The organism is Anaerotruncus rubiinfantis (assembly GCF_900078395.1).
Lineage (GTDB): Bacteria > Bacillota > Clostridia > Oscillospirales > Ruminococcaceae > Anaerotruncus > Anaerotruncus rubiinfantis.
In genome coordinates, this window is record NZ_FKLA01000004.1 from 1 (window position 1) to 46,499 (window position 46,499).

36 protein-coding genes and 1 tRNA gene are annotated in these 46,499 nt (G+C 56.5%); 17 read left to right on the forward strand and 20 right to left on the reverse strand.

Features of this window, described 5'->3' with window-relative positions:
• The 3 genes from BN4275_RS00040 to BN4275_RS00050 all read right to left on the reverse strand — a co-directional run.
• Positions 1-880 (reverse strand): hypothetical protein (locus tag BN4275_RS00040; RefSeq protein WP_079987951.1); only part of this gene is annotated, 880 nt, incomplete at its 3' end.
• Positions 881-1,180: 300 nt separating this feature from the next.
• Positions 1,181-2,266: a hypothetical protein gene (locus BN4275_RS00045; RefSeq protein ID WP_066452439.1), complete on the reverse strand. Its 1,086-nt coding sequence runs from the start codon at positions 2,264-2,266 to the stop codon at positions 1,181-1,183.
• 201 nt (positions 2,267-2,467) lie between these two features.
• A complete protein-coding gene (locus tag BN4275_RS00050; protein ID WP_066452440.1) occupies positions 2,468-4,402 on the reverse strand; it encodes a DnaB-like helicase C-terminal domain-containing protein in 1,935 nt (644 codons plus the stop codon).
• A gap of 294 nt (positions 4,403-4,696) precedes the next feature.
• Between BN4275_RS00050 and BN4275_RS00055 the strand changes: the two genes are divergently transcribed.
• From BN4275_RS00055 to BN4275_RS00075, 5 genes are all read left to right on the forward strand, one after another.
• Positions 4,697-5,509, forward strand: a complete 813-nt coding sequence (locus BN4275_RS00055) for a ParA family protein (RefSeq protein ID WP_066452441.1) — start codon at positions 4,697-4,699, stop codon at positions 5,507-5,509.
• 84 nt (positions 5,510-5,593) lie between these two features.
• Positions 5,594-6,010: a hypothetical protein gene (locus BN4275_RS00060; protein ID WP_066452442.1), complete on the forward strand. Its 417-nt coding sequence runs from the start codon at positions 5,594-5,596 to the stop codon at positions 6,008-6,010.
• 1,248 nt (positions 6,011-7,258) lie between these two features.
• Complete coding sequence (locus tag BN4275_RS00065) at positions 7,259-8,590, forward strand: DNA recombination protein RmuC (RefSeq protein WP_066452443.1); 1,332 nt, start codon at positions 7,259-7,261, stop codon at positions 8,588-8,590.
• A 24-nt stretch (positions 8,591-8,614) separates the two neighbouring features.
• Complete coding sequence (locus BN4275_RS00070) at positions 8,615-10,555, forward strand: ABC-F family ATP-binding cassette domain-containing protein (RefSeq protein ID WP_066452444.1); 1,941 nt, start codon at positions 8,615-8,617, stop codon at positions 10,553-10,555.
• 30 nt (positions 10,556-10,585) lie between these two features.
• Positions 10,586-11,527: an AEC family transporter gene (locus BN4275_RS00075; protein WP_066452445.1), complete on the forward strand. Its 942-nt coding sequence runs from the start codon at positions 10,586-10,588 to the stop codon at positions 11,525-11,527.
• Positions 11,528-11,599: 72 nt separating this feature from the next.
• On the opposite strand, the gene BN4275_RS00080 is transcribed toward BN4275_RS00075, so the two are convergent.
• The gene (locus BN4275_RS00080) at positions 11,600-12,235 is read right to left on the reverse strand and encodes a GntR family transcriptional regulator (protein WP_066452446.1); all 636 of its coding nucleotides are present in this window, start codon (positions 12,233-12,235) and stop codon (positions 11,600-11,602) included.
• A 181-nt stretch (positions 12,236-12,416) separates the two neighbouring features.
• Here BN4275_RS00080 and BN4275_RS00085 point away from each other — a divergent pair, with 181 nt between their 5' ends.
• From BN4275_RS00085 to dctP, 4 genes are read left to right on the forward strand one after another with little or no spacing between them, the layout of a single operon-like run.
• Positions 12,417-13,559 carry a mandelate racemase/muconate lactonizing enzyme family protein gene (locus BN4275_RS00085; RefSeq protein WP_066452447.1) on the forward strand — a complete coding sequence of 381 codons (1,143 nt, stop codon included), beginning with the start codon at positions 12,417-12,419 and terminating at the stop codon, positions 13,557-13,559.
• A gap of 23 nt (positions 13,560-13,582) precedes the next feature.
• Positions 13,583-14,086: a TRAP transporter small permease gene (locus tag BN4275_RS00090; protein WP_066452448.1), complete on the forward strand. Its 504-nt coding sequence runs from the start codon at positions 13,583-13,585 to the stop codon at positions 14,084-14,086.
• Positions 14,087-15,367 carry a TRAP transporter large permease gene (locus BN4275_RS00095; RefSeq protein ID WP_066452449.1) on the forward strand — a complete coding sequence of 427 codons (1,281 nt, stop codon included), beginning with the start codon at positions 14,087-14,089 and terminating at the stop codon, positions 15,365-15,367. It begins immediately after the preceding gene.
• Positions 15,368-15,406: 39 nt separating this feature from the next.
• Positions 15,407-16,486, forward strand: coding sequence for a TRAP transporter substrate-binding protein DctP (dctP, locus tag BN4275_RS00100; RefSeq protein ID WP_066452450.1), 1,080 nt, complete (start codon positions 15,407-15,409; stop codon positions 16,484-16,486).
• 58 nt (positions 16,487-16,544) lie between these two features.
• Here dctP and BN4275_RS00105 read toward each other — a convergent pair whose 3' ends face one another.
• Positions 16,545-17,882 (reverse strand): patatin-like phospholipase family protein, encoded by a 1,338-nt coding sequence (locus BN4275_RS00105; RefSeq protein WP_066452451.1) that lies wholly within the window; start codon positions 17,880-17,882, stop codon positions 16,545-16,547.
• 265 nt (positions 17,883-18,147) lie between these two features.
• On the opposite strand from BN4275_RS00105, the gene BN4275_RS00110 reads away from it, so the two are divergent.
• Entirely contained in the window at positions 18,148-19,206 is a 1,059-nt protein-coding gene (locus tag BN4275_RS00110; RefSeq protein WP_066452452.1) for a hypothetical protein, read from the forward strand.
• A gap of 62 nt (positions 19,207-19,268) precedes the next feature.
• Here the strand turns inward: BN4275_RS00110 and BN4275_RS00115 are convergent, their stop codons facing one another.
• Positions 19,269-20,627: a hypothetical protein gene (locus BN4275_RS00115; RefSeq protein WP_066452453.1), complete on the reverse strand. Its 1,359-nt coding sequence runs from the start codon at positions 20,625-20,627 to the stop codon at positions 19,269-19,271.
• A 285-nt stretch (positions 20,628-20,912) separates the two neighbouring features.
• Here BN4275_RS00115 and BN4275_RS00120 point away from each other — a divergent pair, with 285 nt between their 5' ends.
• Positions 20,913-22,934, forward strand: a complete 2,022-nt coding sequence (locus BN4275_RS00120) for a hypothetical protein (RefSeq protein ID WP_066452454.1) — start codon at positions 20,913-20,915, stop codon at positions 22,932-22,934.
• A 191-nt stretch (positions 22,935-23,125) separates the two neighbouring features.
• Positions 23,126-23,932, forward strand: a complete 807-nt coding sequence (locus BN4275_RS00125) for a YdcF family protein (protein ID WP_066452455.1) — start codon at positions 23,126-23,128, stop codon at positions 23,930-23,932.
• Between the two features lie 46 nt (positions 23,933-23,978).
• Here the strand turns inward: BN4275_RS00125 and BN4275_RS00130 are convergent, their stop codons facing one another.
• The 4 genes from BN4275_RS00130 to BN4275_RS00145 are packed head-to-tail and all read right to left on the reverse strand — an operon-like array spanning position 23,979 to position 27,797.
• Complete coding sequence (locus BN4275_RS00130; protein WP_066452456.1) at positions 23,979-24,914, reverse strand: diacylglycerol/lipid kinase family protein; 936 nt, start codon at positions 24,912-24,914, stop codon at positions 23,979-23,981.
• Positions 24,915-24,929: 15 nt separating this feature from the next.
• On the reverse strand, positions 24,930-25,589 hold the full coding sequence (locus BN4275_RS00135; protein WP_066452457.1) for a DUF6320 domain-containing protein: 660 nt from the start codon (positions 25,587-25,589) through the stop codon (positions 24,930-24,932).
• Positions 25,590-25,602: 13 nt separating this feature from the next.
• Positions 25,603-26,871 carry a hypothetical protein gene (locus BN4275_RS00140; protein ID WP_066452458.1) on the reverse strand — a complete coding sequence of 423 codons (1,269 nt, stop codon included), beginning with the start codon at positions 26,869-26,871 and terminating at the stop codon, positions 25,603-25,605.
• Positions 26,868-27,797: an alpha/beta hydrolase gene (locus BN4275_RS00145; RefSeq protein ID WP_066452459.1), complete on the reverse strand. Its 930-nt coding sequence runs from the start codon at positions 27,795-27,797 to the stop codon at positions 26,868-26,870. The genes BN4275_RS00140 and BN4275_RS00145 overlap by 4 nt, the downstream gene beginning before the upstream one ends.
• Before the next feature lie 494 nt (positions 27,798-28,291).
• Here BN4275_RS00145 and BN4275_RS00150 point away from each other — a divergent pair, with 494 nt between their 5' ends.
• From BN4275_RS00150 to mnmL, 4 genes are all read left to right on the forward strand, one after another.
• Positions 28,292-28,822, forward strand: coding sequence for a zinc ribbon domain-containing protein (locus BN4275_RS00150; RefSeq protein ID WP_066452460.1), 531 nt, complete (start codon positions 28,292-28,294; stop codon positions 28,820-28,822).
• 136 nt (positions 28,823-28,958) lie between these two features.
• Positions 28,959-30,206, forward strand: coding sequence for a DUF1015 domain-containing protein (locus BN4275_RS00155; RefSeq protein ID WP_066452461.1), 1,248 nt, complete (start codon positions 28,959-28,961; stop codon positions 30,204-30,206).
• A gap of 28 nt (positions 30,207-30,234) precedes the next feature.
• Entirely contained in the window at positions 30,235-31,926 is a 1,692-nt protein-coding gene (ade, locus tag BN4275_RS00160; RefSeq protein ID WP_066452462.1) for an adenine deaminase, read from the forward strand.
• 19 nt (positions 31,927-31,945) lie between these two features.
• Positions 31,946-32,908 carry a tRNA modification radical SAM protein MnmL/YtqA gene (mnmL, locus tag BN4275_RS00165; RefSeq protein ID WP_066452463.1) on the forward strand — a complete coding sequence of 321 codons (963 nt, stop codon included), beginning with the start codon at positions 31,946-31,948 and terminating at the stop codon, positions 32,906-32,908.
• 64 nt (positions 32,909-32,972) lie between these two features.
• On the opposite strand, the gene BN4275_RS00170 is transcribed toward mnmL, so the two are convergent.
• From BN4275_RS00170 to BN4275_RS00190, 6 genes are all read right to left on the reverse strand, one after another.
• On the reverse strand, positions 32,973-33,422 hold the full coding sequence (locus BN4275_RS00170; RefSeq protein WP_066452464.1) for a NanQ anomerase/TabA/YiaL family protein: 450 nt from the start codon (positions 33,420-33,422) through the stop codon (positions 32,973-32,975).
• A gap of 485 nt (positions 33,423-33,907) precedes the next feature.
• Positions 33,908-34,159 carry a hypothetical protein gene (locus BN4275_RS00175; protein WP_066452465.1) on the reverse strand — a complete coding sequence of 84 codons (252 nt, stop codon included), beginning with the start codon at positions 34,157-34,159 and terminating at the stop codon, positions 33,908-33,910.
• Positions 34,159-36,447, reverse strand: a complete 2,289-nt coding sequence (locus BN4275_RS00180; RefSeq protein WP_066452466.1) for a xanthine dehydrogenase family protein molybdopterin-binding subunit — start codon at positions 36,445-36,447, stop codon at positions 34,159-34,161. Before BN4275_RS00180 ends, BN4275_RS00175 begins: the two co-directional genes overlap by 1 nt.
• Complete coding sequence (locus BN4275_RS00185; protein ID WP_066452467.1) at positions 36,444-36,899, reverse strand: (2Fe-2S)-binding protein; 456 nt, start codon at positions 36,897-36,899, stop codon at positions 36,444-36,446. The genes BN4275_RS00180 and BN4275_RS00185 overlap by 4 nt, the downstream gene beginning before the upstream one ends.
• Positions 36,896-37,006, reverse strand: coding sequence for a hypothetical protein (locus tag BN4275_RS17850; protein WP_341423359.1), 111 nt, complete (start codon positions 37,004-37,006; stop codon positions 36,896-36,898). Before BN4275_RS17850 ends, BN4275_RS00185 begins: the two co-directional genes overlap by 4 nt.
• A gap of 16 nt (positions 37,007-37,022) precedes the next feature.
• Positions 37,023-37,670: an FAD binding domain-containing protein gene (locus BN4275_RS00190; RefSeq protein ID WP_242863516.1), complete on the reverse strand. Its 648-nt coding sequence runs from the start codon at positions 37,668-37,670 to the stop codon at positions 37,023-37,025.
• 204 nt (positions 37,671-37,874) lie between these two features.
• On the opposite strand from BN4275_RS00190, the gene BN4275_RS00195 reads away from it, so the two are divergent.
• On the forward strand, positions 37,875-39,470 hold the full coding sequence (locus BN4275_RS00195) for an MBL fold metallo-hydrolase RNA specificity domain-containing protein (RefSeq protein WP_066452468.1): 1,596 nt from the start codon (positions 37,875-37,877) through the stop codon (positions 39,468-39,470).
• 292 nt (positions 39,471-39,762) lie between these two features.
• Here BN4275_RS00195 and BN4275_RS00200 read toward each other — a convergent pair whose 3' ends face one another.
• The 4 genes from BN4275_RS00200 to BN4275_RS00215 all read right to left on the reverse strand — a co-directional run bounded on the left by BN4275_RS00200 (position 39,763) and on the right by BN4275_RS00215 (position 46,464).
• Positions 39,763-40,530, reverse strand: coding sequence for a helix-turn-helix domain-containing protein (locus BN4275_RS00200; protein ID WP_066452469.1), 768 nt, complete (start codon positions 40,528-40,530; stop codon positions 39,763-39,765).
• A 144-nt stretch (positions 40,531-40,674) separates the two neighbouring features.
• Positions 40,675-45,777, reverse strand: coding sequence for an Ig-like domain-containing alpha-2-macroglobulin family protein (locus BN4275_RS00205; protein ID WP_066452470.1), 5,103 nt, complete (start codon positions 45,775-45,777; stop codon positions 40,675-40,677).
• A 258-nt stretch (positions 45,778-46,035) separates the two neighbouring features.
• Positions 46,036-46,109: transfer RNA gene (locus BN4275_RS00210), tRNA-Gly, on the reverse strand.
• Positions 46,110-46,233: 124 nt separating this feature from the next.
• On the reverse strand, positions 46,234-46,464 hold the full coding sequence (locus tag BN4275_RS00215; protein WP_066452471.1) for an LPXTG cell wall anchor domain-containing protein: 231 nt from the start codon (positions 46,462-46,464) through the stop codon (positions 46,234-46,236).
• Between the last annotated feature and the right edge of the window lie 35 nt (positions 46,465-46,499).

The window sequence follows — 46,499 nt, forward strand, 5'->3', positions numbered from 1 at the left end:
CGTCCCACGGAATGCCAAGGGTCAGGGTCGCGCGGGAGGTCGACGGGATGGTCGGGTTGGTGACGAAGTCATAGAACCACAGGTCAGCGTCAACCGGATCGCCGTACTCAGCGTACAGGGTGCGGTCAGTGCTGGTGGACAGACGGGCATAGAATTTGGAAGCATCGTCGTCAGCTTCGAACTTCAGAGCGGCACGGTCGTCGCCCCAGATCAGGGTGTTGGTGTCGTTGTCGTCAGGATCGAAGTAAACGCGGTCGCCAGCGTCCGGGTTGTCATCGTTGCTCTTCTTCTCGTTGTTGATCCAGAAGGAATACGGGATAACGATCTCGTCGCCCTTTACAAAAGCTTCATCTTTTCCACCGATCTTGTCGGTGGAATCTTTCTTCGCGGTGAAGGTGATTTCACCGTCAGTGTGGATTTCGGAAGTGGTGGTGGTGTCAGCAATTTCGATCTTGAGGCGAAGCGCACGATCGCCTCCCGGGATCTTCTTGTCGCCGTCATAAGAGATCTTTTTGATCATCTTGCCATTGGTATCTTTGTCAACATCAAATTTGAAAAGATCTTTGTCCTGGATGGATTTAATCGTTGCGCTATGGTTGTTAGCGACAGCGCCAGTTGTATCCCAGTTTACACCTGTAATATAAGCATAAACGATCGAATTCGGGGCAATGCGATCCTCGGCCAAGATAGAACCGTCAGCGCCCAATTTGACCTCAGTATCCGCATATTTCTCGTCATCATCGTCGTAGAATACAGCGGCAGAAACCTTACCGGTGACAGCCTTATCGTCTCCAGCCTCCAGTTCCTTCGCCATAGCAGCGACGGAAGCAAAGCTCATGACCATCGCAGCGGCCAGGATTCCCGAAAGAATCTTTTTCATTGGAAATTCCTCCTTAATAAGTGTAAATCAGTTTTGAAAAGCGCGTAAGGAAAGGTCCTCCAACCCTTGCCTTAACTGTTACCAGTATATCCCGCGAAACAGGAAATGTCAAGGGCTTTTTGTAACCAAATTGTAACTTTTGCAATTTATTTGTTACCGCTCTGTCACTTTTCTTACAGTTATTGGAAATTATTGTCTTTTATCGCAATTATTTATGAACAATTTGTAAACAAACACAAAAGGAACGGACGTGGAGAGCCGTCCGTTCCTTTGTATCATACAGTTATGATTGGGGGTAAATTAGAAGCCAGTGCCAGGGTTGACTTTGTCAGCGTCGACAACTTCGTCAGCCGGGACTTCAGCATCAGCGTCAGCTTCGGTAACCGGAGCTTCAGCAAAGATGTAGGTGCCCAGGGTGCGGGTCTTGAAGCGGAAAACGAACTCATCGTCGTCGTTCCACAGGAAGGTACCCTTGGAAGTGATGTCAACCAGCTCGCCGTCAGCAGTCTCTTCGTAGACAACGATCGCATCCTCGTCAACAGTCAGCTCATCGTCCTCATCGATGTAAGGAACATTCAGGTCGAGCTGCGCACGGGAGGTGGAGGAGATGCTCGGAGTGCCAACCCAGCCGCGGATGAACGCGTCCTGATCATTGAACAGTTCCGCATATTTGCTATTGTCCCATTTGGTGGACAGTTTCGGGAAGTACTTGACAACGCTGGAATCAGCGTCGAAGGTCAGGGTTGCGAGAGTTTCGTTCTCATCTTCCCACAGAACGGTGTTCTCTTCGTTCTTGACGGGTTTGAACATCTCGCCGCCGGTGCCGGCAGCACGATCGATGTCATCCTCTTCGATGGTCTTGTTGCTCATGAAGATGGTTTCGGTATCGAACTCAACTTCAAAATCATTGTCTTTGTCAAATTTATCCTTGGAGGTAAATTTGACGCTGAATTTAAGTTTGTACTCGTTGTCAGTCTGATCGTCTTTCAGCTTCGCAGCGATGACCCAAGTGCGGTCGCCATCGATCTTAACCTGATCAACTTTGAGGGAAGAGAACCATTTGCCGCCCTCTTCTTTGTCGATCTTCACTTTGAAAAGATCGGTATCAGCCAGCTGTTCAGCGGTTGCAGTTTTTGCCTCGACAGGGTTTTCTCCCTCTACTTTTGCAAAAGTGACATCCGGAATGACATAATAATAGGTCTTGTCCGGAACGGTTTCCAGAACATCTTTATCAACGTCATAGCCCGGGAATACGTCCTTGGCATCTTTAAGGTAGACATCAGAGAAGTTCTTGACATCCGGTGCGCCGCCTTCAGCAGCAAACGCGGTAACGCCCAGAGACAGAACGGTGGCCAGCGCCAGAACGAGCGCAAGTACCTTTTTCATTGGGAATTCCTCCTAGTAAATCATTTTGTGGGAAAAATCTCTCCAAATTTCTCCTGTGGTCATAATTCTATCCCAAAATCTTCATATTGTCAATGGGTTTTGTCATAGTTTTGTAACTTTTTGTTACCGTTTTGTCATTTCTTTGAAAAACCGACCGGCTTTTTCGAGCATTCTACCGATCATTCCTTGCCCCCGGCAAGATTACCGTACCGCGCCTTCGCCAAAATAGCCAAAGCGCGCGATATAAGCATACTCGATGCGCGCATATGGCACGCCGTTTCGGTTTTTGAGCAGCACCAGCTCAACCGCGCGCGGGCTGCGCGCCTTGGCGGCGTTCACGTCGAACCCCGGCTCCCCCGCCCCGGAAAGCTGCAGGCCCAGCAGCACGTCGGAGGAATATTCCACCGCGCCGCTCTCCTTAAACGCCTCCATCGAAACCGCGTTGCGGTAATTCTCCCGGTTGAAGCTCGAAATGGCGAGCACCGGCAGGTCGAAATCCCGGCTGATGCGTTTGAGCTCGACCACGCTGCGGTCGGTGTTCTGTTTGTCGGTGGCGCGCGGATCGGCGGGCTTGAGAATCTGCAGGTAGTCCACAACCACAACCGGCTTGCAGCCGCGCAGCCGGATATGTTCGCCCACCGCGGCGCGGATATCCGCCGCCGAAATATCCCCAATCCCTTCCCGCAGGAAAAGCCGGCGCGCTTCATATTTATATTGTTCGATCGAATTGCTCAGCAGAATCCCCCGTTCCGGCGTGATGTCCTGCCGCAGCCGCATCACCTGCCGGGCGGTGAAGGCGTCCGCATGCTCCGCCGCCGGGTCGTTTTGATAGGTGAGGCGGGAGATGCTCTTAGACATCAGCTCCATACGGCTCATCTCCAGCGAAAAATAGAGCACGTCGGTTCCATGCGCCGCGATATAATCCGCTATCTGCAAAACAAACGACGTCTTGCCCAGCGACGATATCGCGCCGATGATATAGAGCCCGGCATAAAGCCCGCCGTCCAGCACCCGGTCGAGCGCGTCAAAACCCGTCGGGCAGGCGTCGCGGGAGGCGCGGCGGATCGCTTCGTCAAGCAATTCCCCCACCGCCGCCGCCGCGCTCGTCTTTTCATAGGCCCGCCGGTCGGCATCCGCCGATAAGCCCAGCACTATCCGCAGCACTTCCCGGTCGCGCATCAGCAGTTCGTTAAAATCTTTTACCTGCGCGGGCAGCTGGATTTCCCCGCAGGAAAGCTCCTGCGCCCGCAGGCCTTTGGCCAGCTCCGCGTTCATCCGGCGGCCCGCCTCGTCCGCGTCGCCCGCCGCGATCAGCTTATATCGGTTTGCGGCGGCGGGATTCGCCCGGCAAAGCTCCAGGAATTTGCGCACATTCGCCGCGCCGCAGAGCGCCACCGCCTGATAGCCGCATTCCTCCGCCGACAGCGCGTCGAGGATCGATTCGGTGATGAAGAGGGCGCCCCCCTCCCCTTCCCCGTGAAAATAGCGCGCGCCGAAAATCTCCATCGGGCCGGGACTGTTTTTATACCGTGGCTGGAGGGTATCCGAAATTGCCCGCGCGCAGTAGCAGATACATTTCCCATCTTCAAACACCGGCATCCATGCGCGCCCGTCCGCCTGGAAAAGACGGTATTTTTCGCAGAGCCGCCGCGAAATGCCGCGCTTTTCAAAATATTCCCCGCCGAGCCCGTGCGTCTTGATCTTTTCTTCAATGAGCGCCGTATAATCCGCCTGCGGCACGGACTCCTGCGGCGCAGGCAAAGTGGCGGCGGGGAGCGTTTTCCGGATGGCCGCGGGCGCACGGGCGGACAGAACCGCCCTGTCGCCGCGGCCAAAATCTTCCGGGAACGGCAGGCCGAAGATATCGCAGGCCTTCTTTACCTGACGCGGAAAACTGTCGCAGTCCGGGTAATCCATTGCGATCACATCAAAGATGTCATAGCTCGCGCCGCAGGAAAAACATTTGAGCTTGTGCGCCTGCTGGTAATAGGACATGCTCGGGTGGCGGTCCTCATGCTGCGGGTTGATGCAGCGGATAAGGCGGTTTTTCCGCCCGCCGATGAGGATGCGCTTCTGCGCCATGTATTCGGGCAGCAGCCCGCGGAGCTCTTCGAGAAGCCGTTCATTTTTCTGCATGGGGAGTTCTCCTTTCGCCGCGCATATCGTCGGGAATCCATGTTATGTAATGTAGCACAATGTATTCGCGAAGGCAAGCGCTCATCTGTTAATCTTTATATTCGTTTTTCTATTAGAAATTATATTAATTAATATAATAATTTATGTAATATTCATTATAAAACATATTATAATAAAAAATATAATATAAATAATATTGTCGAATAAGATCGCAAATATATTCTTGCATATATATTCCAATCTATGTTATAATGGATTCGGTAATAGATTCGCTTATCGCACAGGAGGGACATTATGGGCAAGATCATCACCTTCGGAACCTTGAAGGGCGGCGTCGGCAAGACAATGCTCTGCTTTAATATCGGCGGGATCCTTTCGCAGCTCGGCTACCACGTACTCGTGGTCGACAGCGACCTGCAGGGAAACCTCACCAACAATATGGGCATCGACCGTACCGATCCCGATCTCTGCACCACCTACGATATCTACAACATCGAATCCGAGCAGCCCGCGCCCGGACGGCTGATCCTTAAAAGCCCAATCGACCGGCTGCCGGGGCTCGACATGATCGCCGGATCGATCTTTCTGCACAAGGCCGAGCTCAAGATTGCTTCGGTCGCCGGGCGTGAACAGATCCTTTCAAACTATCTCGCCGACAATCAGGATTTTTTCGGCCAGTACGACTACATCCTGATCGATACCAATCCCAGTATGTCAATTGTCAACCAGAACGCATTTCTCGCCTCCGACGCAATTATGCTGGTGAGCGACGTTTCGATGAACGCCATCGAAGGCGCCCAGCTTTTCATTGCGCTGTGGGAGGAGGCCCGCCGCAGGCTGCGCCGCGCGGACAATATCAAGGGGTTTATCGTCAACGATTTCGACGCGCGCAACCGGCTTTCGGCGGATTTCCTGGAATTTCTGCGCACCTCGCCCGACACCGCCGATCTGCGTGAAATCCTCTTTGAGACGATCATCCCGCGCAATGTGCGCATCACTGAAAGCGAGCTGGCCGCCGTCCCCATTTCCATTTATGACCTGCGCTCCAAAGGATGCGACGCGATTGCGTCATTAGTCGACGAAATGCTCGCAAAAAAGATCCTATAATATAGTGTGCCGGACCAGACCCTCCGCCAGGCGGGCCGGGGCCGCGCGATGAACAGAAAGATCCTTGCAGGGAGGAAGTACATCATGGCAAATAAATTTACAAAAAGCGTCCTGGAACGCCAGGCGAAAGAGTACAAAACCCACCGCGCCCAGCCGGAAACGCAGGACATCCCCGCGCCTGTGCAGCAGGCCTCTTTGGCCGGCCCGGTTGTCTCTGCGGAAGAAACCGTCCCGGCGCAGGCAGAACTTGCGGCGGCCGTCTCGGAACCCACCCCGCCCGCAAACCGCAGGCCCGCAGCTAAAAGCAGGCAGCAGCAAAGCGCAGCGCCGATTCCCGACTTGACCGCGTTCATTGTGCGCGAGGAGGGGAGAGCCGCCAAAAACAAAACCTTTTACCTTGACGCGGCTGTCATCGAAGCGATCCACCGGGCCGCGACCGCGCAAAAAGTCACCGACAGCAAGCTGGTAAACGATATCCTCAAGAAGATCCTCGGCGTTTAAATGTAAAGCTTATTGCCATTACATAAAAACACGAGATATTGGGGATACCGCTAACCGAAAGTGAGTACCAAACAAATAATATAATTCTAGTTATCGAAATTTATATCCCTTTTACACGGGTTTTCATCGATTTTCTTCTGTTTTTATTTTTCATCGAATCATCCCGGACAAACCCTATTTTACAGGATGTAATTTTGCCCCGCCGGTCAGCTAACCGAAACTGGGTACCAAACGAAATAAATTTTCTCGAATTTTAAATTTATCTTCTGATTTCTCTTATTTTTTCGTTTTTCATACATTTTTCCAAACTGTATCCATTCCCTGAAATCCTGTAAAGTAATTACCTTGCGTATTAATTTCCCGACATTCCCCGCGATGGTACCCAGATTCCCGGCAAAAGCCTGCCTGCAATTTGGTTCTTCAGAAACTGACCACCCGCTCCGCCAGCTAACCGAAACTGGGTACTCTTGCTGCGAATTTTTCAAAATTATCCGCTATTTTCTCTGTTTTTCAGAAGATTTCTTTCATTTTCTCGATTCCACCATATCGGGATACGCCCCCATCCAAAATGTCCGCAAAGTCCCTTTTTAAGCCGGATTGGAGGTCCCTCGCCGTACACCGGACAAAAATTCACTCAATTCCTTCAGACACCACTAACCAAAACTGCGTACCCAAAAAACAGTTTTCCCATTTATCCCTCCCATTCTCCAAATTTCAGGCTTTTTTGGGGAACTGCTCAAATTCTCATAGGGGCCCTGTCCGCGCGGTGAGATCCCTGTGCATTGGGACGGCATCGGCAAAGGCGCGGGTCTACCTGCCCGGAAACCCAAATGATAACTGTTCCATGGTTATTATATCAGATCCGCCTCCGGAGCGGACTCACCGCTTCTTGCCACCCCGCAAACCAAAAGTGACCACTGGACAAGCCAAAACTGCCTACCGGACAAGCCAAAACTGACCACCCGGCAAATTGACGCGTAATGCCCAAAAGGCCGCTGATTATGCTGGTAAATCAACCCATACTCCAAGGCTAAATTATGGGTGTATGTACTGTATGTAATGTAAGTACTGTAATAAAAAAGTAACGGCCTGCCTTTTCATAAGGCAGGCCGTCCTTTTTCTTTTGGCAGAATGAAAAAGGACCGATAAAAAAAGAGCGGGCGGTATTCCCTTTTTTTGATGTTTATGGTAAAATAATTCTAATTGTGTACAGAACGGGAATGATAAGCGGGGAAGAAGGGAATTTCAGTGCAGGAAATCCTGTTGTGGCTGGGGGCCGGTTTCAGCCTGTTTGCCTGCATTTTTGCAGGCGCGGCGTTTTTGACGGCACGCAGGTCCGCGCAGGAAAGCGCGGATTTCGATCCCGCGCCAATCCTTTATGAATTGGAACGCCTGCAGGAGCAGTTTCTTTCCGAAGGACGGCAGACCCGGCAGGAAACCCATCAAAACGTCGCGCGCACCGTGGGAACGCTGGGGGCGCAGCTTTCAAACGGGCAGCGGCAGCTGTCCGAACAGCTTTCCCGCCGGCAGGACTCCCTGCAAAAAACAGTCTCGGATGGGATGCGCGGGATCGACGCGCGTTTTTGTGCCTTTACGGCGCAGAATGAACAGCAGCTTTCCGGAATCCGCCAGACGGTTGAAACGCGGCTGGAAGCGATCCAGCAGGACAATGAGAAAAAGCTCGAGCAGATGCGGCAGACGGTGGATGAAAAACTGCAGCGCACCCTCGAAAACCGGCTCAATCAGAGCTTTCAGGTGGTCGGCGAACGGCTCGAACAGGTTTATAAAGGCCTGGGAGAGATGCAGAGCCTTGCCGCCGGGGTTGGAGACCTCAAAAAAGTACTTTCCAATGTCAAAACGCGCGGCATCCTCGGGGAGGTCCAGCTTGGCGCGATCCTTTCCGAGATACTCGCGCCGGAACAGTACCGCGCCAATGTCGCCACCAAACGGGACAGCCGCAATGTTGTGGAGTTCGCGGTGGTGCTGCCGGGGGATGGGGAAACGCCTGTTCTCCTGCCGATCGACGCGAAATTCCCCTCCGACGCATACCTGCGGCTGACCGAAGCGTATGAAAAGGGCGACCCGGCCGCGGTGAGCGAAGCGTCGGCAGTGCTGTCCTCACGTATCCGGCTGTTTGCAAAGGACATCCGCGACAAATATATCGATCCCCCGGGCACGACCGATTTTGCGGTCATGTTCCTGCCGTTTGAGGGGCTTTACGCCGAAGCGCTGCGCCTGGGCCTGCTGGAACCGCTCCAGCGGGACTTCAAGGTGACCATCGCCGGTCCAACCACAATGGCCGCGTTTCTGAACAGTTTGCAGATGGGTTTCCAAACGCTGGCAATTCAAAAGCGCAGCGGGGAAGTTTGGGCGGTACTGGGCGCGGTCAAGACCGAATTTGACCGGTTCGGGGAGGTGCTTGCGGCGACCCAGCAGCGGCTTGAACAGGCGAACAGCGAACTCGACAAGCTGGTCGGTGTGCGTACCCGCGCCATCCGGCGGCGGCTTGAAGCGGTGAGCGCGCTGCCGCAGCAGACCAATATGCCGCCTGTGCCCGGGGAAGACTTCGGGGAAGATTGAACGATTGGGAATGGAAGAATTCTTATGTTAGTAAGCCTTGAAAATGTAACCAAGCTGTTTGCCGACAGGATCATCTTTACAGGGGTGAACGCCACGGTTGAAGAAGGGGACCGGATCGGCCTGGTCGGCGCGAACGGCGCGGGAAAGACCACCCTTCTCAATGTCCTCAACGGGGATTATCCGCCGGACGAGGGGGACCGCGCGGTTTTAAGCGGCCTTTCGATCGGTTTTCTGCGGCAGACGAGCGGACTCGACAGTGAAAATACCATTTATGGGGAGATGCGGTCGGTCTTTGGGGAACTGCTCGACGCGCAGGCAAAGCTCAGGCGCCTGGCCGCGCGGATGGCACAGTATGCCGACCACGCGGACGCGGAATATATCGCGCTCGCGGAGGAGTATAACCGCCTGCAGGCCTGGTTTGAAACGAATGAGGGCTATCAGATCGATGTCAAAATCCGAACCGTTCTCAACGGTATGGGATTTGGGGACCGGGATGATCGCACGGTCTGCGGGACCCTTTCGGGCGGCGAAAAAACCCGGCTTGCGCTGGCCAAGCTCCTGCTCGCAAACCCAGGCCTGCTCATGCTCGACGAGCCGACCAACCATCTCGATTTCGCAACCCTGCAGTGGCTCGAAAGCTATTTACAGGAATATAAGGGCGCCATTGTTGTGGTTTCGCACGACCGGTATTTCCTCGATAAAATCTGTAACAAAATCTGGGATCTTGTGGGGCTTCGGGTCAATGCCTATAAGGGGAATTATACAAAATTTACCGCGACGCGGCAGATGATCTATGAACGCCAGCGCAAGGAATACGAGATGCAGCAGGCGCATGTGGCCAAGCTCACCGATTATATCGCGCGCAACAAGGTGCGTGCCTCGACCGCCGCGATGGCCAAGTCAAAAGAGAAGGAGCTCGCCCGGATGGAGCTTGTAAAGCTCCCGCCGCGGCCGGTCACGCCGGTGCGCATGGCGTTTCGATATGAACGCGAACCGGTCAAGGACGTGCTGCATGTCGAGGGGCTGACCCTCAGGGTGGGGGAAGGCGCGCAGGAGAAACAGCTTTGTGAAAAGATCGATTTCGACCTGATGCGCGGAGAAAAGGTTGCGCTGGTCGGCGCCAACGGCGTGGGGAAATCCACCTTTTTGAAGGTGCTTCTCGGGCTGGCCGAACCGGTGGAAGGGCGGATTCTCTGGGGCAGGAATGTGAAACGCTCCTACTTTGAACAGGAACAGACCGGGCTGAGCCCGTTTAAAACGGTGCTTTCCGAGCTTTGGGACCGGTTCCCCGCAACCTATGAGCAGGATGTGCGCAATGTACTGGGGAATTTGCAGTTCTCCGGGGAAACGATCAAAAAGGAAGTCCGGATGCTTTCAGGCGGGGAAAAGGCGCGGCTCAAGTTCGCCATTATGATGTATGAGGGCGGAAACGTCCTCGTCATGGACGAACCGACCAACCATCTTGATTTGCCCACCAAGGAAGCGCTCGACAAAGCGCTTATGGAATTTGAGGGCACTATTTTAATGGTTTCGCATGACCGTTATCTGCTTTCAAAGGTGCCGACCCGGATTGTTGAGATGTTCCCTGATGGGTTCAAAAGCTATCAGGGCGGGTATGAATCGTACCTTGCAGCGACCGAAGCGGAGAAGCCCGCGCAGGAAAAACCGGCGGAAAAACCCGCCCCCGCCAAACCGGAAAACGAATACTACCGCAGCAAGAAACAGCGCGCGCTCGAAGTGGCGCGGAAAAAACGGCTGCGGGAAGTTGAACAGGAAATCTCCGACCTGGAGCTTTCGATCGCATTGGAACAGGAGCGGCTCACCCAGCCGGAGATTTCGAGCGATTATCAGAAGGTGGCGGATCTGTGCGCGCAGCTGGAAGCCATGCGGATCCAGCTTGGAGGGCTGATGGAAGAATGGGCGGAGCTTTCCGAACAGGTGGAAGCGTCCGCCGGGAATATGTAAAATCTACGACAGAATAAGAGGTCTGCACAGATGTCAATCGGTATCATACTGGCCAAACAGGTGGCGGTGATCACGCTGCTGATGGCGGTTGGGATTTTCGCCAAAAAGCGCGGAATCCTGAATCTGGCCGCCGCAAAGAATATTTCGGATTTTGTCCTGATCGTGATCACCCCGATGCTCATGCTCCAGATTATCCTGGAGGATTTTGCGGTTGAGAAGTTCCGGGAGCTGGGGATCGGCATGGTGGTGGCGGCAATTTTCCATCTCATGGCGATCGGCGTCACAAAGCTGCTCATCCGTCCGGACCCATCCGGAATCCACAATCTCGAACGTTTTGGCGCGATCTGCTCGAACGCGGGCTTCATGGGATTGCCGCTGATGGTGGCGGTGCTCGGACCGGAGGGAAGGGTGCATTCAGCAGCCTTTCTCACCGTGATGACCGTCTACTTCTGGACCCACGGGCTCATGCTCATCAAAGGGGACAAAGGGGTCAGCGCCAAGGAGATCCTCACCGCGCCTGGAATTGTGGGGCTGGCGGCCGGGCTGGCGATCTTCTTTTTGGGTATCCGCCTGCCGGAGCCGGCAATGCACACCATCGATTACCTCGCAAGTATGAACACCCCGCTGCCCACCATCATCACCGGCGTTTTTGTCGCGGACCTCGATTTTAAAAAGGCCTTTACCAACCTGCGCGCCTATTGGGCGGTGGCGGTCCGCCTGCTGGTTCTGCCGGGCGTTTTTATTCTGCTCCTGTGGCTGCTGCGGGTTCCGTACTGGCTGCCGGGCGGCGGGACGATCGCGCTGGCGGCGGTGATTTCCTGCTGCTGCACCTGTGCGGCCAACACGGTTATGATGCCGGTTTCCTATGGCGGGGACGTACAGCATGGCGCCAGCCTGGTGGTGATGTCAATGCTCGGGTCGCTGGTGACCATTCCGCTTGTCGCTACCGTGGCCGAGATGGTTTTCCTTTGATTACATAAGGCTGGAAACCAGCTGCTTTCGAAAATAGTGAAAAAACGCCCGTGGATTCTCCACGGGCGTTTTTTAATAGATATGGGTTTCAAGATGCTTTTTGATCTTCTTTGCGTCATGCGAGCGGATGAAGGAGATGTATTCACGATGCTCGCGGCTGACTGTTTCAAGATCGAAGTGCTGGATGCCCTGATAGAGCAGGCGCGCGTGAATTTTTGCGATAATGATATTCCAAAGCGCGCAGATGGTTGCGTTGGCGGAATGTTCGACAAGATAGGTGTGCAGCGCGATGTCAAGGTCAGTCAGCTCGTCAAGGTTTTCCTTGTGGCAGGCTTCCTCCATCTGTCCGACCAGCGAATCGAGATAGGCATAGTCCTCGTCGTTCAGATCCTTGTAGGCGTTCTGGGCGACATAGGTTTCGATGATCCGCCGGATCGGAACGAAGATCTCCTCGGTCTGCTCGGGATCGATCTCCGCGACCACCGTTTCCCGGTAGGGGTGGGAGTAGATGAGCCCCTCCTGCGCCAGGCGGCTGAACGCTTCGCGCACCGGCCCGCGGCTGATCCCCATCTGCGCGGCGATATCGGCTTCCCGCAGACGGTCGCCGGGCGCGAGGTCGCCGCGGATGATCGCCTGTTTGATGGAATCGTAGGCAAAATCCTTGCGGGAAAGCTGGGGGGTTTTGGAAAATTTGAATGTATCTGGCATAGTCACAATCCTCTTTGGCCGGAGACCGGCCTCTTCTTTCTATAGTAATGATAAAGCATTCGGGATTGAAAATCAAGTAGAAATTGCATAAAGAAGATTGTTAACAATCTACAATTGACTTTTTGAAAAAATGATGTAGAATAAAGGCAGGTCGAGACCGAAAACCATTTGAGGTGATAACGTGAAAATAACAAAAGTGGAAGCCATCCCTGTCCGCCAGCCGGGCGAAATCCAGAAGATCAACGACAGCGCCCAGGACGGCGTCATCATCAAAGTCTACACCGATGAGGGCATCACCGGCTACGGCGAAGTCGATTCCGCCCCCTGGGTTGTCAAAGCCATCATCGATTCCCCGGTGTCCCACCGCATCTGCCAGGGACTGGGCCAGTCGATCATCGGCATGGACCCGTTCCAGACCGAACGGATCTGGGAGACCATGTACTTGAACAGCATGTTCTACGGCCGGCGCGGCGCGGTTGTCCATGCGATGAGCGGCATCGATATCGCGCTTTGGGACATTGTCGGCAAGGCGCTTGGAAAGCCGATTTACCAGCTGCTCGGCGGGGAGTTCCGCAGCAAGGTGCGCGCCTACGGCAGCACGCTGATGCCGTACACGCCGGAGGAATCCGCCGAAGAGGCGCTCAAGTGGAAGGAGCAGGGCTTTTCGGCGGTCAAGATGGGATGGGGCGGCTTTGAGCTTCCGTTCCGCGACAATGTAAAACTGGTTGAGGCCGCGCGCCGGGCGATCGGAGACGACATGGATCTCATGCTGGATATCGGCTTCATTCCGTCGCCCGACTGCCCCATCGATTCCGCCTCGCGGCTGCTGCTCGCCAAAGAACTGCGGCAGTACAACCCTTACTGGATCGAGGAAGCGGTTTCGCCGGACGATTACGACGGATACAAGATGCTGGCTGAATCGATTGACACCAGAATTGCCGGCGGCGAGAACGAATCCACCCGTTACGGCTTCCGGCAGCTGATCGAATACTGCAAGCTGGATATCCTGCAGCCGGACATCACCCGATGCGGCGGCCTCACCGAGGCGAAGAAGATCGCCACCATGGCGCAGGCGCACAACATCACCGTTGTGCCGCACGCCTGGAGCAGCGGCATCGTCATCGCTGCCTCGCTGCAGCTGATCGCGTCGATCCCGAACGCGAACCTGCTGGAATACTGTGTGTGGGACACCCCGATCCGCAAGGAGATGCTGGTCAGCGACTTCACCCTGAAAGACGGATACGTCAGCGTGCCGCAGGGGCCGGGGCTTGGTATCGAGCTGGACGACGCCGCGATTGAAAAATACCGCTGCGACCGGTTCTAAACAGGGGATAAGGAGGAAAAGGAATGGAATCATCCAAAAAGGGCGGAAAATGGTTCGCGGTCCTCTATAAGGCGCTCGAAGGAATTTCCGCGGTGCTGATGGGGCTTTTGGTGGTCATCGTCCTGTACAGCGTTTTCAGCCGGTACGTGCTCAATTCATCGATCGCGTGGGCGGAGGAGATGTCCCGCTTTCTGATGATCACAATGGTCTGTGTGGGCGCCGTGACCGCCTACTTCAACAACGAGCACCTCGGGTTGGACATCCTGGTCAAGTTTCTGCCGGCGCAGCTGCACCGGTACGTCGACCTGGTGCGCGACCTGCTGATCCTGTTCATCACCGGATTTATGACGACCGGCGGCTGGAGGCTGATGCTGGAATCGTTCGATTCGGTTTCCCCGGCGATGCGCATCCGTGTGGGGTATGTCTATATCATCCTGCCGGTGTTTACGGCGATGCTCTGCCTCACGACGCTCTGCCGGGTTGTGCGCGGGGTTCACGGCCTCGCGCGAAAAAAGGAGGCGGAATAAATGGTTGTCATCCTGTTTCTGGTGAGCCTGTTCGGCTTTATCCTGCTCAATGTTCCGATCGCCTTCAGCCTGCTGCTGAGCGCGGTGGTACTGATGTGCTATATGGGCGACTGGTCGTCCTATATCATCATGCAGAGTCTGGTGCGCGGGTTTGACAGCTTCAGCCTGCTTGCGATCCCGTTCTTTATCCTCGCGGGTGAAATCATGAACACCGGCGGGCTTTCCAAGCGGATTGTCGGGTTTGCCCGTTCGTTCATGGGGCACATCCGGGGCAGCCTCGGCTATGCCGCCATCCTTTCGAGTATGGTTTTCGCGGGCGTTTCCGGTTCGGCCGACGCGGACACCTCGGCGATCGGCTCGATCCTTTTGCCGATGATGGACGAGGAGGGCTACGACCGCAAGGTCTGCACCGCGCTGATCGCGACTTCCGGCTGTATCGGCCCGATCATCCCGCCGTCGATCCCGATGATCCTTTACGGCGTGACCGCGAGCGTTTCGATCAGCAAGCTTTTCCTGGGGGGCATCATTCCGGGCATCCTGGTCGGGGTGGGGCTCATGACCGTCTGGGGCTTCTATGTAAAAAAACAGCGTTATGGGGATTCCTCGGATAAATTCTCCTGGAAAACGGTCTGGTACCACACCAAACGCGCGTTTTTCGCGCTGCTGCTTCCGGTCATCATCCTGGGAGGCATCATCACCGGCGTTGTGACGCCGACCGAATCGGCGGTCATCGCGGTGGCGTATGCGTTTGTGGTATCCAAATTTGTCTACCGTGAGCTTTCTCTGCGGGAACTGCCGCGGATGCTTGCGTCGACCGCCCGCAGCACCGCGGTCATCATGATGGTCTGCGGCGCTGCGATGTCGGTCGCCTACTACATCACGCTGGCGCAGGTGCCAAAGCAGCTCTCGAATCTGCTGCTTTCGATCTCGGACAATGTGGTCGTGATCATGCTGCTGATTAACCTCTTGCTGCTGATCATCGGCTGTGTCATGGACCTCGCGCCGGCCATCTTCCTGATGACCCCGATCCTGCTGCCGATCATCCAGAGCTTTGGCCTCGACCCGATCTATTTCGGCGTGGTCATGTGCATCAATCTCTGCATCGGCCTGGTCACGCCGCCGGTCGGAACGGTTCTGTATGTCGTCTGCGGGCTCTCCAAGGTTTCAATCTTCGATCTCATCAAACCGCTGATCCCATTTATTTCGGTCATGATCGCGGTGCTGCTGCTGGTCACCTATATCCCAGGGCTCATCCTGTTTATTCCGAATATGTTTGCCTGAGCGGCTTTCAAATTCAGCGTCTGAAAAGGAGAAGGAATTATGAAGAAGAAATTACTCGCACTCATTCTCACCGCAACCCTTGCTGCCGGCATGATGACCGGATGCCTTTCGAGCAGCGCCACCCCGCCCGCGGCTTCCGCGCCGCAGGCGCAGCAGAGCGCCGCTGACCCGGCCCCGGCTGCGGATTCCGGTACGGAAAAAACGGTCATCAAGATCAGCTTTGCGGGCGGCGATGCCCATCCGATTATGAAAACCCTCGAAGAATTCAAAAAGATGTTTGAAGAACGGACCGAAGGCCGCTATGACGTGCAGCTCTACGCGAACGCGGTGCTCGGTGACGACCTCAAGGCGACCGAGCAGGTCAAGGCTGGAATGCTTGACGCGGTCGTGACCTCGCCTTCGCCGGTCGGCACCATCGTAAAAGAGGTCATGGTCTTTGACCTGCCATACCTCTTTAAAAGCGAGGAGGAGGCAGACCAGATCCTTTCCGGCCCGTTTGCGCAGTATCTCGACGACAAAATGGCCGAAAAAGGCCTTGTCAACGTCGCCTGGTACGAGGACGGGTTCCGCCATCTGACCAACTCGAAGCAGGCGGTCACCTCTCCCGCGGATGTGAAAGGCATGAAGATCCGCACGATGGAAAACCCCATCCACCTCGCCGCATGGAAGGTGCTTGGCGCGAATCCGACCCCGATGGCCTACACCGACGTGTTCACCGCGCTGCAGCAGCATGTCATCGATGGGCAGGAGAACCCGTTCCCGACCATCTATGACGGAAAATTCTACGAGGTCCAGAAGTATCTGTCCACCACCGGCCACGTCTATTCGCCGTTCATTTTCGTCTACAGCGGCCAGCTCTTTGAGAAGCTCCCGGCGGAAGATCAGGCGATCTTTAAAGAGGTGGCAAAGGCCACCGAGCCGGTCAACCGCGAAATCAACCGCGCGGACGCGCAGTCCTGCCGCGAAAAGATGGAAGCGGCGGGTATGGAGGTCACCGACCTCACAATGGAACAGAAACAGGTCTTTCAGGATCTTCTGACCCCGATCTGGGGCGATTTCACCGATGTGTTCGGCGAGGAAGCGCTCGCCAAGCTCCAGGAAGAACTGGCAAAACTCTAAAAAAGATCCCAAACGGTAAAAACCGGGAAGCGCCCCATCTGGGCGCTTCCCGGTTTTTTTACTTATACAGCAAAGGCGCTGCGTTTGTTTTTTTGGCCGTGCTGTATTCCCACAACGCCAGGTAAAGCGCCGCGGAAAATTCGTCGGTCATGACGGCGGCAACCGGCAGGAGGTTGAGCGGCCGTCTGTGCGCGATGCAGGCCCGGATGATCCGGTAGAGGTATTTCGCGCGGGCGGCGCGGCCCGCAAGTTCGAGCGCGGCGGTGACAGCGGCCTGCGCGGTGTCCGCCCAGAAATCCAGCCCTTCAAGCGCGTCCGGGATTTCGGTGGCTTCGACCGCTTCGGAAAGCCGCTGGCCAAAACGGGCAAGGGAATAAAGTGTCCCGGTCTGGAGCCCGAAAAGTTCCGCGGCCGATTCCATCCCGTCGAGCGCGAAGCCGCGCAGGGCAGGCGGCGCGATCCCGCGGCGAAAAACACGTTTCTGCACCGCCTTGTAGGCGACCGAGTCGAGAAACCGGTGGCGCACGCTGTGGAATCCCAGCAGTTCGCAGACCTCATAGAAGGCGCCGTAATACTGCCGAACCACCGTTTGCAGCGTACCTTTGACAAAAGCGAAGGCGAATCCGTCGCAGACGCCATAGGAACGCATGGTGTCGAGATAGCCAAGACGCATGTTCTGGCGCGCGGAATTCGGGTCGAAGAGCAGCACCGACCCCAGGTTCCAATAGCTGCGGATCTCGCGCACTTCGGCCTGTACGGCCGCTTTTTCCCGCCGGATTACCCCCGGCGCGTCCATGTTGACCGCGATGATCCGGCTGGCGCCGCGCGCGGCCGCCATCTGCATGGGCATATTGTCATAGTAGCCGCCGTCAATGTAATATTCCCCGTCAATCCGGTGGGGCCTGATGGCGGGGAAGAGGGCGGAGGAGGCAAGCAGATAGTCGATGAGCTTCCCTTTTGGGAGCTGGTCGGCCCAGACGGGCACCGGACGCATGGCGGGGACCTGCACGGTCATCAGCCCAAACGCGACCGGTGACCGGCGGATGGTCTCCTCATCCAGATAGCTCTCCAGGATTTCCCGCAGCGGACTGGTATCGGCGCCGCCCTGCTCGAATGCCGCTTTGCCGAACAGCTTTACCGCCTCAAGCCATTTTTTTTCACGCGGGAGCTTCTCATCGAGCGGCAGGTCAAATACCCGGGAGGTTTCAAGCTCCCGCCAGAGCTTTTCCGCCTCCTCAAAACTGCCCTGTGCGATCACCGCGCCATTGAGCGCGCCGACCGATGTGCCGGTCACGATTGAAAAGCGCTCATCCAGCTCCCCCAATGCCCGCCAGACGCCGATTTCATACGCGCCGCGGCTGCCGCCTCCGGAAAGCACCAATGCGGTCTTTTCCATTGTTCTCCCGCCCTTCCTTTTTTATAGGATTATTATATGCGATCCTGCTTTTCCGGCTGTGACAAAACTGTAAAGATCTTTGCCGGAAAATCAGTTTTTTATCCAAATGTGTTGAGTTTGTGAAAATGTACTAAAAAATTTGCAAAAAGATTATCCAATTCATCCATCCAATTATAGCAAAATTCTGGCAAACCCGTGCAGTAAAACTTGGAAGGATTTCCACTGATAAGATACAACGATCATTTTTCAGGAAAGGAAGAATCTTATGAAAAAGCTACTCGCGGCGATCCTGGCGGGTGCAATGCTGCTCAGCCTGAATATAACGGCTTTTGCAGCCACCGCCAAAACCACCACTGTCAACATTACAAACCTGACCGGCAACCCGGTTGACGAGGACGGCAACCCCATCAAATATGACGATTCGGTCGAACCGAATCAGACCATCTATTTCCTCATCCCGCCCGCTGCCGCCAAACAGCTCAACGACTCGAAGATCACCAAGGTGTCGGTGCGCAAGACCAAAAACTCCAAGCTGGTCAAGTCAGTCAAGCTCGTGGAAAAACGCCTGACCACCAACTCCAAACTCGTCGCGTCGGTCCCCACCGGTACGATCAAGGAAAACAAATGGGAGTATTCCATCCTGCCGCTCAACAAACGATACAGCTATCTCGCGGTCGAGCTCAACGACATGACCGGTTCGGATGAGTACAAGGTCCAGATGGACGTCACTTTTACCGGCAAGAGTTCCAAGGAGGCGAACTACAAGGAATTCCCGCTCATTGGCGCACCGAACGACAAGTTCAAATTTGCCAAGGGCGACAAGCTGACCCTCTCGACTTCCTTCTTTGTTGCGAACAAGACCGAGTCGGGCGACGACGCTTCGATCACCGTCGGCAAGAAGGGCTTGACCATCAAACCGGTCAAGAACGAAACCAACGAAATCAACTTTGAAAACGACAGCGACGCGCTTGCGACCCTGACCTTCAAAGCGACCAGCAACCCGGATAAATTCTATGCGAAACTCTCGACCAAATGGACCAGCGACCTGCTCGCGAAGTTCAAGAACACCGATGCGGTGATCCGTAAATTCTCCGCCGCCACCATCGATTCGACCTCCCGCGCAACCCTTGCGCTGGCGAACCCCTTCGATCCGGACGACTACGATGTGGACCGCGTCTATATCTACAGCGTCGGCGCAAACAATAAGCTGACCAATGTCACCAGCAAATTTACTTACAATGAGGACGACGACACCTTCGAGACCAAGACCCGCACCCTGGGCACCTGGATCATCTCGGACGTGAAGATCAAGACCACGAAATAAAGCACCCCAAACCATCAACCGGCCCGGAACTTGCGTTCCGGGCCGGTTTTGTCCCCGCAGGGTTATTTTTTCTTTTTGCCTTCCCAGAAGATCTTGACGCCCTTGATCATCCGGCCATCCTTTATAATTTCATATTTTGTGATATAGTGCATCGAAACGAAATGGGTGAGCACAATTTCGGTGTAATCGCGGATGCGTTTTTTGCGCTTTTTGTCCGAATCGATATCGCCGAGTTCCCGATAGACCGATTCAAACAGGATCACATCCCGGATGATTTTGTTATGTTCGTTTTTCATCGCCTCGATCCGTCCGAGCAGGTAGGTCTTGAGCGGGATGGTGGTGGCGTTGTTGTTGAGCGGAGCCTTGAGCAGATCGATGGGCACGGTGGTGATCTGATTTTTGAGCTTTGCGTAGCTATGCAGCGGCGGTGTGTCGATGATCTGATACATTTCCGACCGCTTGCCGTTGACCACGCCGGTATATTTATTGAGCGGCAGCAAATAGCCGTCAATGGTGAACGATTCCACCCCTTCCGGCCCTTCGAGCTTCTGCTTGATCATGTGGGCTTTGATCTCCTCGGTCAGGTCGATATTGATGGAAAGGCGCCGCATTGTATCGAGCTTGGCTTTGATTTCCTCCATCAGCCCGTCGTCGACGGTGGGATTTTCCTTGCCGGTCATCGCGTGGTAGAGCATCGGCACGGTAAAGGAGGAATTGCCGCTTTCCAAAATCGAAACCACGCCGTTGATGATGGATTTATCATAATTGGTGAGCTGGAAATTGCCGTCGATCTTCATATGTTCCGGCGCGGCGATGGTGACGGCGGTCTGTATGGTGGGACTGCGGCGGTGAGAGACGGTGATCTCATTAAATTCCCGCAGCTGGGCGAGTTTTGAGGTGATCGGATCGATGGGCATGACGTAATTTTTGGGGCGGACCGCCTGTATGGCGGGCGCGACCGAGGCGAGACGGGAAATTTCGTCCCCCACGTCCGGTTCGAGCGTGAGCAGATCCTCGATCTCATCCGAAGTGACATTGCCCATGAGGATCAAAAACCGGCGCATATCTTCGGGCAGGTGGGAAAGGAATTCATAGTATTCCTTTGTGGAGGAAACCACATCCTGCACGGCGGAATCCACCATGCCGCCGTCGGCGGAGGAATCGAGCATGCGGGCGTTGCATTCCTGCACGGCGGAGAGCAGCCTGCTGCATTCATTCATCTGCGCACGGACGGTATCGCGGGAGTACTTTTCCATGAGCTGGGGAAGCAGTTCGGAAAGCGCGCCGGAAAAATCCTCCGGGACGCCGGGTTTGACCGGATTGGTCGGCACAAAAATCACCTCATTTAAAAGCCGCAGCAAAAGCCCCTGCCGGCCGTTTTGATTCGCATAAAGTATATCAGAAATCCGTGTGTTTGTCATCTTTTTACCGCCTCCTATAAATAGCGATAAAAAAATGAAAAGGTTGCAATAAAATGCAACTTTAGATGCACTATATGGGTGAGCTGCTAAAATAAAGCAGCATATCCGACAGGATTTGTCCGGATTTTCGGCAACATTTCTACAAATAGGAATATTTAGTATTGACAACCAATTACAGGTTGTTATACTGGGTATAAGGGGAGGTGTTCCTTGCGCGATGGAGACCGCGGAAGAAGCACATAACCGAAAGCTGATCAAAAAAATTTTTCAAGGAGGAAAGAACTTATGAAAAAGTTATTGGCACTCGTACTTGCCATGGCTTGCGCGCTGTCGCTCGGGATTCCGACGCTGGCGAAGACAGCTGACGTGACTTGGAGCCAGGTCAACGTTGAGGATTTCGTCGATGAAAACGGAGAGCCTGTTGGAACGGATGAGGACAATATCCGCCCGGGACAGACCATCTATTGGGTCTTTGGAAGCTACAGTGATTACGATTACCTGCTCGACGACAAGATGGTGAAGATCGACGTCGACAAGGACGAAGGCTCCAAAAACATCGACGGCAAACCGAAGGTCACCAGCAAAAAGCTGAGCGATTACAAGGACGGCAGCGGCCGTTATATCGTGCTTGAAATCAAGGTCAAGGACACCTACACCGCCGACGAACTGAAAACCAAACTTGACATCTATATCACCGCGAAGAAAGACCTGTATGCGACAAACGCAGGTTCCGGAAAATTCCCGATCTATAAGGACAACGGAACAATCACCAGCGTTACTCCTGACGAACTGAACAATTTAAAACAGGCGGTAACGGATGCGAAAGCGGAACAGACGAAACGGGAAGACGAACTGAAAGAAACACAAAGCAAGATCGATGCGATTACCCCCGCAAAAACGACGTGGACGACCTGGGAAGCCAGCCGGACCATTGGCGGCGTAACCACCAGCTATAAAGAGATTGCCGCCGATCCGGACAAGTACAAGAATGCGTATAATACGGCCAATCAAAACTTGACCGATGCGCAGACTCAACTTGATACACTCAAAGGCGCTGATACCGTGGATGGATCAATTCTTTTCTATGAGAAAGCGATGACAACGGCAAATGGGGCTGCTGGCACTGCGTTGGATGGACAGAACTATGCGGCTGCCGATGGAAAAACCTACACGGTAAACCTGCCGGTCGATTTTGCGACGGCGATTACCGAGTGGAAGGTTACTGCTACTGCTGATGGAAGCGCCATCAAAGTCGGAGATGATGAGACGCTTACCACAAACGTCACGAATGCGGTTTCTGCAGCAAAGAATGACTATGACACCGCAAAAGGGAAGAAGGATACTGCGGATGAACGCCTTGCTACATTGGAAGGTACCGGCGATGACTCCATCACAGTTCTGACCAATAAGGCAGCTGCGGCAAAGGCCACTTCCGATGCGTTTGACGAGGCGATTGCCAGCGCCGAATATACCAACGCGAAGGCAGCAATTGAAGCAGCCCCTGCAAAAGACTATGCCAGCCTTTCCGCGGTCGAAGCGGCGTTGGCTCCGCTGAACACAAAGAAAGATACGCTGAATGGTACGGGCGCGGGCAGCATTGCCGAAGCAAAACAAGCTGTTGCAGATAAGGAAAAAGCTCTGAAAGCCGCTGAAGAAGGCGATAAGGTTGGAACTGGCTACCTGAAAAAGGGTGACACCATGAAGGTCCCGATGACCATCTGGATTCAGAACGAAAACCGCGTTGACGACGACGCGACCTTCGTCGCGGGCGAAAAGGGCGTTGTGATCAAGCCTGTCAAGAACGAAGAGAACACCGTCACCTGGGAGGACAATAACGACACCCTCGCCATCATGAAATTCACCGCGGACAGCGACGTTGAATACTATATGCCGCGCATGGCCACCAAGTGGAACAACGAGGACTACCTCGATTACTTTGACGATATGGACGCTTATATCCGTTCCTTCGTCGGCAATCCGAGCATCCCCTGCACCTCCCGCGCGCGCCTGTGGATCAACAACCCGTTTGTGGATGACGACGGCGAAGAAACGATTGATCCGGACGACATCTATGTCTATGAAGTTGTCGACGGCGAGCTTTACGACATCACCGACAAAGTGGAATACACCACCAACGATGATGACGATTACGCCTTCCTGATCAAGACCCGTACCCTCGGCACCTATATCTTCTCTGACGGCCCGGCCGACATTGAAGATGAGGATGACGACGATTACGATCCGGAAGCCCCGGATAAGGTCGAGGTCAACAACAACAAGAAACCTGTCCCGCCGACCGGCTTCTAAGAGGCAGTTTCCATTTCGGATTCAAAACGACATGTTTTTGCAAAGCGGGCCGTGTGCCCGCTTTGCGCTCCCCTGAAAACTTCCTGTAAAATGGAAGGTATATCCACATTTGATCCTGTGGTCAAAGGAGCGGGCGAGTCTCCAATAACGCCCGCTCCTTTTTGCGACTTCGCTGTGAAAGGATTCTGCCTGTGAAATCTGTATTTCGCGCCGCCTGTATCGGGTTTGCGGCGCTTTGCCTCTTTTTTGGCCTTTTGCCGCTGGCGGTCTATGGGATTTTCCATACCGGTGTGTTTTTCTTGCTGCTTTACGGCGGCGGGCTTCTGCTGCTTTGCCTCTGCTGGGACGTTTTTGATGGACAGGGGAAGATTCGCCGCAGCCTGCGCCCGGTATCCGACCGCCGCCGTCTGGATGCGCCGCGCTGGTGGAAACGAAGCCGCATGGCCGCCGCCGCGGGGCTTGCGGCATTTACCGTCTGGGGATGCGGCATGTCGGTTTGGATGGCTTCCTATGCTTATTTGAACCCGCCACCCGCGGATGCGGCGGTAATCGTGCTCGGATGCCAGGTTGTGGGGGATAAGCCTTCCAAAATGCTCCGGCTGCGGCTGGATGCCGCTTATGACTATCTACAGGCGCATCCGCGTGCCTTTGTGATCGGTTCGGGCGGTCTTAACGACGGCGGGACACACAGCGAAGCGGAGGTCATGCGGCTTTATCTCGCGGGGAGAGGGATCGATCCCGCCCGGGTTCTTCTTGAGGATCGATCCCGCAACACGCGGGAAAACCTGGCGTTTTCCGCCGCGCTCATCGAAGCGCACAACCTGCCGCGCGTCACGGCAATTGCCACCGACGGCTTCCACCAGCTGCGCGGCGCAATCTATGCGAAAAAAGCAGGCCTTATCCCGTATTCCCTGCCTGCTCCGACTCCCTGGGGGCTTTTCCCGGCCTATTGGGTGCGGGAGTGGTTCGGCATCGCAAAGGCGGTTATCCTGGATTGAAAAGGCCCGCGATCCCCAAATGGATCGCGGGCCTTTTGCCGTTTTATCAGACCTTGAAGCTGTAGGAGGGAAATTCCACCGGACGGGAGTCCGAATCGCTGCCGCGCAGGATACGGATGGCGCGGGGGACATTGCGGATGTGCGCCCGATGGCGCATGCCGCCGAACTCGCCGTCAAGTGTCCAGGGGACCTCTTCCTCCGAGGTGATCTCCAGTTCCGAAGTGCGGAAAGCATAGACCGATTCGGAGCTGTATTCCTGCCGGAGCACCGCGTTCAGCAGCTGCGGCGCTTCGATTGCGCTCTCCGGACGGCGGATCAGCACCACTTCCAGCAGGCCGTCATTCATTTTCACGAGCTGTTCATGGATCTTGAACCCGCCCACCGAGGTGGAGTTGGTCACCATGCCGAAGATGAAGTCGTCCTCCACCGTTTTGCCGTCGTGCCTGACGATGAGGTGGTAATCCTTGATCGACGGGAGCCGTTTGATCCCCTCAAGGATATAGGCTGCCCGGCCGAGCAGGAGCTTACTTTGCTGCGGCGTCTGATAGGATACGTCAGTAAAAGCGCCGAACGCGGCGATGTAGGTGAAATACCGGTCCTCAAAGGCGCCGATGTCGCAGTCGAACGGCTGGCCGGAAACGATCACATGCGCTGCCTGCAGGATGTTTTTGGGGATATGCAGGCTGGTGGCAAAATCGTTGACCGTACCGGCCGGGATATAGCCGAGCAGCGGCTTTTGTGGCAGCGCCATCAGGCCGGTGACCGTTTCGTTGAGGGTGCCGTCGCCGCCGCTCGTCACAATGAGGTCACAGTCCTCCCCCTGTTCTTTCAGAATCTCCGGGATTTCCATCCGCCTCTGGGTGGTGTGGACAGATATCTCGAATCCGCTGCGGACAAACAGGTCGATCACATCGAGCGCCCGGGTCTTAATTTCCGATTTTCCCGCATTCGGGTTGATGAGGAAAAGCAGCTTTTTTCCCATATGTGGGACCTCCCTTTATAAATGCAATCGCTTTTTGATTTCCAACACAAGGTTTTCTCCTTCAAAGGAGAAAAGCGCCGCCAGGGAAATGATGCTGGCGGCCACACAGATGACCGGCAGATAGAGATTGGTGACCCATCCAAATCCCAGAAAGACGAGCGGAACAAAGCCAAACAGCCCGTCTATGACCAGATAGATGAGGCAGTCCTGCGCCTGCAGTTTCATCGCCTTGGAGATGGCCGCCATCGCGGCCATGGCGAAGATGCACAGCGACGGGATCACATAGGTGGTTGACCAGGCGTGCCAGCCGGTCAGTTCATCCCAAAGTACCGCCAGCAGAGAAAGCAGGAAAACCTGCCAGCTGATATTTTTGGGCAGGTTGTGGCGGCGGATAATGGCGCTGTAAAGGCTGACCCACATACACCCCACCGCCAGCGCTACAAAGAACGCCCATGGCTTTCCGGCGGGAAACATCACATTGATGGCGCCGGATACGACCACCGCTGTGATGGATAAAAAGATCAGCATCCGCAGCACCAGATGATATTGGTGCCGTCCGGTGGGGATGACCGGGAAGGTTTCCGGTCCGCTTTCACCGGAAAGCGCGCCCTGGCAGAGCGGGCAGCGGTCACGATGGCCCGCGACCGACAAACGGCATTTATCGCAGTATAACATCGAACGCTCCTTTTTATTCATTGTCAGGCTGATTGGAGTGAATGGTGATCGAAAGCCCAAAGCCCGAGAGAATGCGGAAAAAATTTTTCTGAATATCGGTGCTCACAAACGGCGCGGTGAAACTGAGCACCATCGTATCCCCATAAGAACACATGCAGAGATTCACCCGGTTGGTGCTGGTGAAAACATCAAACAGGCGGATATATGGCCGCAGCGCCTCTGGCATCGCGATCCTGCCGATATTCGAGAGCATACCGGTGACCTCCCTCTTTTTGAAACGGTTGGCAAGCTGCATCACCACATCTTTTGCGGCAAGCGGCATAATACGGGCCAGGGCGTTGTGCTCAAGGGCGGAGAACTCATTCATTCGCTGGCGCAGCCGGTCGGCGGTCAGCTCTTCGGTAAAGCTCTGCGCGACAGCCGCCACAACATCCGGGAAGGTCCAACCCTCCGGAAAGCCGTATCCCACATTGATGGTGCCAAAAAAATTGCGGGCCGACTCGGACGGAAAGTAGTTGCGCAGGTTGACCGGCACGGTCAGCACAACCGGTTTTTTGCGGTATCGTACCGGGATTTCCTCATGGATGGCGCAGAGCAGCGCCGCCGTGAGAAACGCCGTGACCGACGCGCCGTGTTCCCGCGCGAGCGCGACAGCGGCTTTTGCGCTCAAATGTCCCTCGATCACCCTTATGCGGTGCTCGGTGAGCCGCGCGCCCCGCACACGGACGGCGGACGGCGCGTGCTCCGGCAGGCGGGGTGGGGCTTCGGAATAGTATTTGCGGAAGCTGTCGGCTTTTTTCTGGGCGAAAGAAGCGTCGTAATCCATAGGAGGCGGGCCTTCCGGAAAGTCTCCGGCATGGCGGAGGGTCAGATAATGATAGGCGAGCAGCCGCAGAAACTGTAAGGCGCCGGTGCCGTCTGAAAGCGCGTGGTAGACTTCCAGATTGATTCGGTTCTGGTAGTAGGTCACCTTAAAAAGCAGGTTCTTGCGCACCCGGTCGTAAAGCGGCGCACAGGGACGGGTGTCCTCCTCATGGATGGACGCCTCCCGTTCGCTCGCCTCCAGATAGTACCAGAAGAGTCCCTTGCGCAGCACCGACCGGTAAAGGGGGAACGCTTCCAGGGTGCGGTCGAGCGCCTGCCGCAGAGTTTCCGGTTCGACCGGCTCACAAAGCTCGCATGCAAATCGGAATACCTTTGGGTCGGCCGCGTTGCTGGTCGGGGGAAAGAGTTTGGCGGCGTTGTCCAGCCGGCTCCATTCGGCGGCTTTCCGGTTCTTCAAGGCTCGATCACCTCACTGAGAAATTCATTGATGACACCATAGGCTTCCTTCACAACCCGGAGGGTGGGCGGCAGAGTGATAAAGCCGTGCAGCGCTTCGCCGATCCGATGGATCTTCACCCGGTTGCCCTCGGCAAGCAGCTTTTTGCCATAGGCTTCCCCTTCGTCCCGCAACGGGTCATACTGCGCCGTGATGATCAGCGTATCCGGCTGGCCGCTCAGGTCTTCGGCCAGCAACGGCGCAAAATAAGGGCTTTTCCTGTCCGCTCCACAGGAAGCGTAGAGCTCCATATATTCTCCGATCCGTTTAGCGGTGAGGATGTAGCCCTCCCCATTTTCCCGCACCGACGGGAAGGGGGAACGGGCGGTGTGGTCGTTGTAGGTAGCGGGGTAGAGCAGGATCTGACGGCGGGGCAGGAACTCCCCGCGGTCACGTGCCAGCAGAGACAGAGCTGCGGCAAGATTGCCGCCGGCGCTGTCCCCGATCAGGGTGATCGATTCGGCAGGCACGCCCAGCAGCTGCGCGTCGAGGAAGATATCCCGCGCCACGGCGTAGCAGTCCTCGAGCCCGGCCGGGAACGGATGTTCCGGCGCAAGACGGTAATCCACAGAAACCACCACATGGCCGGTCAATTTTGCCATATGGGTACAGGCGCGGTCATAGGTATCGATATTGCCGGTTACCCAGCCGCCGCCGTGAAAAAAGAGCAGGATGGGATGCTCACCTTCGGTTTCCGGCGTGAAGATCCGTACCGGGACGGTGTGATCTCCGGCGATGACGACATGATCCCAGGGCCTGTAGAAAAGCTTCACATGCCGCCCGGAGGAGATTGTGCGAATCTTTCGTTCGAATTCATAGGTCTTGGTGACGTCGAGATCCGGCGATAATGCACGCAGGATTGCCCGCACCGCTTTATTAAAGGCCATTGTTTCCTCCGTTTCAGATGGGTGCTGTATAAAATAATGCGTTTTTACTGCACCCGCGCTTAATTCATGAATTTGGCAGAACACGCGCCGCCGCGGATCGTCCCGCGCATAAATTGGTATAATAGCTGCTCTGCGGCAATTATGCCACAAGCGCGAAGCGCGCGGTGGGATAATTGCGCATTGGGACGGCAGCGCCAAAGGCGCGGATCGTCCTGCGCATAAATTGGTATAATAGCTGCTCTGCGGCAATTATGCCACAAGCGCGAAGCGCGCGGTGGGATAATTGCGCATTGGGACGGCAGCGCCAAAGGCGCGGATCGTCCCGCGCATAAATTGGTATAATAGCCGCTCTGCGGCTATTATACCATATCTGCTCTCCTGCGTAAATGCGGGAAATCTCCGGCGCAGATTGTCAAAACAGAGCGCATGTGATAAAATAGGGGCAGAATATCATCCCTCTGAGGTTCGGCCTTATGGGAAAGGGGAGTGGCTCAATGATCACCTGTCCGAAGTGCGACCGCCCGGTGAGCGGCCGGGCCCGGGCCTGCGGCTACTGTGGCCAGTCGCTGGTGCAGGATTATTTTTATCGGGAGGAGACTGGTACGAATCCCGCGCGTTCGAGCGCCGGCGCAATTGCGGGCACCACGCTGGGGATCTTTGGTTGTCTTGCGCTTTTGGCCGCGCTCATATTTCATATGCTGGTGCTGTTTGGGCATGGGGATCCGGACTATCTGCCGGAGATGAACCTCGTCTGGTGGGTTCGTACCCTGCTGATGGCCGTCCTGCCGGTGGTGCTTCTGGTGCAGCTGCTGATCCTGCGCGGCGTGCGTTATTCCATGGTGCCGGACTGTGTGTGGCTGTTTTTGTCGGTTGCCGTGCTGATGGTGGTGATCCAAGCGTATCTGGATACCGGGGCGGACCGATTTTATGGCATGGCGATGATCCCATACCTTTTGGTGGTCGGCTGTGTGCTGGTGGCGTTCGGCGCGGCCGCCGGAATCCTTTCCTATCGCCCTTCGGCGTAAAAGATCTCAAAATGCAGGCGCTCCGGCTCGTTCGGAGCGCTTTTTTACTGGAAATAAAAGCCCGGATGCGGTATAATTCCTGTATACAAGCCCATCTGGGCCTTTGTGAAAGATAAGGAAGCGAGGCGGAATTCAGATGCTTAAGATTGGATTTTCCCCGGCGGATATCCTGATCCCCCAGAGTGTGACGATGGAAAACTGGAGCGTGGTCGCCTGCGATCAATACACTTCCGAACCGGAATATTGGCAGCGCGTTGCCGAACGGGTGAACGGGTGCCCGTCGGCCTATCATATGATCCTGCCGGAAGCCTGGCTGCAGGACCCGGCGGTCGAGGATCGAATTGGTCGGATCAATGGCGCGATGGAACAATATCTTGCCGAAGGGATTTTCGCGGAATATCCGGATACCTATATCTATGTTGAGCGCACTGTCGCGCCGGGTAAAATTCGCCGCGGCCTGATAGGGAAGATCGATCTGATGGAATATGATTATTCCAAAGGCTCCCAGTCGCTGGTGCGGCCGACCGAAGGCACAGTAGAGAGCCGTTTGCCGCCGCGCATCCGTGTGCGCGAAAATGCGCCGCTCGAGCTGCCGCACATCATGGTGCTGCTCGACGACAGCGCCCGCACGGTGATTGAGCCGCTTGCAGTGCGGATATCCGGAATGCAAAAACTTTACGATTTCAATCTGATGGAGCAGGGCGGCCACATCAGCGGTTATGCGGTGGACGCGCAGTCCCGCGCCGGGATCGACGCGGCGCTTGGCGCGCTGGCGGGTGCCCAGGCTGCGCAGTCGGCTTCGCCGCTTCTTTTCGCGGTGGGCGACGGGAACCATTCGCTGGCCACCGCGAAGGCCTGCTTTGAAAAGCTCCGGGCAGAGCTTCCAAAGGAACAGTGGGAAAACCATCCGGCGCGGTACGCGCTGGTCGAGCTGGTGAATGTACACGATCCGGCGATGGAGTTTGAACCCATCCACCGCATTGTTTGCGGGGTGGACCCGGACGCCCTGCTCGCGGAGATTTGCCGCTATTATAGGGTTTCGGACGCGGCGGACAGCGGACAATCGCTTACGTACGTGACAAGGGAGCGCACCGGATGCCTTTTCATCGAAAACCCGTCCTCGGCGCTCGCGGTCGGCACGCTGCAGAATTTCCTCGACGATTATCTCGCAAAGCATGGCGGCACAGTCGATTATATCCATGGGGACGACGTGCTGAAAAGCCTTGCGCAAAGTCCGGATGCCATCGGATTTTTGCTGCCGGCCATGCAGAAGTCCGAACTTTTCCCGACAGTGGTCGCGGACGGCGCGCTCCCGCGCAAGACCTTTTCAATGGGGCACGCCTATGAAAAGCGGTATTATCTGGAATGCCGCCGGATAAAATAAAGGAAACCAAAAAAAGGATGTGGGCTTGATGGCGCGTGAAAATCTGATCCGTACCGCTTTGGGCGAACGGAAGCCGGATCTGGTGCTGAAAAACGCAAAGGTTGTGGATGTGTTTTCCGGTGATATCTATCCGGCGGATGTCGCAATCGCGGACGGGCGCATTGCGGGGATCGGCAGCTACAGCGGCCCGGCCGAAACCGATCTTGCCGGGCGGTATCTTGCGCCCGGCTTCATAAACGCACACTGCCATGTGGAAAGCTCGATGGTAACCCCGCCCGCCTATTGCCAGGAAGAATTGGCCTGGGGTGTGACGACCCTCATCACCGACCCACACGAGATTGCAAACGTCGCGGGCGCCGAGGGCATCCGCTTCATGCTGGATGCTTCCGCGGCTCTGCCGGTCAACTATTATGTGCAGGTGCCGTCCTGCGTTCCGGCCACGCCGTTTGAAAATGCCGGCGCGGTGCTGGATGCAAAAGCGTTGGAGCCGTTTTTGAGAGAACCGCGCGTCCTGGGACTCGGGGAGATGATGAACTATCCCGGCGTCGCGAACTGTGACCCGGACGTGCTTGACAAGCTGAACGCCTTTTCAGGACGCGTAATCGACGGGCACGCGCCGATGATCACCGGAAAAGGCCTGCAGGCATATGCTACGGCGGGTATCCAAACCGACCATGAAAGCACTTGCTATGAGGAAGCCCGAGAAAAGCTTCACGCGGGCATGGCGGTGCTTGTGCGGGAGGGAAGCGCGGGCCGCCATGTGCGCGACATCCTTTCCGGTGTGGTCCGGGATCAACTGGACACCCGGCATATGGCCTTCTGCACCGATGACAAGCACCTGGTGGACATCCGCCGGGAGGGGGGCGTCCGCTATAATGTGAAACTGGCGGTCGAGCTGGGGATGAGCCCGGTCGACGCAATCCGGATGGCCACCATCAACGCCGCCCAAATCTACGGGCTGCGGGGGCTCGGCGCGGTTGCGCCCGGTTATCGGGCCGACTTGGTTGTGCTTGAAGATCTTCAAAATTTCGCGGTCGCCGCTGTCTACAAGGACGGAAAGGCATTTTCGCGCGGCGCTTTTGCCTTTGGACTGATTGGCGGCGGGATGGAAGCCGCGCGGCATTCGGTGAAACTCCCCACGCTGTCTGCGGCTTGCTTTGCACTGCCGCAGCGGGAGCGGCAGCCGGTTGTGAACCTGTTGCCCGGGCAGATTGCCACTGCCAAAAGTTTTGTGCCGTCCTGCGAAGTGGATGACCTTGTCGCTGCTGGCGAACTGCGCAAGATCGCTGTCATCGAGCGGCATCACGCAACCGGAAGCATTGGCGTCGGATTGCTGGCTGGTTATGGCCTTACCCATGGCGCGGTCGCCACAACAGTGGCACATGACTCCCACAACCTGATTGTCACGGGGGACAACGATGCGGATATGCTCGCCGCTGTGAAAGCGGCTGAACGGATGCAGGGCGGTTTTGTGCTCGTGCGGGACGGTCAGGTGCTCGGTGAGCTGCCGCTGCCGATTTACGGCCTGATGAGTGATCTTTCCGCCGACGAACTTATCGCGCGGCTTGACGCGCTCATCGAAACCGCGCATAAAGCCGGAATACGGGAAGGGATCGACCCGTTTATCACCCTGAGCTTTCTGGCTCTGCCGGTTATCCCTGAAATCCGGGTGACCGACTTGGGCGTTTTCGATGTGACCAGTTTTTCCTTCATCAAGTAAGTGGAAAGGGGCGGCGGTTTTGAACCCGTTTCCATTCTCAGACAGCAACAAACGCTACCACACCTATAGCTACGCCCTGCGCCGCCGGTTCGGCTCTAAAGTCTCCCGTGTAAGTCTCAATGCGGGCTTTACCTGCCCGAATCTGGATGGAACCAAGGGTACCGGCGGCTGCATCTACTGTTCATCAACCGGGAGCGGGGAGTTTGGCGGTGACCCACATGCGGATATCCGAAGCCAGTTTGCGAAGGTTGCCGAAATGATGGGGCAGAAGTGGAATACCGAAAAGCACATCGCTTATTTCCAAGCGCGCACCAATACCTACGCCCCGGTGGATACCCTCCGGCATTTTTATGAGGCGGCACTGTCCTGCCCGGGCGTGGTGGGGCTTTCGATCGCGACCCGGCCGGACTGTCTGCCGGAAGCGGTCTGTGACCTGCTCGCGGAGATTTCTGAACGCACCTATCTGACAGTGGAGCTGGGCCTGCAAACGATCCACGACACAACCGGTGAACGGATCAATCGCTGCCATACCTGGGCGGATTTCCTCACCGGTTACCAAAAGCTGCATACACGTAAAATTCATGTGGGCGTGCATATCATCGATGGTCTGCCGGGCGAAACTCATGAAATGATGCTTCAGACCGCGCGGGAACTGGCGGGACTCGACCTGCACCTTGTGAAAATCCATCTGCTGCATGTACTCAAAGGAACCCGGCTGGCACGGAGCTATCTTGCCGGGGAGTTTCCGCTGCTTTCTCTGGAGGCATATGTACAGATTGTCTGCGACCAGCTGGAACTCTTCCCGCCTGGGTTTATCCTGGGGCGGTTAACCGGCGACGGCGCGCCAAGCGCGCTCATTGGTCCGGATTGGAGCCGTAAAAAGTTCTGTGTCCTCAACGAAATCGACAAGGAACTGGTTCGGCGCGATTCCTGGCAGGGAAAGCGGTACGCCGGCCCCGCCCAAAATGAAACAGATGCTTAACAAAAGGACCGCTGCTCTTCGCAGCGGTCCTTTTGTTGCCGGCCATACGAAACCGGCAAGCGGATTATTCGACGGGGACTTTAAAGATGATCTTTTTTACCGGGGCCGGGTCGCCTTGGCTGATCAGCGGCATATGCGCGTCCCAAGGGAAAAAGACTGTGAAATAGCCGGGCCGGACATCGACAAATAAACCGCGGCCGTTGTCCCGGTAAAAGGCGATATCAGGAACGTATGCCGTTTCAATTTCCAGGTCGCGGACCGGCTGGCTGCCCATGCGGTCGGTGCCCTCCAACAAAATTTGAATATCCGTATATTTTTGGTGAGCTTCCCAGCGGCAGGCATCTCGGAGTTTGGTTTTGTCATTGACGACATCGAAATAGATGCCGTTTCCGATCTCATGGCTTCCGGGGGCGAAGGTATTTAGATCGTTGGAAGCGATGAATTGCAGAGCCTGATCCATTTCAACGCTCAGGCCAAGATAATGCCGGACATTGCAAAGTTTGTCATAAATCATTCGGAAACATCCTTTCTGTCGCTTTGTAAAATCCGCGGACACGCGTTCAACGGCTTTCTGCAACTTTATTCTAGCTGATCTTTCGGTAAAGATCAAGCGGACAAGAAGGCAGGGCTTGGATCACCTGAATTTCGCTAAACTTTGATTTCATGAAATATTTCGTCGGGGATATTTCCCGCCCGGATTCGCAAAAAAGCCGAATCGGTGCATTGCGTCGCCCGATCCGGCCCTTCCGCCAAAGATATCGCTTACGAAATTGTATTTACAGCATCACATCGCCGGAATTGGGACCCAGCGTTTACTCGGTAAAAATGTTCCCATCCGGCTCGGCGGCCAGCAGCAAAGCAGATGGCGCCACTTCTTCGGCCAGTCCGAAACGATGACCTGCGCGACTATCTCCTGTACGGGTTTTGGTTCCGATTTTCGGGTCAATTCGGGAACAAAATCACTTTCCCAAAGGACGAATCGTGATTCTATTCACGATTCTATTCGTTAATCTGTTCGCTTTCCGTTTGGGACACATCGGTGCCGCGCCACATCACCAGCATCGAAAGCACCTTACGTTCCTCGTTGCTCATATGCCGGGTCTCGACCATCGGCGCGAGCAGCTGCACCGCCTCTTCGACGTTCTCCTGGGAGAGCGGCCGGGAAAGCCAGCTGTCGTCGCCGGTCAGGCGGCAAACCACCTTCTGCGCTGAGCGCCAGTTGCGGTTGATCAAAAACTGTGCGAACCCCATCAGCATCCACCAGCTTTCATTCCCAACAGGATCTTTTCCGGGGTGAGCGGCAATTCACGCACCCGCACGCCGGTGGCGTTGGCAACCGCATCCGCAATGGCGGGCGACGGCGTGTTGATGACCACCTCGCCGATCGATTTTGCGCCAAACGGCCCGGAAGGCTCGTAGCTCGGCGCAAATTCCACCCGGATCTCCGGCAGATCGAGCCGGGACGGGATCTTATACTGCATAAAGGAATTGTTCCTCATCCGGCCACGTGAGTCATACTGGACATCCTCATAAAGCGCCATGCCGATCCCCTGCGCGATACCACCCTGCGCTTGCACCGTGGCAAGATTCGGATTGATGACTGTGCCACAGTCGACCACGCCGACATAGTCGACCACTTTGGCCTGCCCGGTCTGCAGGTCGACTTCGACCTCGGCAAAACCCGCCATCAGCGGCGGCGGCGAAACCGGGCTTGCATGTGTCTCGGTGACCTGCAGCCAACGCCCCGCGCCTACACAAAGCGCCTGTGCAAGCGTGGAAAGTAAAATCGCCTTACCCGGGTCCATGGTTGAAAGCACCCGATCTCCGTCAAAGTTCGCCTGCGTCACCGGGATACCGAGCCGCCGCGCCCCCTCCTGCCGGATAAGATCGCAGAGTTTGGTTGCGGCCTTCACGACCGCCATGCCGGTCACGTAGGTGGTGCTGGAGGCGTAGGAACCTTTGTCGAACGGGCTGTGGTCGGTGTCCACGCCGTCCACCGTGATCCGTTCGATCGGACAGTGCAGCACCTCGGCGGCCATCTGCGCAAGGATGGTATCGCAACCGGTGCCCATATCGGTCGCGCCGATCATCAGGGTGTAGAAACCATCGTCATTGAGCCGCAGTGTCGCGGAACAGGTGTCGATCCCCGCGATACCGGAACCCTGCATGGTGATCGCCATGCCCACCGCGCGCACGGTATGGTCATCCAGCTGGCGGCAGGGGTATTTTTCATCCCAGCCGATCAGCTCGCGGCCGCGGCGAATACAGTCCTCCAGACGGCTCGAAGAGAGCGGCCCATCCTTGAAGGCGGGCATCGGATCACCGACGCTGGGAATGTTGCGCAGCCGCAGCTCGGTGGGATCGATGCCCAGATGCGCGGCCAGCTCGTTGGCGGCGGACTCAATGGCAAAGCAACCCTGCGTCGCGCCGTAGCCGCGAAACGCCCCGCCCGCCATCGTGTTGGTGTAAACGTTCTGGTGGGTGAAACGATAATGATCCTTTGCATGAGAATAAAGCGCAATCGTCTTGGTGCCGGAAAGACCGATTGTCGTGCAGGCGTGTTCCGCATAGGCGCCTGCGTTCGAAAGGGTGTGCAGGCTGATCGCCTTTACAACGCCGTCCCTGGTTGCGCCGAGCCGGACATGCAGGCGCATCTGGTGACGGCTGTTCGAAGCGGAGAAGGTCTCCTGACGGGTAAAAACGATCCGCGCGGGCTTCCCGGTCCGCAGCGTCACGATGGCCGGGAACAGCTCGCTCACCATCGCCTGTTTTGCGCCAAATCCCCCGCCGATTCGGGGTTTTACCACCCGCACAGCGGTTTTGGGCAGACCCAGCGCATGCGCGATGATCCGGCGGCAGTGAAATGGGATCTGGGTCGAGGAAACCACGTTCAGCCGGCCGTTGTGGTCAAGATAGGTATAAGTGCGGAAGGTTTCCATCATCGCCTGCGCGTTCGCCTTGGTATAATAGGTTCGGTCGATAACGACATCACACCCCGCGAGCGCTGCCTCCACATCGCCCGCGCTGTCCTCCCCGCTCGCCACCAGGTTGCGGGTGGGATCGCCACCGATATCAAAATTGTAATGCAGATCGCTTTCCGGATGCACCACAACCGGGCTGTCGAGCGCCTGCTCGAAATCGAGGAGCGGCTCGCGCACCTCATATTTGACCCGAATCATCTTCATCGCCTTGTCGACCGTGCGTTCGTCCCGCCCGGCCACGATCGCGACCGGGTCGCCGACATACCGCACGACCTCCTCCAGGATGTAGCGGTCGTAAGGGCTCGGCTCCGGATAGCTCTGGCCCGCAAAGGTGTAGCGGATCTTCGGAACATCTTTATAAGTCAGGATGCATTCGATGCCGTTTACCTTCAGCGCGGTGTCGCACTTGATCGATTTGATCCGCGCATGCGCGTGCGGGCTGCGCAGCACCTTGACCACCAGGCAGTTCTGTGGGGTCAGGTCTTCGGTGTAGACACCCTTGCCAGTGGTGAGGGCGGCCGCGTCGATCTTGGGGATGCGCTGTCCTACCGTGTTCATGGCCGCTCCCCCTTCAGGTATTTTTCGATCGCCGCCAGCTGGGAGGTATAGCCGGAGCATCGGCAGAGATTGCCTGCGAGATATTCCTGGATCTCCTCACGGGAGGGGCTTTGCAGTTCCCGCTTCATTGCAAGCACGCTCATGGTAAATCCCGGGCTGCAGAAGCCGCATTGTTCAGCCCCCTGCGCCGCCATGAACCGGCCGAATTCCGCGGCTTCCTCCGCCACGCCTTCAAGGGTCGTGACCTGTTTGCCGTCGGCGCGGGCTGTTGGATAGGAACAGGAAAGCACCGGCGCGCCATCCACCCAGACGGTGCACAGTCCGCAGTTCGCGGTGTCGCAGCCGCGCTTGACGCTCACAAAGCCGTATTTGCGCAGAAAATCAATCAGCATCATATCGTTCGGGATATGTTTGTCATAAAGCTTCCCGTTGACCGTTACCTTTACTTTCATCTGCCGCTCTCCCCCTCCATCAGCTTCTTCACCGCGCGCTGCACCAGCACCGGCGTGATCGCCCGGCGGTATTCCGCCGAGCCGCGCAGATTCGTCTCAAACCGCAATTCGTGGGCGGCGGCCTCACCGGCCGCCGCCCACGCGCCCGCTGCCGGGCGCGCGGCACGCTTTTCCCGGCCGCGCGCCAACCGAAACGCGCCAGTCATCCCCCAGACGGCTGACCGCAACCGCGAGCACCGGAAAATCGGTGGCGGAAAGGCGCAGAGACTCATAGGCGGCTTTACGGCCATCCTTTCGGATAGTCACATGGGTCAGGATATCGCGGGTATAGGGCATTTCGAGGAACTGCGCGAACGGGATTTCCCCGCCCGCGTGCAGCACGACCGACGCGTCGAGCGCGAGCAGCGCCGCGCACAGGTCGGAATAGCCCGCGCGCATGAATACGCTCGCGCCGACCGTGGCCATGTTGCGAAACTGCACGCCCACGATATGCCGGACGCTTTCCGGCAGGATACCGCCGAACGCCCCCCGCAGCGCCGGGCAGGTCTCCAACTGGCGCAGGGTCACCGATGCGCCCAGCCGGACGGCTTCCGGAGTTTCTTCGATCTGGTCAAGGCCAAGGCGGCCCAAATCGATGGCAGTCCAAATGCGTTTGTTGGTCATCCGCAGCCATCCGCAGCCGCCCAAAATGGTATTGGTCTTGTTCTTTTGCAGAAGCCCGAACGCATCGTCAAGGCTTTCGGCAAAGTGGTACGTCTTTGCTGTAAACATCTTCTCTTCCTACTTTCCAACGGCAAGGCATAAAATTCTATAATAATTATACCTGTAAGAAACCGGAAGTAAAGGGGAGAGACCGACAAAATTTGCGGGAAAGTGCTACCAATGGACAGTTTACATAATATTCACTTGTAAATCCTATGAAAAAGCATTAAAATGGACATAGGTTCTTTTTAAATTGCATCAGGAGGTAACTATATGAAACTCTCGTTTCTGGGTGCGACCCATGAAGTCACAGGCAGCTGCCATTATCTGCAGGCCTGCGGCAAAAAGATCCTGATCGACTGCGGCATGCAGCAGGGCCCCGATGAATATGAACATCAGGAACTGCCGGTCGCACCGGGGGAAATTGATTTTGTGCTGCTCACCCACGCGCATATCGACCATTCCGGCCGTCTGCCGCTGCTTGCGAAATACGGTTTCCGGGGGCCGGTGGTCACCACCTCCGCCACCGCCGACCTGTGCGGCATCATGCTGCGCGACTCCGCTCATATTCAGGAGTTTGAAGCCGAATGGAAAAACCGCAAAGGCAAACGCGCTGGCCGTGAACCGGTCGAACCGATGTACACCATGCAGGACGCGGAACAGATTATTTCCCAGCTTCAGGAGCATGAATACAACGAAATGGCCGAACTCTGCGAAGGCGTCCGGATACGCTTTATCGATGTGGGGCATCTGCTCGGCTCCGCTTCGATCGAAGTTTGGGTCACCGAAGACGGCATCACCAAAAAAATCGTCTTTTCGGGCGATATCGGCAACCTCAACCAGCCGTTGATCCGCGACCCGCAGTACATAGATGAAGCCGATTATGTCGTTATCGAATCGACCTACGGCACCCGCAACCACAATGTCCCTCCCGATTATACCGCGCTGCTTGCCAGTGTCATCCAGAAAACCCTCGACCGCGGCGGCAACGTCGTGATCCCCTCCTTCGCGGTCGGACGCACGCAGGAGCTGCTCTATTTCCTGCGGGAAATCCGCGCGCGCGACCTTGTGAAGGGCCACAAGAATTTCCCGGTTTACGTGGACAGTCCGCTCGCCATCGAGGCAACCAATATCTTTAACGAAAACCGTTACGGCTATTTCGATGAGGAAGCCATGGAGCTGGTTCAGCACGGGATCAATCCCATCACCTTCCATGGGCTCGAGCTCGCAGTCACCAGCGACGAATCCCGCGCCATCAACTTCGACAATCGCCCCAAGGTAATCATCTCCGCATCCGGCATGTGCGAGGCCGGACGCATCAAGCACCATCTGAAGCACAACCTCTGGCGGCCAGAATGCACCATTGTGTTCGTCGGTTACCAGGCGGCCGGCACCACCGGCCGCGCGCTGATTGAGGGCGCGAAATCGGTCAAGCTCTTCGGCGAAACGATCGATGTCGAAGCCGAAATCACCCAGCTCGAAGGCATCAGCGGCCACGCCGACCAAAACGGCCTGCTGCGCTGGCTCGACGCCTACCAGAAGAAACCCGAACACATCTTTGTCGTCCATGGCGAGGACGCCACCTGCACCGCGTTCGCAGAACTGGTCGCAGAGCGGTATGGCATCCCGGCAACCGCGCCCGACTATCAGGCGAGCTTCGACCTCGCCACCAACACGATGCTCGAACCCGGCATCAAGCGGGAACCGAAAAAGGTCACCGTCAAGCCGGTTTCTTCTGTCTTTACCCGCCTGGTCGCTGCCGGACAGCGCCTGATGCAGGTGATCGAACAGAACAAGGGCGGCGCGAACAAGGATCTTGCCAGATTTGCCGACCAGATCAACGCACTCTGCGAAAAATGGAAACGATGATACGCGAAAGCTGCGGCTCCCGGCCGCAGCTTTCCTCATTCCTCACTGCCCGGCCCGCGGCCTGAGCGGCGCGCCGACGTTCGTCAGCGCATCTCACGGGCGGAAGACCGGCAGCCTATCTCGCAATAAGAGCCGCCAAAGGCGGTTGTGCTCGAAACGCTCGCTGCGGCTCGCAATCCCCTTGTGTGCCCCCATCCGGCAAGGTGAGAACCACTCCTCCGGAAAACGCACATCCCACAGAAAGATAAACGCACACCGCCCGGACGCAGTCGCGTCCGGGCGGTGTTTCGTTTCAGGGGTTTGCAAGGCTCATGGCCAGACGCACAAGCCATTTCCACAGGTGCGGACAATTCTGGAGCAGAAACAGGCGTACCTGCTCCTGTGTCGCGCCGTCAAGCATAAGCACCTGTTCCCCGCGTGCGCTTACGCCAATCGCCGCGTTTCCCATCGCTGTCGCGCCGACCGCCAGCGTATGCGCAAACGCACTGCCTCCGATGGCGTAGATGCCGACTGCAAAGCCGCCGAAGGCAAGTGCTCCGATTGAAAAGCCACCGAAACTGATCCCACCGAGCGCGCACCCGCCAAAGGCAAAGAGCAGGCCCAAAGAGACGCCGCCGAAACTCAGAAGCCCCAGCGCCAGCCCGCCAAGGCTCAAAACGCCGACCGAGATGTTGCCGATCGCAATAATCCCTTTTGCAACAGCGTTTCCGTAACGGGAGATCTTGATATGCACAAGCGGCAGCCCAAACAGGGTTGTTTTGCTGCGGTATTCATAACCATCCCGCCGCTTGACGCACCTGCGCAGCTCGGCCAATTCCCTGGCAAGCGCCGCGTCGTCCGGCCGCGCGGCAGCGCGTTCAGTCTGTTCCGGCCGCGCGAGATAGTCAAGGCTCACGCCAAAAATATCCGCCAGCGCGATCAACTTTGCAAGCTCCGGCGTTGCGTTCCCAGCTTCCCATTTACTGACCGACTGACGGGTCACATGCAAAATCTCCGCCAGCTGTTCCTGTGAAAGGCCACGCTCCCGGCGCAGCTGAACCAGCTTGTCACAAAAATTCATCCCGTTCTCCCCCTTTTCCCTTGTTGGCAATATACCCGAAATGGCCAGGATAATCAAGAAAACAGCGGCTTGCAGTTTGTCAACCATAGGTTGCAAAAGGCCGTCCGGCAGGAATTTTTCCTTACCGGACGGCTTTCTATCTGCTTATTGGATGACGATCTTACCGCGCGGGGATTTCGCGGCGAGGCCGTCGCCGGGCGGTGTGACATAAGCGCTTTCTGTGACGAAATCGCCCGCCATCGCCGCGTTCACATAGTAGGTCAGCGTATAGCTGTCCAACGCACCCTCGGTGAATTCCATTTCCGAATCCGTGACAGGGACGGCCGCTTCTTCAGTTCCGGGATTGATCTTAATCCCTTCTTCCAGGAGCTCCTCTTCCTCAGCCTCGCTATCGTAGGGCACGGGCTGCGGCAGCTCGCCACGGTCAAGATAGATGTAGCCGCGCACCGTCTGGCCCTCATTTTCGACATTGCCCCAGCACCAGTCATACGCCGGATTCAGGCGGCTGTCGTAAAGCATCGGCAGAAAGCGCATGCCGGACGGGATATAATCCGAAATGATGTAGCAGCCGGAAGGCGCGTCTTCTGCAAATTCGACCCGGACCGAAACCCGGACCCGGCTTCCAATGCCGATCTCATCGCCGGAAACCGGCGTATAAGACTTGGTCACCTTCACCTTACTGTTGTCCGCCGCGCCGGACGCATCCGCGTAACCGGTATAGGCGGCGCTTACATAGACGTCCTTCCCGCCTTCAAATTGGGCGGCGGTCAGCGCTTCATAGCTCATCGAAATCGCTTCCCAGCCCTTCCCGGACAGGTCCACCGTCTGTTTTTCCCCGTCGCGCAGGTAGCTGAACTTTGCGCCGGCCGATCCGGCCGGAATGGTAAAGTTCTCAATATAGGCAAGCTGCTCGAGGTTGTAGAGCACGGTGGTTGACGCCCGGCGGTTGGTATTTTGCAGATTGAGGTAACGCATCAGAGCGTCCGCGTCCGGATTCGAGGTGATCGAAGTGAGCATCAGCGCGGCGGCGGTGTTCTGCACCCGCTCGTCGAAGGTGCCGCCCGTCTCGACATATTTGAGATCCCCTTCGGCAACGATCTGCCCGCCGAGCGAAGCATAGACCTTCTCCGCGCCTGTAAAATCACCGAGCTTTGCAAGCCCCACGCCGAGGTAAAGTTTCTGCGCCGCTGTGAGCGTCGGCTCCTCCAGCATGCGGGTGATATCGAGCAACACCGGTTCGCCCGCGGCCGCAAGCCCCATCTGGGCCATAACCCGGTCATCCGGCGTGGCGGCCGGGTCCTTGAGCACCTCCTGCAGGAAGGTCCTGGCCGAGCTGCGGTTGATCTGGTCGGGCGCCGCCGCCAGCATTTTTGCGGTCACAGCGGCATCCGGTTCAGAAACCGGCAGCAATTTCACCCCACTCTCGCTCTGGATTTGCTCGAGGCGTTCATCCTTGTACACACGCATCCGCTCGGATGGATCGAGCAGCTCGTTATATGCGACCTGCGCGCGGTAAGCGGCAACCAGGACTTCGGTCCGGCTGCCGGACTGCCCGGCGAGCTTCTGCACACCATCCATATAGGCTGTCATCCGATGGTCATAGACAAGCATCCGCACCGGATAGCGCACGCTGGAAAGCCCGGAAAGTTCTGAAAGCGGCATCGAACGGATCACCGGCACAGTGAGCCCCTGACGGATCACCGCAAACTCCTGTTTGACCGCGTCGGAAAGGCTGCCGCATTTGACCGCGGCCTGCAAATAATACTGGCCCGCGTCGTACTTGCCGAAATTGAACTGTACCCGCTCGCCCGGCTTGCCGGAAGCGGTTAGACGGTCGATCTCGGTGCCATCCATTTTATGAACGGTGATGGTATATTCCGCCTGCCCTGAAAGGAGAGTGATCTCGGTCCCAACGCTTTGCAGGGTCATTGAAACATCGTCCCCTTCGAGGTAGCTGTCCGAATGGAGCACCTGCAGATAGAAAGGCAGGGTCGCGACCGCGTTTGAAACACCGCTGCCCGCCTTCACAAGCGGGTCGGACGTCACCGCGCAGGCGGTAACCCTCCAGGAGGTGATGTTGTCCGGCAGTTTCACTTCAACGGCAGCTTTACCGGTCGCGTCAACCACGACCGTCTGGAAGGAAGCGGTATCCACAAATTCCTCGCGCACCTGCGTCACGCCATCTCCGCCGCCGCCCGTGCCAACGCCCCCGGCAGTGGCTGGATTCGCCTCATCAAGCGCGTATTCGCTGTAGGAGACGCCCTGCTCCACCGATGGATGATAGATGCTGCCGTAAATCTGCGCCGCCAGGTCGATCTCCTGCCCGGCAATCGCAAAGACAGCCTCATCCACCACGCCGATACAGACCGAAGCGGCGGCAGGGCTGCCCTGCGCGTCGGTGACGGTCAATTCGACCACGGCATTCTCACCGGGACGATAGCTTTCAGCGGTGGGCTTCACCTGCACAGTGAGTTCCTGCCCTGTGTAATCATAGGTGACATAGAGGTTTTCGATCAGGTAAACGTGCCGCCCGTCGAAATAAGCCCCCACGATCACGACGTTCGGGAGATACTGTTCCCCCATTGTGAGCGACGCCGCTCCCCCTTCGAACAGCGCGGTCGAAAGGGTCTTTCGCTGCACAGTGCTGTAAAGCACCCGGCCTTTCGGCTGGATCTGCCGGCCGTTTTCGTAAAGCCCGAGCGGAATGGTTTCCCCAAGCGGCACGGCGAGCCGGTTACTGTCAAAACTTTCCCCGCTGGTAAAGCTGTAGCGCTTTTCCCCGTCGCTGTTTGGCGAGAAATAATAGGGCCGCAGGCTGTGCATCTCCTGCACCTGGCCGATCACCTGCCCATCAAAGGTCAGTTCGAGCCGGTAATAGGTGTCCGTGGTGGATTCATACGGATAGTCCAGTACCGCTGTACCGCCCACCGTGGAGATCTGGCGGGTGTCCTCCACCGATTCCACCCGGTTGCTTTCATACCGCGTAACGGTACGTTTATTGACTGGATCGTAATAACTGCCTACCGGGGTCTGGACATACTGAACCTTATGTACTGTTGCTGTCAGCGGAAGATCCGCGGGCGCACCGGCCAGCCGGTCAAATTCGCTTTCATCCGTTTTGAGCGGCCGCACCTGCGGCGCTTCGCCGAGCTTTGAAACATCAATCTGCGCGGCGCGCACAGTGAGTTTCCCCTCCGCGGCGGAATCCACCTCCACCGCGATCTGTGAGGGGAGCATCCGCACCGAACCGGATGTAAAGACGTATACGTCCTCCGGATCGGCGTTCGAGACCTCATACCAGACGCTCATTGGGTTCCAGGAAAGGGCTTCCCCGTCCGGGACATAGGAAAGGGTGATACTCCCCTGTCCCGCCTCGTCGAGCGTGATGATCCCTTTTTCATCGTCCGACATCAGCCCCAACTGATAAGAGGAGAACCGCAGCCGCCCGCCCGAAACCGGCGTGCCGTCAAAATAGGAAGCGGAAACCGAGAACCGGACCTGCTCATTTGCATAGTACCAGTCCTTGTCGGCTTTGACCGTGATGGCGTAAGGCGGCTTGGTGTATTCCTCAATCAAAAAGCCCTTGCTGGTATAAACGCCGGCCGCTTCATACCGGCCGCCTGTGTTGTCCGCCTCTTCACCATTGGTAATCTTGAAGCTGTACCAGTCTTTCTTGATTCCGGTGATGGGCATCTCCCCAATAAAGGTTCCGTCCTCGTTTACCGCTGCTTTTACCTTGTAGACGGTATTTTCCGGCCATGATCCGGTCAGCTCCGCATAGACGCTCTTAGGCAGCGAATTCCCCTGGCGGCGGGGCTTCACAACGCCCCAGAATTTAATGGAATCATTCGGCTGGTAAATCTCACGGTCCGTATAGAGCGCGGTATAATAGCGTTCGGAAACCGGCGCGTCCTTTGCTCCGGAAAGCCGCACCTTTTCCACATAGGCGAGCTTGCCGTTCCGCACCACTTCGAGATAGGCTTCTTCCGTCTTGCCAGTGGAAATCTTGGCGATACCATCCGCTGTCGTGACGCCGTCGAACAGCCTGCCATCCTTGACCGCCTCGGTCAGCCGCAGAGACGCGTCCGCGACCGGTTCTCCGCTGACCGGATCGTTAACCCAGAAGAGGGTATCCCCTTCCACACTCTGTGTGTATAGGGAAAGGTTGCAGATCTGCAGAAGTTTCTGCACAAACTGGTTGTTTCCCTCGTCATCCTGCCCGGAAATTGTCACAATATAATGCCCTTCCCCAAGTTCATCGGGCAGAATGGCATATAAATCTCCCCAGTAGTCGGTTTTCTGGAACAGCTTTCCCTGATACGAAAAGACCTCCTCCAGTCCGGCAGTGGCGGCGACATAATCGGTTTTGGCGCCATAACGCTCCTCATAGAACGAGCCGTACGCCTGCAGTTCCCGCAGATAGGCATTGATATCCGGATAACGATGGACCGTCACATTCATATTTCCGTTGATCTTCACGCCGCTTGAAAGCCCAACCGCGAGCGGATCTCCCGGCAGGAAGGTTTCCGCATAATCACCCGCAAGCCGCAGCCGCCTGTAATCGTCCTTGTCATCCTGGGCGTTTGAGGTCTCAAACGAGAAGGTATAATCCTCCTTGAGCGTCATTCCGTTCGGCGCGCGCAGCCCGGCGCGCAGAGTCACCCGATAGATACTGTTCTGCGCGAGCGGCTCATCCGGAATGAATACCGACGTGTAACCGGAGGCTTCAAACTTACCGGAAATCTCCGGCAGGATTCCAAAATGTGCCGAAAGGTCGACGTCCGGCGCGTTAAAGGTGATTTCGATTCCGGATTCCGGTTCGACATAACCTTCTTCATCGGCTGGGTAGGTCGCCCCCACCAAAAGGTCGCTGCGTGTCTGGAACGCAAACGACTGCACCACGTCTCCAGCCGGGTTTTTCACCTGGATGGTGTAAACCGTATTATCCAAAAGCGGTGCGGATGGCGTAAGCGTCCAGTTTTTTCCCGACCCGGACAAGGTATATTCCAAATCCGGCTCCACATCGAGCATTGCCCGCAAGTCAGCTTCCTTGATACTGTATCTGCTCGAAACCGCGAAACCGCTCTGCGGCAGCACACCCTGCCCGTCCTCCGCGGTTGCCGTAACAGTCACCGATGCATAGAGCGCATCGGTCTGCGGCCGCGACAAAAAATATCCCGCCCCTACCGCGGCAACAATCACTGCCGCGATGAGTGTGGGGATCAGCCATCTGGATACGCTTTTCATGCGTCATCCCTCCGTTCTTATTTCCAAAGCTCCCCGGCGCGTTCGATGGGCGCGCCCAAATAAAATTTCCAAAAAAGCAAGGCGTCCGGCGTCGTGCTCTCCGCCTGCCCTTTCCCGCGAGACAGGCCAACGGCGCCGCCGCCTTACATTTTATTAGTGGCAAAAACGCCCGCAATTCATGCGCTTTCAGTATACCACATCTTCCATTATTTTTCGACAATGAAAAACCCGTCCTTTTCAGGACGGGTTCTTTTTATGTGGAGCAGGTAACGAGGATCGAACTCGCGTTGTCTGCTTGGGAAGCAGAAGTGTTGCCATTACACCATACCTGCACGCGGCCTGCCCGAAGAATATCCGGGACAAGGTGCGCCTTCGGCGCGGATTTTTGAGGGAAAATCCCGCCGGCTGTGGAGGCAGCCGGCGGGCGGTTTCTCAATCAGCCTTTAAAAAGGGTTCTTATTTCACTTTGCGGAACGCGACAGCGCCAGCAGCAGCCAGGGAAACAACAGCGGCAACAACCGCTACGTTAACCATGTCGCTGGAACCGGTCTGCGGGATGTCTTTGCCGCCGTCAGGGGTGGTGACATCGTCAGCCGCATCGTCGTCATCCTCATCGTCAGCGTTGATCGCTTCGATGTCGAGCTCAGTGTCGGAGAGGACGTAGGTGCCCAGGACGCGGGTCTTCATGGACCAGCCAGGGATCTCTTCGTCATCTTCGGAGA

What these genes read in the sequence shown, in the direction of transcription:
- BN4275_RS00045 (WP_066452439.1), bottom strand. Translation starts at nt 2,266, where the DNA reads ATGAAAAAGGTACTTGCGCTCGTTCTGGCGCTGGCCACCGTTCTGTCT.
- BN4275_RS00050 (WP_066452440.1), bottom strand. Translation starts at nt 4,402, where the DNA reads ATGCAGAAAAATGAACGGCTTCTCGAAGAGCTCCGCGGGCTGCTGCCC.
- BN4275_RS00055 (WP_066452441.1), top strand. Translation starts at nt 4,697, where the DNA reads ATGGGCAAGATCATCACCTTCGGAACCTTGAAGGGCGGCGTCGGCAAG.
- BN4275_RS00060 (WP_066452442.1), top strand. Translation starts at nt 5,594, where the DNA reads ATGGCAAATAAATTTACAAAAAGCGTCCTGGAACGCCAGGCGAAAGAG.
- BN4275_RS00070 (WP_066452444.1), top strand. Translation starts at nt 8,615, where the DNA reads ATGTTAGTAAGCCTTGAAAATGTAACCAAGCTGTTTGCCGACAGGATC.
- BN4275_RS00075 (WP_066452445.1), top strand. Translation starts at nt 10,586, where the DNA reads ATGTCAATCGGTATCATACTGGCCAAACAGGTGGCGGTGATCACGCTG.
- BN4275_RS00080 (WP_066452446.1), bottom strand. Translation starts at nt 12,235, where the DNA reads ATGCCAGATACATTCAAATTTTCCAAAACCCCCCAGCTTTCCCGCAAG.
- BN4275_RS00090 (WP_066452448.1), top strand. Translation starts at nt 13,583, where the DNA reads ATGGAATCATCCAAAAAGGGCGGAAAATGGTTCGCGGTCCTCTATAAG.
- BN4275_RS00095 (WP_066452449.1), top strand. Translation starts at nt 14,087, where the DNA reads ATGGTTGTCATCCTGTTTCTGGTGAGCCTGTTCGGCTTTATCCTGCTC.
- dctP (WP_066452450.1), top strand. Translation starts at nt 15,407, where the DNA reads ATGAAGAAGAAATTACTCGCACTCATTCTCACCGCAACCCTTGCTGCC.
- BN4275_RS00105 (WP_066452451.1), bottom strand. Translation starts at nt 17,882, where the DNA reads ATGGAAAAGACCGCATTGGTGCTTTCCGGAGGCGGCAGCCGCGGCGCG.
- BN4275_RS00110 (WP_066452452.1), top strand. Translation starts at nt 18,148, where the DNA reads ATGAAAAAGCTACTCGCGGCGATCCTGGCGGGTGCAATGCTGCTCAGC.
- BN4275_RS00115 (WP_066452453.1), bottom strand. Translation starts at nt 20,627, where the DNA reads ATGACAAACACACGGATTTCTGATATACTTTATGCGAATCAAAACGGC.
- BN4275_RS00120 (WP_066452454.1), top strand. Translation starts at nt 20,913, where the DNA reads ATGAAAAAGTTATTGGCACTCGTACTTGCCATGGCTTGCGCGCTGTCG.
- BN4275_RS00130 (WP_066452456.1), bottom strand. Translation starts at nt 24,914, where the DNA reads ATGGGAAAAAAGCTGCTTTTCCTCATCAACCCGAATGCGGGAAAATCG.
- BN4275_RS00135 (WP_066452457.1), bottom strand. Translation starts at nt 25,589, where the DNA reads ATGTTATACTGCGATAAATGCCGTTTGTCGGTCGCGGGCCATCGTGAC.
- BN4275_RS00145 (WP_066452459.1), bottom strand. Translation starts at nt 27,797, where the DNA reads ATGGCCTTTAATAAAGCGGTGCGGGCAATCCTGCGTGCATTATCGCCG.
- BN4275_RS00150 (WP_066452460.1), top strand. Translation starts at nt 28,292, where the DNA reads ATGATCACCTGTCCGAAGTGCGACCGCCCGGTGAGCGGCCGGGCCCGG.
- BN4275_RS00155 (WP_066452461.1), top strand. Translation starts at nt 28,959, where the DNA reads ATGCTTAAGATTGGATTTTCCCCGGCGGATATCCTGATCCCCCAGAGT.
- ade (WP_066452462.1), top strand. Translation starts at nt 30,235, where the DNA reads ATGGCGCGTGAAAATCTGATCCGTACCGCTTTGGGCGAACGGAAGCCG.
- BN4275_RS00170 (WP_066452464.1), bottom strand. Translation starts at nt 33,422, where the DNA reads ATGATTTATGACAAACTTTGCAATGTCCGGCATTATCTTGGCCTGAGC.
- BN4275_RS00175 (WP_066452465.1), bottom strand. Translation starts at nt 34,159, where the DNA reads ATGGGGTTCGCACAGTTTTTGATCAACCGCAACTGGCGCTCAGCGCAG.
- BN4275_RS00180 (WP_066452466.1), bottom strand. Translation starts at nt 36,447, where the DNA reads ATGAACACGGTAGGACAGCGCATCCCCAAGATCGACGCGGCCGCCCTC.
- BN4275_RS00185 (WP_066452467.1), bottom strand. Translation starts at nt 36,899, where the DNA reads ATGAAAGTAAAGGTAACGGTCAACGGGAAGCTTTATGACAAACATATC.
- BN4275_RS00190 (WP_242863516.1), bottom strand. Translation starts at nt 37,670, where the DNA reads ATGTTTACAGCAAAGACGTACCACTTTGCCGAAAGCCTTGACGATGCG.
- BN4275_RS00195 (WP_066452468.1), top strand. Translation starts at nt 37,875, where the DNA reads ATGAAACTCTCGTTTCTGGGTGCGACCCATGAAGTCACAGGCAGCTGC.
- BN4275_RS00200 (WP_066452469.1), bottom strand. Translation starts at nt 40,530, where the DNA reads ATGAATTTTTGTGACAAGCTGGTTCAGCTGCGCCGGGAGCGTGGCCTT.
- BN4275_RS00205 (WP_066452470.1), bottom strand. Translation starts at nt 45,777, where the DNA reads ATGAAAAGCGTATCCAGATGGCTGATCCCCACACTCATCGCGGCAGTG.
- BN4275_RS00215 (WP_066452471.1), bottom strand. Translation starts at nt 46,464, where the DNA reads ATGAAGACCCGCGTCCTGGGCACCTACGTCCTCTCCGACACTGAGCTC.